The following is a 56,379-nucleotide window of genomic DNA, read 5'->3' as shown; positions in this document are numbered from 1 at the left end:
GTCGCCCGCCGTGGTCGACGAGTCGGACGATCCGTCACCGCATCCGGCCAGGGTGACCAGTCCAGCGGGTGCGGCAAGGAGAAGTGAGCGTCGGCGCACGGTGGAGCCTCGTAATCCGTCGTTCCGGTTGATGGGCGCGCGCAACTCTACGGCGTGCGAAGGGCGCCGTACGTGATACGTACGGCGCCCGTGTTGCGTTCCACGACTTTCCGCGCAACGCGTTCGCACAGTCATGTGATCGGCGGTGATCACATCACGCGGCTCACATTCCCGCGATGAGCTTCTCCACCCGGTCGTCCACCGACCGGAACGGGTCCTTGCACAACACGGTGCGCTGCGCCTGGTCGTTGAGCTTGAGATGCACCCAGTCGACGGTGAAGTCCCGGCGCTGCTCCTGCGCCCGCCGGATGAAGTCGCCGCGCAGCCTGGCCCGAGTGGTCTGCGGAGGAACCGACTTGCCCTCGAAGATCTTCAAGTCGTCGCAGATACGCGCCGCTTGCCCCTTCCTCTCCAGCAGGTAGTACAGCCCCCGACGGCGGTGGATGTCGTGGTAGGCGAGGTCTATCTGCGCGACCCTCGGGTGGGACATGGTCATGTTGTGCTTGGCCCGGTACCGCTCGATGAGCTTGTACTTCATGACCCAGTCGATCTCGGTGCCGATGCGGTCGAGGTCCTCCGCCTCGATCGAGTCGAGCGTGCGGCCCCACAGCTCCAGGACCTGCTCGACGGTGCCGGTACGGATCCCGCGGCGCTCGCAGAAGTCCACGGCCTTCTCGTAGTACTCCCGCTGCACGTCCAGCGCCGACGCCTCCCGGCCACTGGCCAGGCGGACCTTGCGGCGGCCCGTGATGTCGTGACTGACCTCGCGGATGGCCCGGATCGGGTTCTCCAGGGTCAGGTCCCGCATCACCGTGCCCGCCTCGATCATGCGCAGCACCAGGTCGGTGGCACCGACCTTGAGCAGCATGGTCGTCTCGGACATGTTGGAGTCACCGACGATGACGTGGAGCCTGCGGTAGCGCTCGGCGTCGGCGTGCGGTTCGTCGCGGGTGTTGATGATCGGCCGGGAACGCGTCGTCGCCGACGAGACGCCCTCCCAGATGTGTTCGGCACGCTGGCTGACGCAGTACACCGCACCCCGCGGCGTCTGCAGCACCTTGCCCGCGCCGCACAGCAGCTGCCGTGTGACGAGGAACGGGATGAGAATGTCCGCGAGCCGGGAGAACTCCCCGTGCCGCGCGACCAGATAGTTCTCGTGGCAGCCGTACGAGTTGCCTGCCGAGTCGGTGTTGTTCTTGAAGAGGTAGACGTCGCCCGCGATGCCCTCCTCGTGCAGGCGGCGTTCCGCGTCCACCAGGAGTCCTTCGAGAATGCGCTCGCCGGCCTTGTCGTGGGTGACCAGTTCGGTCACGTTGTCACATTCGGGTGTTGCGTATTCCGGATGTGATCCCACGTCGAGATAAAGCCGGGCGCCGTTCCGCAGAAAGACATTACTGCTGCGGCCCCATGACACGACACGGCGGAAGAGGTACCGCGCCACCTCGTCAGGCGACAGACGGCGCTGTCCCCTGAACGTGCACGTGACGCCGTACTCGTTCTCCAGCCCGAAAATGCGGCGGTCCATGACTGAACATTACGCCCGATCCCCCGAGCTGAAACGAGGTTCGACCGCACGATTTGGATCATTTTCCGATGAGGCCTTCGCCGGGACCACGACAACGGCACTTCCGGCGGGCGCCGAAAGCACCCGCCCGGTGGCCAGCAGAACCAGCAGGGACACCGCCCCGGCCGCCCCCGGCACCGCGAATCCCCAGACCGCTCCGCCCTCTTGGACCACCGGCCCCGTCACACCCGTCCCCACCGAGGCGCCCACCGTGAACGTCGTCACGAGCCACGAGAACGCCTCCGTCACCGTCCCCCGCGGCGCCTGCCGGTCCACGATGATGAACGCGCACGCGATGGCCGGCGCCAGGAACACACCCGCCAGCATCGTCAGCAGCGTCATGGCCACCGCGCCCGGCATCAGCGTCAACGGCAGGTAACACACCGCCAGCAGCCCCACCAGCACCCGCAGTCGCCGCTCCGGCACACCCGTCCAGCGGCGCGCCCCGTACACGGACCCCCCGGCGAGCGCGCCGAGACCCAGGGCCGCCATCAGCCAGCCGTAGACCGCGTCGCCGCCGTGCCCGTCCGCGTACCGCACCGCCGCCACCGTGATGGACCCCAGCGCGATGCCCACGAACAGGAACGCCCCCAGCAGCGCGAGAAGTCCGGGCGAGCGCAGCGCGCCCAGCCAGTGCGCCTCCCGCGGCGCCGAACGCCACGCCCGCGAGGGCGCCGACACGACCACCGACAGCGCGCCCAGGACACCCACCACGTTCAGCAGGACCAGCGCCGCCTGCGCCGACCACACCGCCACGCACAGCGTCACCAGGAGCGGCCCGGCGGTGAACATCACCTCCTGCGCCACCGCGTCCATCGCGTAGGCCGTGTGCACCTGCTCCTCGCCGCGCAGCACGGCCGGCCACAGGGCACGCAGGCCGCCCTCCAGCGGGGGCGTGAGAAGCCCGGAGACCGCCACGGCGGCGCAGGCCGACGGGAACGACCCGGTGCCCGTGACGGCGAACAGCGTCATCGCGAGCGCCGACCCGACGGCGGCGGGCAGTTGGACCCGGGGCTGCCCGTACAGGTCCACGAGACGGCCCAGCACCGGCTGCCCCACGGCGTTCGCGACGCCGTACACCGCGGCGAGCGCACCGGCCAGGCTGTACGTGCCGCCCTCCGCGCGCACGAACAGCACGATCGCGATGGCCGCCGTCGCGTTCGGCAGCCTGCCCACCAGCGTGCCGGTCAGCAGCCGCAGGGCGTGCCTGGCCCGCAGGATCTCCAGATACCCGGCCGCCGCCCCGGACCCCCCGGAGCCGTCCCGTTCCACCGATCCCGCTGCCATCCCGCGTCCCGCCCTCTCCCCCGGTGCCCCGGCGCAGCGGCCCGCGCTGCCGAAGTTTTACGTATAACGTCTTCCGTCATACGTACCATGTGCGCTGTCCGCAGTCCAGACGCGTCCCGGCCCGAGGAGCGCCCCACGGTGGCAACAGGCAACACCCGACCCACCAGCCGCGACGTGGCCCGCGCCGCCGGCGTCTCCCAGGCCGCCGTCTCCCTCGTCCTCGGCGACAAATGGCGCGGCCGCGTCTCCGAAGCCACCGCGGGCCGCGTCCGACAGGCCGCCCACGACCTCGGCTACCGGCCCAACCTCGCCGCCCGCAACCTCCGCCTCGGCAGCACCCGCACCATCCTGCTCGTCGTACCCGCCCTCACCACGGAATTCTTCGCCCGCCTCTACACCGGCGCCGCCCGCGTCGCCGCCGAACACGGTTTCGGCGTCGTCCTCTACCCCTCCCCCGAAGGCATCGGCCCCGCCCGCAGCCCCTTCCACTCCGCCGAAGCCGCCCTCGACGGCGTACTCGCCTCCTCCATGGCCGCCGACGCCCTCGCAGACCTCCGCGGCGACCGCCTCCCCCTGGTCATGCTCGACAGCGACCCCCGAAGCACCGTCGGCGCCGCCACCGTCAACCTCGACATCGGCGACGGCGCCCGCCAGGCCACCCGGCACCTGCTCACCCTGGGCCACCGCCGCATCCTGCACCTCGCCGCCGACGTGCCCTCCTGGACCTTCCACCGCCGCGCACAAGCGGTCACCGCCGAAGTGGCCACCGTCAGCGACGCGACCCTCGCCACCGCCCGCGCCCCCATCTCCATCGACGGCGCGCAGACCGCCGCCACCACCGCCCTCACCGCCCCCGGCGAACGCCCCACCGCCGTCGTCTGCGACGACGACCAACTCGCCGCCGGCGTCTACAAGGCAGCCCGCCGACTCGGCCTGCGCATCCCCGACGACCTCTCCGTCACCGGCACCGACGACCTCGCCCTCGCCACCGCACTCGACCCCGAACTCACCACCGTCCGCCTCGACGCCGAACTCTTCGGCGCACACGGCATGCGCGCCCTGCTCGCCGTACTCGCCGGCGACGAACCCCAACAGGGCGACATCCCCGTACACCTCGTCGTACGCCGGTCCACCGCCCCCCGCCACACCCCCTGAAACGCGCAGTGCCCCGGCACCAGGCCGGGGCACAGCGGGAAACGCGCGGACGACACGTCAGTCGTCGGTGTCCAGACCCGGCACGTCGTCGAGATCCGTCTCGTCCGCCACCGCCGGAGCCGCGGCATCCTTCGACGGCGCCTCCGAACCCGCATCGGCACCACCGGCCAGCAGCCGCGACAGCCTGCCCCCCGTGATGCGCTGGAACTTGCGCTGCTGCGGACGCGTCCGGTCCAGCACCGCGACCTCGAGACGCTCCGCCGGAATCTCCCGCTCACTGCCGTTGGTGTCGCGCGACAACGCCTGCACCGCCAGCTTCAGCGCCTCCGCCAGCGTCATGCCGTCCTGGTGACGCTGATCCAGATAACTGCTGATCTGCTCGGCGTTGCCACCGACCGCCACCGAACCGTGCTCGTCGACGATCGACCCGTCGTGCGGCAACCGGTAGATCTGGTCACCCTCCGGCGTCGCCCCGACCTCGGCGACGACCAACTCCACCTCGTACGGCTTCTCCGCCGCACTGGAGAAGATCGTGCCCAGCGTCTGCGCGTACACGTTCGCCAGGCCACGCGCGGTCACGTCGTCACGGTCATAGGTGTAACCACGCAGGTCCGCGTAACGAACCCCACCGATACGGAGGTTCTCGTACTCGTTGTACTTGCCCGCGGCCGCGAACCCGATCCGGTCGTAGATCTCGCTGAACTTGTGCAGCGCCCGCGACGGGTTCTCGCCCACGAAGACGATGCCGTCGGCGAACTGGAGCACGACCAGACTGCGACCACGGGCGATGCCCTTGCGGGCGTACTCCGCCCGGTCGGCCATGGCCTGCTGGGGTGAGACATAGAACGGCGTCGACACCGGCTATCCGTCCCTTTCTGTTGAAGTCACAGGATCACCTGGGAGAAGAAACGAAAGCCCGCGGTCAGAGCAGCGCGGCACGCGGGCCGTCGGGGGCCTGGAGCCGCCCGTCCAGCACAGCACGGGCGATCCCGGAGGTCTCGTCCTCGGTGAGACGGCGATAACCGTCCTCGGTGATCACGGTGACGATCGGATAGATCCGGCGCGCGACATCGGGACCACCGGTCGCCGAGTCGTCGTCGGCCGCGTCGTACAGAGCCTGCACCACCAACGTGGTGGCCTGCTCCTCCGTCATCTCGGCGTGGTACAGCTTCTTCATCGACCCACGGGCATACACCGAACCCGAACCGGTCGCGGCGAACCCGTGCTCCTCGGAACGACCGCCCGTGACGTCGTACGAGAAGATCCGCCCCTTGTCACGGTCCACGTCGAACCCCGCGAACAACGGCACCACGGCCAGGCCCTGCATGGCCATCCCGAGGTTCGAACGGATCATCGTCGACAGACGGTTGGCCTTGCCCTCCAGCGAGAGCTGCGCGCCCTCGACCTTCTCGAAGTGCTCCAGCTCCAACTGGAACAGCTTCACCATCTCGACCGCCAGACCGGCCGTGCCGGCGATGCCCACGGCCGAGTACTCGTCGGTCGGGAACACCTTCTCCATGTCACGGCTCGCGATGACGTTGCCCATGGTCGCCCGGCGGTCACCGGCGAGCACCACACCGCCGGCGAACGTCACGGCGATGATCGTGGTGCCGTGCGGCGCCTCGAACACGCCCTGCACGGGCGGGGTCTGACGGTTGCCCGGCAGCAGGGCCGGCTGATGGTCCGACAGGAAGTCCATGAAGGACGACGAACCGGGCGTCAGGAAGGCAGCCGGTAGACGCCCGGTGCCACGAGTGTTGGCTTCCACGCGATTCCTTCCACGTAAGCAGCAGCCCGCCTTATGGCCTCGGGCCGATCCTTGAACTGCCCCAGCGCGGCGTTGCAGCTGAAGCACAGTACGCCACGGACCCTACCCGTCTCGTGGCAGTGATCCACGTGTACGGCCGGAGCCGCCAGACATATGCAACAGACGCCGCCCTGGGAGCTGATGAGCCCGTCGCGTTCGCTCTCGGTGATGCCGTACCGCCGTTTCAGGTGACCCTGCCGGCCCTGGACGGCACGGCACGCCCTGCACCGCGTCGACAGGCCGTCGGAGGCACTGGAGTTGCGATGCCACTCGGCGTGCGGCTTGATCTGCCCGCACGATCTGCAGAGCTTGTGGCCCTCCGGGACGTCGACCTTCTCCCGTACCGGTTTCCCCTCGACCGCGCGGCGCCGCCGGTAGTGCGCGGCACTGTACTGCGCCACGCACTCCCGGCAGTACGGCTGGAAGCCGTCCCGGCGGTTCCTGTCCCTCGCGAAGGACTCGAGGGACAGGTCACGCCGGCAGCGACCGCACCGCTTCAGGGTCGGCTCGCCAACCACGTTTTCCCCGCCAGCTTCTTTTCGAAGGGAGAACCGGTTTTAGACCTTCACTCTCCGCCTTTTTGCACGAAGGAACGCACGAAATCCTCGGCATTTTCCTCGAGGACGTCATCGATCTCGTCCAGAACCGAGTCCACGTCGTCGCTCAGCTTTTCCTGGCGTTCCTTGAGGTCGTCGGTCGCCTGCGCGTCCTGCGCCTGCTCCTCGACCTCCTCGGTGGAACGCGTCGCCTTCTGCTGTCCGCCGCCGGTGTCCTTGGTCGCCATAACCCTCACCCCGCTCGGTTCGACGTTCTTGATCAGACCCTACAAGCAGGGTCCGACATCGGCCCCGCAGTTTGCTCAACGTCCGGGGACCATCTCGATGATTCCCGGACGCACTCCTTTCCACCCTGCCGGATCTTCCGCAGCCGAGTACCCACTCAGCCGCCGGCGCCCCCGGAAAGCACCCTGACCAGGTCTTCCGCGGTCCGGCAGCGGTCCAGGAGCTCCTTGACGTGATTACGCGTTCCGCGAAGGGGTTCCAGGGTTGGGACCCGCTGCAACGAGTCGCGGCCGGGCAGGTCGAAGATCACGGAGTCCCAGGAGGCCGCCGCGACGTCGTCCGCGTACTGCTCGAGGCAGCGCCCGCGGAAGTAGGCCCTGGTGTCCTCCGGGGGCTGGGTCCTGGCGCGGTCGACCTCGGCGTCGTCCAGGAGCCGCTTCATGCGCCCGCGGGCGGCGAGGCGGTTGTAGAGGCCCTTCTCGGGCCGTACGTCGGCGTACTGGAGGTCGACCAGGTGCAGCCGGGCGGCGTCCCAGTCGAGGTCGTCGCGGCGGCGGTAGCCCTCCATGAGTTCGCGCTTGGCGACCCAGTCGAGTTCGCCGGCCAGGCTCATGTGGTCGTTCTCCAGCCGGTTGAGGGTGTCCTCCCAGCGGCCGAGGACGTCCTTGGTCTGGTCGTCCGCGTCGCCGCCGTAGCGCTCCTCGACGTATTTGCGGGCCAGTTCGTAGTACTCCATCTGGAGCTGGACCGCGGTGAGGGTCCGGCCGCTGCGGAGGGTGACCAGGCGCTTGAGGGTCGGGTCGTGCGACACCTCGTGCAGGGTCCGTACGGGCTGGTCGACGGCCAGGTCGACGGCGATGAAGCCGTCCTCGATCATGGCGAGCACCAGGGAGGTGGTGCCCAGCTTGAGATAGGTGGAGATCTCCGAGAGGTTGGCGTCGCCGATGATCACGTGCAGGCGGCGGTACTTCTCGGCGTCGGAGTGCGGTTCGTCGCGCGTGTTGATGATGGGGCGTTTGAGGGTGGTCTCCAGGCCGACCTCGACCTCGAAGTAGTCGGCGCGCTGGCTGAGCTGGAAGCCGTGCTCGTGGCCGTCCTGGCCGATGCCGACGCGGCCCGCTCCGGCGAAGACCTGGCGGGAGACGAAGAACGGCGTGAGGTGGCGCACGATGTCGGAGAAGGCGGTCTCGCGCCGCATCAGGTAGTTCTCGTGGGTGCCGTAGGAGGCGCCCTTGTTGTCGGTGTTGTTCTTGTAGAGGTGGATCGGCTGGGCGCCGGGGAGCTGTCCCGCGCGCTCGGCGGCCTCGGCCATGATCCGCTCGCCGGCCTTGTCCCAGAGCACGGCGTCGAGCGGATTGGTGACCTCGGGCGAGCTGTATTCGGGGTGTGCGTGGTCGACGTAGAGGCGCGCGCCGTTCGTGAGGATGACGTTGGCCAGTCCGATGTCCTCGTCGGTGAGCTGGCTGGAGTCGGCGGTCTCGCGGGCGAGGTCGAAGCCTCGCGCGTCCCGCAGCGGGTTCTCCTCCTCGAAGTCCCAGCGGGCCCGGCGGGCCCGGTGCATCGCCGCGGCGTACGCGTTGACGATCTGGGACGAGGTGAGCATGGCATTGGCGTTGGGGTGCCCGGGGACGGAGATTCCGTACTCCGTCTCGATGCCCATTACTCGGCGTACGGTCATGCGGCCCTCCTTGCCCGGCGTCGTCCCCGGTCGGGGGCGGCGCTCAAGTACCGCTGGTGCTCGGGTGCGCGTGCGGTGCCCGTCCCCGCACTGGGCGGCCCGGCGGTACGAAAGAGCCTAGAACGCCTTTGCGCTGGTGGGGAGATCATTTGCGTCATTGCCTTGCTCCAGCCGTGTCCTGAAAAACAGTCGGCTGCGGGTACCCCCGAAGAAGGCACCCGCAGCCGGCCCGTTTTTTTACAGGTACTGACCGGTGTTTGCCACCGTGTCGATGGAGCGTCCGGTGTCCGAGCCCTGCTTTCCGGTGATGAGCGTGCGGATGTAAACGATCCGTTCGCCCTTCTTGCCGGAGATCCGTGCCCAGTCGTCGGGGTTGGTGGTGTTGGGGAGGTCCTCGTTCTCCTTGAATTCGTCGACGCACGCCTGGAGGAGGTGCGACACCCGGAGGCCCTTTTGGGTCTTGTCGAGGAAATCCTTGATCGCCATCTTCTTGGCCCGGCCGACGATGTTCTCGATCATCGCGCCGGAGTTGAAGTCCTTGAAGTAGAGGACTTCCTTGTCACCGTTGGCGTAGGTGACCTCCAGGAAGCGGTTCTCCTCGGATTCGGCGTACATGTGCTCGACGGCGGTCTGGATCATGCCCTGGACCGTGGTCGTGCGGTCGCCGTGGTGTTCGCCGAGGTCGTCGCTGTGCAGCGGGAGGCGTTCGGTGAGGTACTTGCCGAAGATGTCCTTGGCGGCCTCGGCGTCGGGGCGCTCGATCTTGATCTTCACGTCGAGCCGGCCGGGGCGCAGGATGGCCGGGTCGATCATGTCCTCGCGGTTGGAGGCGCCGATGACGACCACGTTCTGCAGGCCTTCGACGCCGTCGATCTCGGCGAGGAGCTGCGGGACGATGGTGTTCTCGACGTCGGAGCTGACGCCGGAGCCGCGGGTGCGGAAGAGGGATTCCATCTCGTCGAAGAAGACGATGACGGGGGTGCCCTCGCTGGCCTTCTCGCGGGCGCGCTGGAAGACGAGGCGGATCTGCCGCTCGGTCTCGCCGACGTACTTGTTGAGGAGTTCGGGTCCCTTGATGTTGAGGAAGAAGCTCTTGCCGGTGGCCTGGCCGGTGACTTCGGCGACCTTCTTGGCCAGCGAGTTGGCGACGGCCTTGGCGATGAGCGTCTTGCCGCATCCGGGGGGCCCGTAGAGCAGGACGCCCTTGGGGGGCCGCAGCTCGTGCTCCTTGAACAGGTCGGGGTAGAGGTACGGGAGTTCGACGGCGTCCCGGATGGCCTCGATCTGTCCGCCGAGGCCGCCGATCTGCTCGTAGCCGATGTCGGGGACCTCTTCGAGGACGAGTTCCTCGACCTCGCTCTTGGGGACGACTTCGTAGACGTATCCGGAGCGGGGTTCGAGGAGCAGTGCGTCGCCGGGCCGGATGGTGACGTCGAGGAGGGGTTCGGCGAGCCGGACCACTCGTTCTTCGTCGGTGTGGCCGATGACCAGGGCGCGTTCGCCGTCCTCCAGGATCTCCTTGAGGGTGACGATGTCGCCGACGCGCTCGTAGGTCATGGCCTCGACCACGTTGAGCGCTTCGTTGAGCATCAGTTCCTGGCCGCGCCGGAGCTCGTCGAGTTCGACGCTGGGGCTGACGTTGACCCGGAGCTTGCGGCCGCCGGTGAAGATGTCGGCCGTTCCGTCCTCGTTGGCCTGCAGGAAGACACCGAATCCGGCGGGCGGCTGCGCGAGCCGGTCCACTTCTTCCTTGAGGGCCACGATCTGGTCGCGGGCCTCGCGGAGGGTGTTGGCGAGCCGCTCGTTCTGTGCGGACACGCCGGCCAGATTGGTCTGCAGTTCGACGATCCGCTCTTCGAGAATTCTCGTGTGCCGCGGAGAGTCGGCGAGCTTGCGTCGCAGGACGGCGATCTCCTGCTCAAGGTAGGCAATCTGCCCGGCCGGGTCGTCGGACCCGCGTCCTGGGCGGATGCCGCGGTTCATGTCGTCGTCGTGGGCTGCCACGGTCCTCACCTCCTCCAAGGGGAGCTGGACGTTTCCAGACCCTACCTGGGTGGGTGTCGATTGAAACCCCTAGATCACAAAGACTGTCGGGGTGTGTCCGATCTTCACCCTTGCGCTCTCCCTCACGCCAGGGGAATACCCACCGAACATGATTGGAAAGCGGGCGGAGGTAGGGTCGAACTGTTCAACACCCGCCAGAGCTGGCCCGACTTGCAGTGTTTCGGGTCGGCCCGGCACCGAGAAGGAGCAGGAGAATCCACGTGCAGCAGGAGGCCGGAGTCGACGGCGAGACGCTGGAGGTCTGGATCGACCAGGATCTCTGTACCGGCGACGGCATCTGCGCCCAGTACGCCCCCGAGGTCTTCGAGCTGGACATCGACGGGCTCGCGTACGTGAAGGGCTCGGACGACGAACTGCTTCAGGCGCCGGGGGCGACAACACGCGTACCGCTGCCGCTTCTCACGGACGTCGTGGACTCGGTGAAGGAGTGTCCCGGGGAGTGCATCCACGTACGTCGGGTTTCGGACAGCGTCGAGGTCTACGGGCCCGGCGCGGACTGATCGCCGGGGCGGCGGGCCCGCCGGGTCCGTCCGTCCTGTCCGGTTTCTCACATGTGCCCGGTGCGTCTGCGCACCGGGCACGTGTGCGTTCAGACGCTGCGGGCGTCCGAGGAGTCGGTGCGGACGAAGGTCCCGTCCTTGTACTGCCACTGTGCGGTGCCCTTGACGTCGGGGCAGCAACTGGGCACGTCCGTCGAGGAGTAGCCGAGGATCGTGGCCCGCACCGTCTCGTCGCCGACGGCGAGTTCGGTGATGTTCTCGCGGGACTTCGGGGCGACGAGGGTGGCGACGACGCGGGGTGCGGTGTCCTTGGCGCCCTGGGTGAGGACGTAGACGCCGTCGGGCGGTGTGCCCATGCCGGCGTCGCAGTGGACGACGGCGACGGTCTCGGGGCGGCCGTCGCCGTCGAGGTCGCCGCTGGCCTTCTTCACGACGACGGCCTTGACGGGGCCGCAGTCGAGGGGGAAGTCGACGCCGGTGGTGGCGGGCGCCGTGGTGGGCACGGGGGCGGGGGCCGATTTCGGGTCGGCCGCCTGGGCGGCGGTCGCCGGGCCGGGCTGGAGCGCCGAGGACAGGGCGAAGACGGCGGCGAGCCCGGTGGCCGTGGCGAGCCAGTGGATGAGCCTGGAGTCGTTGTGCGCCAGTTCCGGGACGACGGGTTGCTGCACTGGGGAGGTCTCCCGTTGGGGCTGTGCCGGTGTGGGGATGGCCAGCATGGTGCCACACGTCACAGCGCGCGTGAACAGGGGGTCGGCACTTTTCCGGTCCGTCGCGCGGGTCCCCGTGCAACGGCCGCGCGCCGCGGCCGGGTTCCGTCACGGGGGCGGGAACTCGGGCGCGGCGCGCGGGCGTTGTGCGGGTGCGGGGCGGTGTGTCAGCGGGGGCCGCCGCCGTCGGCGTTGGGGCCGTCGTAGTCCTCGCCGTAGGCGCCCTTGGCGGGGCGGCGGCGGCGCATGGGCGGTTCGACGCCGTCCGCGAGGCGGCGGGCGGTGAGCAGGAAGCCGGTGTGGCCGATCATGCGGTGGTCGGGGCGGACGGCCAGGCCCTCGACGTGCCAGTTGCGGATCATCGTCTCCCAGGAGGTCGGCTCGTTGAAGCAGCCGATCTCGCGGATGGACTCGACGGTCCGTGCGAGCTGCGTGGTGGTCGCCACGTAGCAGCACAGGATGCCGCCGGGCACGAGTGCCTTGGAGACGACGTCGAGGCATTCCCAGGGGGCGAGCATGTCGAGGATGACCCGGTCGACCTCGGTGTCGCTGAGGTTGTCCTGGAGGTCGCCGACGGTGAGCTGCCAGGCGGGGTGCGGGCCGCCGAAGTAGCGCTCGACGTTCTGCCGGGCGATGTCGGCGAAGTCCTCGCGGCGCTCGTAGCTGTGGAGCATGCCCTGGTCGCCGATGGCGCGCAGCAGGAAGCTGCTGAGCGAGCCCGAGCCGACGCCGGCCTCCACGACGCGGGCGCCGGGGAAGATGTCGGCGAAGGACAGGATCTGGCCCGCGTCCTTCGGGTAGACGACGGCCGCCCCGCGGGGCATGGACAGGACGTAGTCGGGGAGCAGGGGGCGCAGCGCGAGATAGGCGACGTTCCCGGTGGTGCGGACCACGCTGCCCTCGGGGGAGCCGATCAACTCGTCGTGCGGGAAGGAACCCTTGTGGGTGTGGAAGTTCTTCCCTGCTTCGAGAGTGAACGTGTAGTGGCGGCCCTTGGGGTCGGTCAGCTGTACCTGGTCCCCGACCTTGAAGGGCCCGCGTCGGCGGGCGGCACCGGTCGGTTCGGACATGTGACCAGCCTACCGGCAGCGCGGGGGGCCTCCGACCACGCGGGCGGCGGGTGGTGCGGCCGTGGGGCGGGCCGGTCGTGCGGGGGTCAGCTGGGGCGGGCCATGGCCTTGACGAAGGCGCGTTCCACGTCGGCGGCGGACAGGACGCCGTAGATCTCGCCGGTCTCCTCCACGACGAGGTATTCGGAGGCGGGGGTGGCGCGCAGGACGTCGAGGAGTTCCTCCCCGGCGAGTTCGGCGGAGACGCGCATGCCGTCGGTGAGGTCCTGTGCGAGGCCGCTGACGGCGACCCAGGGGCGCCGGTGTTCGGGGACGCCGACGATGGCGGCCTCCCGGACGAGGGAGAGGGGGTGGCCGTCGGCGTCGACGACGACGAGGGCGCGGGCTCCGGCGGCGTTGGCGCGGCGCAGGGCCTCGGAGAGCGGGGTGCGGGTCTCCACGGGCACGGCCCTGCGGGTGAGGGTGCGGGCCTGGAGTTCGGGCAGGTGTTCGCGCAGCCGGGCCATGCGGAGGCTGTTGCCGGCGCCGGTCCAGATGATCGCGGCGAGGATGGCGGCGAGCAGGGCGTCGGTGACGGTGCCGACGCCGCCGAGGGGCTGGTCGCCGGAGCTGAGGGTGGCGGTCTGGGTGAGCATGCCGACCAGTACGGCGACGGCGAGGGCGCGGCCGACCCAGACGGCGGCGACGGTGCCGCTCATCGGGCGTCCGGTGATCTTCCAGACGACGGCGCGGAGCATGCGGCCGCCGTCGAGGGGGAGGCCGGGCAGCAGGTTGAACGCGGCGACGATGAGGTTGGAGATCATCAGGCCGGCGAGCAGGACGCCGGGGACGGTGCCGGGTTCGACGGGGAGCATCGCGAGGTAGAAGACGCCGCCGAGGGCCAGGGAGAGCAGGGGGCCGACGAAGGCGAGCCAGAACTCGCGGCCGGGGGTCTCCGCCTCCTTCTCGATCTCGGAGACGCCTCCGAAGAACTGGAGCTGGATCCGCCGGACCGGCAGTTTGAAGCGCAGGGCGGCGACCGTGTGGGCGAGTTCGTGGACGAGGACGGAGGCGTAGAAGGCGACCGCGAAGAACAGGGCGACGAGGTAGCGCAGGGCGCCGAGTTCGGGCAGGACGCGGTCGAGCTGTCCGCCGAAGACCCAGGTGATGAGCGCGGCGACGAGGAACCAGCTCGGTGCCACGTAGACGGGGACGCCGAACGGGCGGCCGACGAGGAGGCCGCCGCCGGACTCCTTCGGCTTGGGGGGCGGCGGGCCGCCGGTGATGCCGGCGTCGGCGTGGGTGCGGTGTTCGCCGCTGCCCGAGCGGTGCTCGCCGGCGTGGGCCGGGGTGCGGTGCTGGGGCGGGGCGGGGCGGGTGGTGTCCGCGGGGGGCGCGTGGTCCTCGGCGGCGGGGTCGGTGGGTGCCGTGGGGCCGGGGCCGGCGGCGGGGGGTGCGTGCGCGGGTTCGCCCGGCGCCGTGCGGTCCGGGGTGCCGGTGTCCGCGGGGTGGGCGGAGTCGTCGTGGGGTGCCGGTGCGCCGGCCGGGGCCGTCGGGTCCGCGTGGTGGTCGGCCGCGTCGTCCCTGTCGGACCGCGGCTGTCCGCTCCCGCCGCTCTCGTCCACGGTGTCCCCTCGTTCGCAACGTCTCCGCGCCTGCCGGGCGGAAGGGTCTGGGGTCGATGGTATGCGGCGGTCGTGGCGTGTTCCGCCCCGGCACCCCTCGTGTTCGCCGCGTCGTGCCGCCGGTGTCCCGGGGTGCGACGCGGGGCGGCGGGCACGTGTCGGCGCGATGTCGGTGGGGGCCCGTAAGGTCTGGGGGCATGGAGACAAGGCCCGACGACGTCAGTGACGTCACCGAGGTGCGCGGCGACGCCGTGGCGGAGGCCGCCGTGGTGCCCGCGCCGGCGGTGCCGGCGGAGCAGCACGCGCCCAGACCGCCGACGTCGTTGTCCCCGTCGCGCGCGGGTGACTTCATGCAGTGCCCGCTGCTGTACCGGTTCCGGGTGATCGACCGGCTGCCGGAGAGGCCGAGCGAGGCGGCGACCCGGGGCACGCTGGTGCACGCGGTGCTTGAGCGGCTGTTCGACGCGCCGGCCGCGGAGCGGACCGCGCCGCGGGCGACGGCGCTGGTGCCGGGTCAGTGGGAGCGGCTGCGCGAGAGCAGGCCGGAGGTCGGGGAGCTGTTCGCGGACGATCCGGACGGCGAGCGCCTGGCGACGTGGCTGGGCGAGGCGGAGCGGCTCGTGGAGCGCTGGTTCACGCTGGAGGACCCGACGCGGCTGGAGCCGGCCGAGCGGGAGCTGTTCGTGGAGACGGAGCTGGCGTCGGGGCTGCGGCTGCGCGGCATCATCGACCGGGTCGACGTGGCGCCCACGGGCGAGGTCCGCATCGTCGACTACAAGACGGGCAAGGCGCCCAGGCCGCAGTACTCCGAGGGCGCGCTGTTCCAGATGAAGTTCTACGCGCTGGTGGTGTGGCGGCTGAAGAAGGTCGTGCCGCGCCGGCTCCAGCTCGTGTATCTCGGCAGCGGCGACGTGCTGACGTACGACCCGGTGCCCGCCGACCTGGAGCGTGTCGAGCGCAAGCTGCACGCGTTGTGGGACGCGATCCGGTCGGCGACGGAGACCGGGGACTGGCGGCCCCGGCCGACGAAGCTGTGCGGCTGGTGCGACCACCAGGCGCACTGTCCGGAGTTCGGGGGTACTCCCCCGCCGTATCCGCTCCCGCTCGGGGTGCCCGCGTCGGAGGTGGCGGAGCAGGGCAGAATGAGCGCGGACCAGGGTGCCCGCGTCGCTGCGGAAGTCCCGTCAGAAGCGCCCTGAACGAAGGAGACTTGTCGTGGCGATCCGTGTCCTGCTGGTTGACGACCAGCCCTTGCTGCGTACCGGGTTCCGGATGATTCTGGAGGCCGAGCAGGACATCGCGGTCGTCGGGGAGGCGGGCGACGGGCTCCAGGCGCTCGACCAGGTGCGCGCGTTGCAGCCCGACGTGGTCCTGATGGACATCCGGATGCCGCGCATGGACGGTGTGGAGGCGACCCGCCAGATCACCGGCCCCGGGCGGGACGGTCCGGCGAAGGTGCTGGTGCTGACCACGTTCGACCTCGACGAGTACGTGGTGGAGGCGTTGCGGGCGGGTGCCAGCGGGTTCCTGCTGAAGGACGCGCCGGCGACGGAGCTGGTGCAGGCGATCCGGGTCGTGGCGGCCGGTGAGGCGATGCTCGCGCCGAGCATCACGCGGCGGCTGCTCGACAAGTACGCCACGCATCTCCCGTCGGGCGAGGAGCCGGTGCCGGACACCCTGCACACGCTCACGGACCGCGAGATCGAGGTGCTGAAGCTGGTGGCGCGCGGGCTGTCGAACGCCGAGATCGCCGCCGACCTGTTCGTCAGCGAGACGACGGTCAAGACCCACGTGGGGCACGTGCTGACCAAGCTGGGGCTGCGCGACCGGGTGCAGGCGGCGGTGTACGCGTACGAGAGCGGGCTGGTGCGTCCGGGCGCGCAGTAGGCGGCCGCGGCTTCGGGGCGGCCGGGTTCTTTTTCGGCGGCCCGGCGCGGTCATCCCACGAGGCCGCGCAGGAAGGCCAGGTCGACGTGTTCGAGGGAGGCGACCACCGTGCGGCGGGCGGCCGGTGCGACGGGGGCCACCGAGGGCACGACGACGACGTGGCAGCCGGCGGCCTCGGCCGCCGCGACGCCGGTCGCGGTGTCCTCGACGACGGCGCACCTGGCCGGGTCCACGCCGAGTCCGGCGGCGGCGATCAGGTACGGGTCGGGGTGCGGCTTGGTGCGGGGCACCTCGTCGCCGGCCACGGAGAGCCGGAAGTGGTGCGGGCCGAGGACGTTCAGGACGCGGTCGATGATCCGCCGGTGCGAGGCGGAGACCAGTGCGGTGGGGACCCCCTGCGCGGACAGTTCGGAGAGCAGCCGGGCGGCGCCGGGCATCAGCGGCAGGGCCTGGCCGATGCGGGCCTCGAAGCCCTCGTTGAGCAGGACCGCGAGTTCGGCGAAGCCGATGGCGGCGCCGGTGGCCTCGATGAGGAAGCCGGCGCTGCGGGTCATGGGGCCGCCGACCACGACGTGCCGCCAGGACTCGTCGAGGCGGTGGCCGAGGGCGCGGAACACCTCGACCTCGACGTCCCACCAGAAGCCCTCGGTGTCCACCAGGGTGCCGTCCATGTCGAGGAGCACTGCCTGAAGGGCGGAGCCTTCGGCTGTTCGGGTCACTGGCGCGGGGACCGTACTGGTCATCCGGGCGCACCTCCTTGAGGGACGATCAGGCCGGTTCCCGTGACGGGAACCGGCCTGCGGTGGACCGACCAGTGTACGTGGTGCCCCGGTGAAGCGCCCGGTGGAATTCCCGGACCCCGGGTGAACCCCGGGGTCGGGGCGGTGCGGCGGGCGGCGCCCGGTGTTCAGCGTGCGTTGAAGTACTTCGCCTCGGGGTGGTGGATCACGATGGCGTCGGTGGACTGCTCGGGGTGGAGCTGGAACTCCTCGGAGAGGTGCACCCCGATGCGTTCCGGCTTGAGCATGTCGGCGATCTTCGCGCGGTCCTCCAGGTCGGGGCAGGCGCCGTAGCCGAGGGAGAAGCGGGCGCCCCGGTACTTGAGGGCGAACATGTCCTCGACCGCGTCCGGGTCCTCGCCCGCGTAGCCGAGTTCCGAACGCACGCGTGCGTGCCAGTACTCGGCGAGTGCCTCGGCCAACTGGACGGACAGGCCGTGCAGTTCGAGGTAGTCGCGGTAGGAGTCGGAGGCGAACAGGCGGGCGGTCTCCTCGCCGATGCGGGAGCCGACGGTGACGACCTGGAAGCCGACGACGTCCGTCTCGCCCGATTCCTCGGGGCGGAAGAAGTCCGCCAGGCACAGGCGTCGGCCGCGGCGCTGGCGGGGGAAGGTGAAGCGGGTGCGCTCGTTGCCGCTCTCGTCGAGGACGATCAGGTCGTCGTCCTTGGAGACGCACGGGAAGTAGCCGTAGACGACGGCCGCTTCGAGGAGGTTGCCGCTCTGGAGCCGGTCGAGCAGTCCGCGCAGCCGCGGCCGGCCCTCGTTCTCCACCAGTTCCTCGTAGGAGGGTCCGCCGGCGCGGGCCTCCTTCAGTCCCCACTGGCCCTTGAAGAGGGCGCCCTCGTCGAGCCAGGAGGCGTACTCCTTGAGCTGGATGCCCTTGACGACGCGGGTGCCCCAGAATGGCGGTGTGGGGACCGGGTTGTCGACGGCGACGTCGGAGCGGACGTTGCCCTCCTCGACCCGTTCCTCCACCACGGCGGAGGCGACCGGGCGGACCCGGCGCTGCTTCAACTCGGGGAGCTTCGCGCCGGGCACTCCGCGCTTGACGCCGATCAGGGCGTCCATCAGCCGCAGGCCCTCGAACGCGTCGCGTGCGTAACGGACTTCGCCCTCGTAGATCTCGTGCAGGTCCTGTTCCACGTAGGCACGGGTCAGGGCGGCGCCGCCGAGGATGACGGGGAAGTCGGCCGCCATGCCGCGCTGGTTGAGCTCCTGGAGGTTCTCCTTCATGATCACCGTGGACTTCACCAGCAGGCCGGACATGCCGATCACGTCCGCGCGGTGTTCTCCGGCGGCGTCGAGGATCGCCGAAACAGGCTGCTTGATACCGAGGTTGACGACGTTGTAGCCGTTGTTCGACAGGATGATGTCGACGAGGTTCTTGCCGATGTCGTGGACGTCGCCGCGCACCGTGGCGAGCACGATGGTGCCCTTGCCCTCGGCGTCCGACTTCTCCATGTGCGGTTCCAGGTACGCCACCGCGATCTTCATGACCTCGGCGGACTGGAGCACGAACGGGAGTTGCATCTGGCCCGAGCCGAACAGCTCGCCGACCGTCTTCATGCCGTCCAGCAGCGTCGCGTTGACGATGTCGAGGGCGGGGCGGTCCCGCAACGCCTCGTCGAGGTCGGCCTCCAGGCCGTTGCGCTCGCCGTCGATGATGCGGCGCTTGAGGCGTTCCTCCAGCGGGAGTGCGGCCAACTCCTCGGCCCTGCCCGCCTTCAGGGACTTGGTGGTCGCCCCTTCGAAGAGGGCCATCAGCTTCTGCAGCGGGTCGTAGCCCTCGCGGCGGCGGTCGTAGACGAGGTCGAGCGCGGTGGTGACCTGTTCCTCGTCGAAGCGGGCGATCGGCAGGATCTTCGAGGCGTGCACGATCGCGGAGTCGAGGCCGGCCTTGACGCACTCGTCCAGGAACACGGAGTTGAGCAGGACGCGGGCGGCCGGGTTCAGGCCGAAGGAGATGTTCGACAGGCCGAGCGTGGTCTGCACGTCCGGGTGGCGTCGCTTCAGTTCGCGGATCGCCTCGATCGTCGCGACGCCGTCCTTGCGGGACTCCTCCTGGCCGGTGCAGATCGTGAACGTGAGGGTGTCGATGAGGATGTCCGACTCGTGCACGCCCCAGTTGCCGGTCAGGTCGGCGATCAGCCGTTCGGCGATCTCCACCTTCTTCTCCGGCGTGCGGGCCTGCCCCTCCTCGTCGATGGTGAGGGCGATCAGCGCGGCGCCGTGCTCGCGGGCGAGGGAGGTGACCTTTGCGAACCGGGACTCGGGCCCGTCGCCGTCCTCGTAGTTGACCGAGTTGAGGACGGCGCGGCCGCCGAGCTTCTCCAGGCCGGCCCGCAGCACGTCGACCTCGGTGGAGTCGAGCACGATCGGCAGGGTGGAGGCGGTCGCGAAGCGGCCGGCGAGTTCGGCCATGTCGGCCACGCCGTCGCGGCCCACGTAGTCGACGCAGAGGTCCAGCAGGTGGGCGCCCTCACGGATCTGGTCGCGGGCCATCTCCACGCAGTCGTCCCAGCGGCCCTCCAGCATGGCCTCGCGGAACTTCTTCGAGCCGTTGGCGTTGGTGCGCTCGCCGATGGCGAGGTAGGAGGTGTCCTGCCGGAACGGCACCGCCTGGTACAGCGAGGCGGCACCCGCCTCGGGCTGCGGGCTGCGCCCGACGGGCTCCTTGCCGCGGACGCGCTCGACGACCTGGCGCAGGTGCTCGGGGGTGGTGCCGCAGCAGCCGCCGACGAGGGAGAGGCCGTAGTCGCCGACGAAGGTCTCCTGCGCGTCGGCGAGGCCCTCGGGGTCGAGCGGGAAGTGCGCGCCGTCCTTGGTGAGGACGGGCAGGCCGGCGTTGGGCATGCACAGCAGCGGGATGCGGGAGTGGCGGGCCAGGAAGCGCAGGTGCTCGCTCATCTCGGCGGGGCCGGTGGAGCAGTTGAGGCCGATCATGTCGATACCGAGCGGCTCCAGTGCGGTCAGGGCCGCGCCGATCTCGGAGCCGAGCAGCATCGTGCCGGTGGTCTCGAAGGCCAGCGAGCACAGCAGCGGCACCTCGGTGCCCGTGGCCTCCATCGCGCGCCGGGCGCCGAGCACGGCGGCCTTGGTCTGGAGCAGGTCCTGCGTGGTCTCCACGATCAGGGCGTCCGCGCCGCCCGCGAGCAGCCCCTCGGCGTTGGCTTGGAAGCCGTCGCGGACGACCGGGTAGCCGATGTGGCCGAGGGTGGGGAGCTTGGTGCCGGGGCCGATGGAGCCGAGCACCCAGCGCTGCCTGCCGTCCCCGGCGGTGAACTCGTCGGCGACCTCGCGGGCGATGCGGGCGCCGGACTCGGACAGCTCGTGCACGCGGTCGGCGATGTCGTACTCGGCCATCGCGGCGTGGTTGGCGCCGAAGGTGTTGGTCTCCACGCAGTCGACACCGACGCCGAAGTACGCCTCGTGGACCGAACGGACGATGTCGGGGCGGGTGACGTTGAGGACCTCGTTGCAGCCCTCGAGGTTCTGGAAGTCCTCCAGGGAGGGTTCCTGTTCCTGCAGCATGGTGCCCATGGCTCCGTCGGCGACCACCACCCGGGTGGCCAGTGCCTTGCGGAGTTCGGACACGCGGGTCCGGCTGTCGGCGGAAGGGGTCGGCGGCAACGCGGCCATGAAGGGGCTCCCTGGAGTGCGACGGCTGTCGGCTTCACGCCCGTTCCGGGGGCCCGTGGCGGGTTCCCCGGCGGGACGCACCGGGCCAGCGTAACCGGGTCGGTGCGCGATGTGGCCGCAAGGTCCACAGGTCGGACGGGTCTCCCGGGTCCCGGCGTCCGGGAGAATCCCGTGCGGAGGCACCCGCGGCGAGCGCTGGCCGCGGGTCGCCGGTGAACGATAATGTTCGACAATGCCGAACGGCGGGCATCGTGCCCGCCCGTGCGCGGTCGACGGGACGGAGGCGGGACGGCGATGGCACGGAACATCCAGTCGCTCGAACGGGCCGCGGCGATGCTGCGGCTGCTCGCGGGCGGCGAACGACGGCTCGGCCTGTCGGACATCGCCTCCTCGCTCGGGCTCGCCAAGGGCACCGCGCACGGCATCCTGCGCACGCTCCAGGTGGAGGGCTTCGTCGAGCAGGACAGCGCCTCGGGCCGCTACCAGCTCGGCGCGGAACTGCTGCGCCTGGGCACGACGTACCTCGACGTGCACGAGCTGCGGGCCCGCGCCCTGGTGTGGACGGACGACCTGGCGCGTTCCAGCGGCGAGAGCGTCTACCTGGGGGTCCTGCACCAGCGGGGCGTGCTGATCGTGCACCACGTCTTCCGGCCCGACGACAGCCGCCAGGTCCTGGAGATCGGGGCCATGCAGCCGCTGCACTCGACGGCGCTCGGCAAGGTGCTCTCGGCGTACGACCCGGTGGCGCACAGCGAGGCGATGGAGAACGAGCGCCGCTCCTTCACCGAGCGGACGGTGTGCGAGCCGGAGGGCTTCGAGCACGTCCTGGACATGACGCGGGCCCGCGGCTACGCGGCCGACGTGGAGGAGACCTGGGAGGGCATCGCCTCCGTCGCGGCCCCGGTGCACGACGGTCGGCGCATGCCGGTGGGCGCCGTCGGCATCACCGGCGCCGTCGAACGGGTCTGCCGGGACGGGGAGTTGCGCCCCGAACTGATCGCCGCGGTGCGCGACTGCGGACGGGCGGTGTCGCGGGACCTGGGCGGCGGCCGGTTCTGACCCCGGCCCCCCGGCACGGCGCGCACCACTGACGGCCCCCGCCCCGCGCGCGGGGACGAACCCGGCACGGCACGAGCCGTTCCGGGCCCTCGGCATGCCCCGCGCGGTAGCGGTGGCGCCCGCACGACGGTCCGTGCGACACCCCCCCCCGGCCACCCCGTCCGCCGCTCCCGCGGCAGACACCGTGCGGGCCCCGGGCGTACGCTTATCGGGTCATATCAGACAAATAGTCTGAGTCGGTCAGGCCTGCCCGCCCCGCGGGGCGCCCGTGCCGTCGCGAGCGGTCAAGCGATCGCGGCGGGGCAGGAGCACAGGAGCAGTCGACAGGAGTCGCACTTTCGACAAGTGGGTTCGGGAGATCCCTTGACTCACGGGGGACGCCGGAGTGAGACTCCCGTCCATCGGTCGGCATTGTCGAACGCTTTTCGGAAACACGCGTTAAGGTGGGACAACGCCAAGGGCCGGTACCGCTCCCCTCGCGGGGAGCGATCGATCCCCGGAGCAGATCCCCGGGAATCGTCTTCCCCTGGACGAAGGACAAAGGAGTCGCGGGTGTCCAGCTCCGACATCTTTATCGGCGAGACCATAGGTACCGCCGTACTGATCTTGCTCGGCGGTGGCGTGTGCGCCGCCGTCACCCTGAAGGCCTCCAAGGCCCGCAACGCGGGCTGGGTGGCCATCGCGCTCGGCTGGGGTTTCGCCGTCATGACGGCGGTCTACATCTCCACCCCGCTCTCGGGCGCCCACCTCAACCCGGCGGTGACGCTGGCCCTCACCATCAAGGACGGCAACTGGAGCGACCTGCCCATCTACTGGGGCGGTCAGATCCTCGGCGCGATGATCGGCGCCGTGCTCGTCTGGGCGGCGTACTACAGCCAGTTCCAGGCCCACCTCACCGACCGCGAGATCGTCGGCGAACCCGGCCGCCCGGCCCCCGACAAGTCCGTCGAGGCGGAGGAGAAGGGCGCGGGCCCCGTGCTCGGCGTGTTCTCCACCGGTCCGGAGATCCGCAACATCGTGGCGAACCTCCTCACGGAGATCATCGGCACCCTCGTCCTGATCCTCGCGGTGATGACCCAGGGCCTCAACCAGGCGGGCGACGGGCTCGGCGCCCTCGGCGGCCTGATCACGGCGTTCGTCGTGGTGGCGATCGGTCTGTCCCTCGGTGGTCCGACCGGATACGCCATCAACCCGGCCCGTGACCTCGGCCCCCGCATCGTGCACGCCCTCCTGCCGCTGCCCAACAAGGGTGGCTCCGACTGGAGCTACGCCTGGATCCCGGTGATCGGCCCCCTGGCCGGCGCGGCGATCGGCGCGGGTATCTACAACCTCGCCTTCGCCTGAGCACCCGGTGCCGGCCCGCCCGGCACCCCGCCGTACGGCAGCCCCTCACCCACGGAACCCCCAGGAGCACACAGTGAGCGACGCGCACACCACCGGGCCCTTCATCGCGGCGATCGACCAGGGCACCACCTCCTCGCGCTGCATCGTCTTCGACCGCGACGGCCGCATCGTCGCCGTCGACCAGAAGGAGCACGAGCAGATCCTCCCGAAGCCGGGCTGGGTCGAGCACGACGCGAAGGAGATCTGGACCAACGTCCAGGACGTCGTCGCCGGCGCGATCCAGAAGGCCGGCATCACCAAGGACGACATCAAGGCCATCGGCATCACCAACCAGCGCGAGACGACCCTGCTGTGGGACAAGAACACCGGTGAGCCCGTCCACAACGCCATCGTCTGGCAGGACACCCGCACCGACGCCCTCTGCCGCGAACTCGGCCGCAACGTCGGCCAGGACCGCTTCCGCCGCGACACGGGCCTGCCGCTCGCCTCGTACTTCGCCGGGCCCAAGGCCCGTTGGCTGCTCGACAACGTCGAGGGGCTGAAGGAGCGCGCCGAGGCGGGCGACATCCTCTTCGGCACGATGGACAGCTGGGTCATCTGGAACCTGACCGGCGGCGCGAACGGCGGACGGCACGTCACCGACGTCACCAACGCCTCCCGCACGCTGCTGATGAACCTCCGCACCATGCAGTGGGACGACCGCATCTGCGCCTCGATCGGGGTGCCCCAGCAGATGCTCCCCGAGATCCGCTCCTCCGCCGAGGTGTACGGCGAGATCACCGGGGGCAAGCTGGGCGACCTGCTCGGCGGCATCCCGGTGGCCTCGGCGCTCGGAGACCAGCAGGCGGCCCTGTTCGGCCAGACCTGCTTCACCGAGGGCGACACCAAGTCCACCTACGGCACCGGCACCTTCATGGTGATGAACACCGGCGACAAGATCATCAACTCGTACTCCGGTCTGCTGACCACGGTCGGCTACCAGATTGGCGACGAGAAGGTGGTCTACGCCCTGGAGGGGTCGATCGCCGTCACCGGCTCGCTGGTGCAGTGGATGCGCGACCAGATGGGCCTGATCAGCACCGCGGCGGAGATCGAGACGCTCGCCCTGAGCGTCGAGGACAACGGCGGCGCGTACTTCGTACCGGCCTTCTCCGGCCTGTTCGCCCCGCACTGGCGTTCCGACGCCCGCGGTGTGATCACCGGCCTGACCCGGTACGTCACCAAGGCGCACCTCGCGCGCGCCGTGCTGGAGGCGACGGCCTGGCAGACCCGCGAGGTCGCCGACGCCATGACCAAGGACTCCGGTGTCGAACTCACCGCCCTCAAGGTCGACGGCGGCATGACCTCCAACAACCTGCTGATGCAGACGATCGCGGACGTCCTGGACGCACCCGTGGTGCGCCCGATGGTCGCCGAGACCACCTGTCTCGGCGCCGCCTACGCCGCCGGTCTCGCCGTCGGCTTCTGGTCGAACACCGACGAGCTGCGCCGCAACTGGCGGCGGGCCGCCGAGTGGACGCCCCGCATGGACGCGGAGACCCGCGACCGTGAGTACAAGAACTGGCTCAAGGCAGTCGAGCGGTCCACGGGCTGGCTCGACAATGAGGAGTAAGAACCCGTAATGACCAGTCAGCCCACCCTGCAGTCCGTGCCTGCCCTCGGTTCGCACCCGGCGTCCGGCTCCAACCCGAGCCGGGCCGAGACCAGGGAGCAGCTCTCCAAGGCGTCGTACGACCTTCTCGTGATCGGCGGCGGCATCCTGGGCATCTCGACCGCCTGGCACGCCGCGCAGTCCGGCCTGCGGGTGGCCCTGGTCGACGCCGGCGACTTCGCCGGCGCCACCTCGTCCGCCTCCTCGAAGCTGCTCCACGGCGGTCTGCGCTACCTGCAGACCGGCGCGGTGAAGCTGGTCGCGGAGAACCACTTCGAGCGGCGTGCCGTGTCCCGGCAGGTCGCGCCGCACCTGGCGAACCCGCTCACCTTCTACCTGCCCGTGTACAAGGGCGGCCCGCACGGCGCGGCGAAGCTGGGCGCGGGCGTGTTCGCGTACTCGGCGCTGTCCGCGTTCGGCGACGGCGTCGGCCACCTGCTGTCGCCCGCGCGGGCCCAGCAGGACGTGCCCGAGCTGCGTACGGAGAACCTCAAGGCCGTGGCCGTGTACGGCGACGACCAGATGAACGACGCGCGCATGGCGCTGATGACGGTGCGTGCCGCCGTCGAGGCGGGCACCGTCGTGCTCAACCACGCCGAGGTCACCGGACTGCGGTTCACGCAGGGCCGGGTGACCGGCGCCGACCTCAAGGACGCGCTGAGCGGCGAGGAGTTCGGGGTCAACGCCCGGCTCGTGCTCAACGCGACGGGTCCGTGGGTCGACCACCTGCGGCGCATGGAGGACGCGGGCGCCTCGCCGTCGATCCGGCTGTCGAAGGGCGCGCACCTCGTGCTGAGGAGGACGTCGCCGTGGAAGGCGGCGCTCGCGACGCCGATCGACAAGTACCGGATCACCTTCGCCCTCCCGTGGGAGGACATGCTGCTGCTGGGCACGACGGACGAGGAGTACGAGGGCGACCCGGCGGACGTCGCGGTCAACGAGAAGGACATCGCGCAGATCCTCGACGAGGCCGCGTTCTCGGTGCGCGACCAGCAGCTCGACCGGGACCTGATCACCTACTCGTTCGCCGGTCTGCGCGTGCTGCCGGGCGGCCCCGGCGACACGTCGAAGGCCAAGCGCGAGACGGTGGTGACCGAGGGGAAGGGCGGCATGCTGTCGGTGGCCGGCGGCAAGTGGACGACGTTCCGGCACATCGGACGCACCGTCATGAAGAAGCTGGAGACGCTGCCCGGCCACCCGCTCGGCGAGGACATCGAGCCGGTCAACGAGCTGCCGCGGCTGCCGCTGCCGGGCATCGCGAGCCCGCAGGCGGTCGCCCACCGGCTGCTGATCGACCGTCCGGAACAGGGCAGCGGCATGGCGGCCGACACCGCGAAGCACCTGGCGACCCACTACGGTTCGCTCGCGTTCGACATCGTGCGCCTCGCCAACGAGCACCCGGAGCTGAGCGAGCGCATCCACCCGCAGGCCCCGGAGATCTGGGCGCAGGTCGTCTACGCCCGCGACCAGGAGTGGGCCGAGACGCAAGACGACGTGCTGCGCCGCCGTACGACGCTGACGATCCGCGGCCTGGCCACGGACGAGATCCGGGCGCGGGTGCAGGAGTTGCTCGACAAGAAGTAGGCGCGCCGCGGTCCCCCTCGCCCGTCGGGGGCCGGGCGGCGAGGCCGGTTCCGTCCCCGCGGCGGAGCCGGCCTCGCCGTGTTCGGGGCGGGCGGCGGGCGGCGCGCGGCGATTCGGAACCGTGCGGTCCGCGGGGCGGCGAAGGGGTGTTCCGCGGGAGTTATCGGGGCAGTGATCCGTTCACTCCCCCGGGCAAGGGGGCTGCGGAGGCCCCCGCCGCACGCCGTAAGGTTGGGACGTACGCGAGGGCACGTCGGAAGGAGGCACTGGGTGATCGAGCTCGAGGGGGTGCCCGAGCTGATCGACCCGGTCATGGTGGCCGCGTTCGAGGGCTGGAACGACGCCGGCGACGCCGCCTCCACCGCGGTCGCGCACCTGGACAAGGAGTGGCAGGGCAAGGTGTTCGCGGCGCTGGACGCCGAGGACTACTACGACTTCCAGGTGAACCGGCCGACGGTGTGGCTGGACGGCGGCGTCCGGAAGATCACCTGGCCCACGACCCGGTTGTCCGTGGTCCGGGTCGGCGGTGACAAACCCCGTGACCTGGTCCTGATCCGCGGCATCGAACCCTCCATGCGCTGGCGCTCGTTCTGCAACGAACTGCTGGGCTTCGCCCACGAGTTGGGTGTGGAGATGGTGGTCGTCCTGGGCGCGCTGCTGGGCGACACCCCGCACACGCGTCCGGTCCCGATCAGCGGCACCACCTCCGACCCGGACCTCGCGCGCCGCATGGACCTGGAGGAGACCAAGTACGAGGGCCCCACGGGCATCGTCGGCATCCTCCAGGAGGCGTGCACGCACGCGGGCGTGCCGGCCGTCTCGCTGTGGGCCGCGGTGCCGCACTACGTGTCGCAGCCGCCGAACCCGAAGGCGACGCTGGCCCTCCTCAACCGTCTGGAGGACCTGATCGACGTGCGCATCCCGCTGGGCGAACTGCCCGAGGACGCGCGGGCGTGGCAGGTGGGCGTGGACCAACTGGCGGCGGAGGACAGCGAGGTCGCGGAGTACGTGCAGACGCTGGAGGAGGCGCGGGACACCGCGGACCTGCCCGAGGCGTCCGGCGACGCGATCGCCCGCGAGTTCGAGCGCTACCTGCGCCGGCGGGACGTCAACCCGCAGCCCGGCGGGCACGCGACGGACGGCAGCGACACGGGGGCGTTCCGCCCGGCCGCGGCACCGGGCCGGACCCGGCCGCCGAGGCCCGCGCGGCCGGAGACCGGCACGGACGGCAGGGCGGACGACGACAGGGCGGACACCGGGAAGCCGGACACCGACGAGCCCGAGAAGCCGGACGACACGCCGCCCGGCCTCGCGGACGGGACCGCGCCCGGCGGCGAGGACACGAAGGACGGCACCGACGGGGACGGCACGGACGACGACGGCCCGGCGGACGGGCCGGGGCCGGCGCGGGGCTGACCGTCGGCCGCACCGGCCACGGCGAACGGCGAAGGGGCACCCCGGACGGGGTGCCCCTTCGCCGTCGTCGTGCCGGACCGCGCCTTTTAGAGCGCCACGCCCAGCAGGGCGTCCACGGCGCGCGAGACCAGGCCGGGCGCGCCGATGTCGTCGCCACCGGACTCCTGCTGCCGTGCGGCCCAGCGGTCGACGGCGGCGAGCGCGGCGGGGGCGTCGAGGTCGTCGGAGAGGGCCGCGCGGATCTCGTCCACGAGCGCCTCGGCGGACGGGCCGTCGGGCCGGGAGACGGCGGCGCGCCACCGGTCGAGGCGGGTCAGGGCGTCCTGGAGGACCTCGTCGGTCCACTCCCAGTCGGCGCGGTAGTGGTGCGCGAGCAGGGCGAGCCGGATCGCGGCGGGGTCGACGCCGTCACGGCGCAGCTGCGAGACGAAGACCAGGTTGCCCTTGGACTTCGACATCTTCTCGCCGTCGTAGGCGACCATGCCGGCGTGCACGTACGCCTTGGCCATGGGGAACTCGCCGGTCAGCACCTGCGCGTGGGAGGCGCCCATCTCGTGGTGCGGGAAGGCGAGGTCGGAGCCGCCGCCCTGCACGTCGAAGCCCATGCCGAGGTGGTCCAGGGCGATGGCGACGCACTCGATGTGCCAGCCGGGCCTGCCGCGGCCGAGCGAGCCGCCGTCCCAGCTCGGCTCGCCGTCCCTGGCCGCCAGCCAGAGCATCGGGTCGAGGGGGTTCTTCTTGCCGGGGCGTTCCGGGTCGCCGCCGCGCTCCGCGGACAGCAGCCGCATGGCGGCCTCGTCCAGGCGGGAGACGGTGCCGAAGTGCGGGTCGGCCTCGACGGAGAAGTAGATGTCGCCCTCCAGTTCGTAGGCGGCCCCCGCTTCCCGCAGCCGCTCGACGAGCGGGACGATGCCGGGTATCGCCTCGACCGCGCCGATGTAGTTCTTCGGCGGCAGCATCCGCAGGGCGGTCATGTCCTCGCGGAACAGGGCGGTCTCCTGCTCGGCGAGGGCGGTCCAGTCGACACCGTCGCGCTGGGCGCGCTCCAGCAGCGGGTCGTCGACGTCGGTGACGTTCTGGACGTAGTGAACCTGCCGCTTGGTGTCGAGCCACACCCGCTGCACGAGGTCGAACGCGTTGTAGGTCGCCGCGTGCCCCATGTGGGTGGCGTCGTAGGGGGTGATGCCGCAGACGTAGATACGGGCGACAGGACCGGGGTCGAGGGTGACGAGACCGGCGGTCGCGGTGTCGTGGATCCTCAGGTCGCGGCCCTGACCAGGCAGGGCGGGGACCTCGGAAGCGGGCCAGGCATGCATGTCATGAGCCTAACCCGGAGGAAGGTCACGTATACGAGCCGGAGCCGACCGGGTGCCCGGCCGGTGGCCCCGCGCCGGGCCCGTGCATCGCGAACCGCCGGGCCGGCGCGGGATTTCTCACACCGGCGGCCAGGGGATCGCCGGCCACTCCCCGCCGGGTTCGGGGTGCCTGCCGGACTCCAGGAGCGCGTCGACCCGCGCGCGCGTGGCGTCGATCTCCGCGGCGGTGATCAGCGGGGCCAGCCGCCCGGCCAGCGGACCGCCCTCGCCGAGGGCCTCGCGCAGCCCCCGGAGCACCTCGACCGCCTCCGGGGTGAGGGGCTCCCCCGCCCAGCCCCACAGCAGCGTGCGGAGCTTGTTCTCGACGTTGAAGGTGACCCCGTGGTCGATGCCGTACAGCCGCTGTTCCGCGGTGGGCAGCAGGTGGCCGCCCTTGCGGTCGGCGTTGTTGATGACCGCGTCGAGCACGGCCAGGCGGCGCAGCCGTTCGTCGTCGGCGTGCACGAGCAGCGCCGTGCGGTCCTCCTCGACCTCGGCGAAGCCGATGGCCTTCCAGCCGGGGCCGGGCTCCTCGGCGTCGAGCAGGGCGAGGAGTTCGGCCTCGGGGGACGCCTCGATCCAGAGCTGGCACATGCCCTCGCCGTAGGGCCCGTCGCGCAGCACGGTGGGCGGCACGAGGCCCCAGCCGGTCGCCTCGGAGACCTCGTAGGCGGCCACCTCGCGCTGGGCGAGGGTGCCGTCGGGGAAGTCCCAGAGGGGCCGTTCGCCGGCGACCGGCTTGTACACGCAGGACACTTCCTGTCCGTCGCGGGTCACCGCGCAGAACAGGGCCGCGTTGGACGCGTCACGGATGCGGCCGCGGACGGTCAGTTCGCCCTCGGTGAGCAGTTCGGCCGGCGTCACGCGTCGCGCCGGTATCCGTTCTGGCGCGGACATACGTGTCCTTCCGGGTCGAGCGGGAGGCTGCACAGGGGGCACGGCGGGCGGCCGGCGTTGACGACGTCGAGGGCGCGCTTGGTGAAGGCGCGGGCCTGGGCCCCGGTGAGGCGGACCCGCAGCATGGGCGGGCCGTTCTCCTCGTCCTGGAGCAGCCGCTCCTCGGCCTCGGCGAGGTCCTCGTCGGACTCCGCGTCGAGCTCGACCAGGGCCTGCGCCTCGACGATCATGCGCTGCTCGTCGCCGTCCCAGGCCAGCGCCATCGTGCCGACCCGGAACTCCTCCTCGACGGGAGTGTCCAGGGGCCCCGTGTCGGGGCTCTCGGTGGGGGCGACGGCCGGTACGGGCGTGCTGCCGCCGCTGCGGCGCACCACCTCGTCCAGAAGCTCTTCCATGCGCTCGGCGAGCGCAGCGACCTGCGTCTTCTCCAGGGCGACGCTGGTCACCCGGGGGCCGGAGGTGGCCTGGAGGAAGAACGTCCGGCGTCCGGGCAGCCCGACCGTGCCGGCGACGAAACGGTCCGGCGGATCGTAGAGGAACACCTGACGGGACACGTCCTGTCTCCATGGGAGTCGTGAAACGGCATCGGGACCGGCGACCGGGGAGGGTAGCGCCGGCTACTGGCGGGTGCGGCGCCCGGCCCGGTCGGCGGAGGTCGGACGGGAGTCCGACGGCCGGGCCTGGTGCGACCGCTTCACCCTACTGCGGACGACGATCACGGTGCGCCCGCACCGCCACCGACCGGGGCGTCGCCCGTGGCGGGTTCCTCGTGCGGCGCGAGGGACGCGAAGTCGCCGGTGTCCCCGAGCCGGACGAGAAACGGGCGCAGACGGGTGTAACGGATCGCCGTGATGGAACACGGTTCTACGGAAATCCGCTGGAAGAGGTCGAGATGAAGTCCGAGTGCGTCCGCCACGAGCGACTTGATGATGTCGCCGTGCGAGCACATGAGGTAGACGGCGTCGGCGCCGTGGTCGCGCTCCACGCGCGCGTTCCACTCGCGCACCGCCTCCGCGGCGCGGTGCTGCATGGCCCGCATGGACTCCCCGCCGGGGAACGCCGCCGCGGAGGGGTGCGACTGCACCACCTGCATCAGCGGTTCGTCGCTCAGTTCGGCGAGCTTGCGGCCCGACCAGTCGCCGTAGTGGCACTCGCCGATCCGCTCGTCGGTGTGGGCCGACAGGCCGGGGCGGGCGTCGAGCAGCGGCTGCACGGTCTCCTGGCAGCGCTGCAGGGGGCTGAGGACGACTTCGGAGATCGGCAGGGCGGCGAGCCGGCCCGGCAGGGTCGCGGCCTGCTCGGTGCCGCGTTCGTCGAGGGCGACGCCGGGCGTCCAGCCGGCGAGGAGACCCGCTGTGTTGGCGGTGGACCGTCCGTGCCGGACGAGGATCAACGTGGGCATGCCGCCCAGGGTAGGCGCACGTCCGGGTGCACCGGCGGGCGGACGAAGGGAGAATGCGCTCCGTGATCGTGGACTGTTCCATCTACCGTGCGGGACACCGCACCGACAGCTCGCACGACCTGGACGGCGCCCTGAAGCAGGCGCGCGAGGCCGGGGACGCGTTCGTGTGGGTGGGTCTGCACGAGCCGACCGCGGCGGAGTTCGAGAGGGTCACCGCGGCGTTCGGGCTGCACCCGCTGGCCGTGGAGGACGCGCTCAAGGCCCATCAGCGGCCGAAGCTGGAGGTGTACGACGACTCGCTCTTCGTCGTCCTCAAGCCGGTCGAGTACGACGCGGAGAGCGACGACGTCACGGCGCACGAGCTGATGCTGTTCGTCGGGGACTCCTTCGTGGTGAGTGTGCGGCACGGCGACAGCGCCTCCCTGCACGGGGTGCAGAAGCGTCTGGAGAACGAGCCGGAGATGCTCGGCAAGGGCCCCACCTCGGTGCTCTACGGGATCGCCGACGCGGTGGTCGACCACTACCTGGACGTGGCGACCGAACTCCAGACGGACCTGGAGGAACTGGAGTCGGTGGTGTTCTCCCCGGACGGCGGCGACTCGCGCCCCGTCGCGTCGCGGATCTACAACTTCAAGCGCCAGATCCTGGAGTTCCGCCGGGCAACCGGGCCGCTGGTGATGCCGCTGGACCGGCTGGCGGGCAACGGGCTCTCGGGTGCGGCGGTGCCGTTCGTCGCGGACGGCGCGCGTCCCTTCTTCCGGGACGTCAGCGACCACCTGACCCGGGTGAACGAGTCGGTGGAGGGCCTGGACCGGCTGGTGTCGGACATCCTGAGCGCGCATCTGGCGCAGATGAGCGTCCGGCAGAACGACGACATGCGCAAGATCTCCGCGTGGGCGGCCATGGCGGCGGTCCCGACGATGATCGCGGGCATCTACGGCATGAACTTCGAGCACATGCCCGAGCTGCACTGGGTGTGGTCCTACCCGGCGGTGATCGCGGTGATGGGCATCCTGGAGTTCCTGCTGTACCGGACGTTCAAGCGGCGCGGCTGGCTGTAGCGGCACCGGCCCGGCGCGACGGCCGGGGGCCGGGAGCCGGGCCGGCGGCGGCCGGGGGTCAGGCGAACTCGGGGGCGGCGGTCGCCGGGCCGCCCAGGGCGTCGCGCCGCTCCGGCTGCGCCAGGGAGACCATGCGCCGCCAGCCGCCCGCGCGCTCGTACGCGTACACGGCGTGGATGCCGGCCGCGAGCAGCGCCGCCCTGGCGCGGGACCAGCCGAGCAGGCGGCCCATGTGGGCCATCACGGCGAGGCTGACGTCCCGGTAGACGCGGATCTCGGCGTGCGCGCACTCCCGCAGGGTGCGCTGGATGGTGCGGCCGTGGCCGGCGGCCGCGAAGCGCAGCAGTTCCTCGTGGCAGTAGGCGAGGTGGTTGTCCTCGTCGTTCGAGATCATCCGCACCGCGCGGCCGAGGTCCGGATGGTCGCCGAAGCACTTGCGCAGCATGTCCATCTGCTCCGACGCGCGCTGTTCGGTGACCCGGCTGTGGGCGAGGTAGGTGACGATGTCCGGCACGGTCAGCGGCTCGTCGCGGCGGAGCCTGTCGTGCGGGAGGCCGATGCCGTTGCGCTCCAGCAGCATCGTGTAGTCGGTCTCGGCGGGGACCTCGACGGGTTGCAGGCCGCGCTTGCGCAGGAGGGCGTTGAAGATCCGCCCGTGCTTGTCCTCGTCGGCGCCGTGCCGGGCGATCTTCGGCGCGAGCGCGCGTTCGCCCTCCGGGACGAGCGCGGCGATGCGCCCGTTCTCCCAGCCGCCCTGGGACTCGCCGCCGGCCGCGATCGAGCAGAACAGCCGGAACGACTCGTCGTCGTCGAGGATCTCCGTGAAAAGGCTCTTGGCAGACAGCATGTGTGACCTCCCTGCGAGGCTCCGGGGCACCCCGCGCGGGGCCCGCGGCGTGGGCCGCCGGGCCGTGGGGCCCGCAAGGAGGAGTCAAATGCCGCATCCCGGACGCTGCAACACGGGTGCCGGACGACTGCGCCAGAAGGGGGACGTTCCGGCGCGCCGGAAGGCGTAACCGCGCGGGGTGCGCGCGCGTTGTTCCCCACGACGGCCGTGGCGGGGAAGACCCCCGAGCCCCCACCACGGCCGCGGACCTCCCCGCCGGGACCCGCCGGTGCCCCGTGCCCCGGTGTCCTCGGCTCAGGCCAGGCCGGCCCGCTCCATGGCTTCGACGCCCGCCCGGAGCGAGGCCAGCCGGTCGTCCAGCGAGAAGCCCGCGGGGGCCAGCGTCAGGGTGGTGACGCCGGCCGCCGCGTAGGCCTTCATCCGGTCGGCGATGCGGTCCACGGAACCGAGCAGCGTGGTCTGGTCGATCAGGTCGTGCGGCACGGCGGCCGCGGCGCCCTGCTTGTCGCCGGACAGGTACTTGTCCTGGATCTCGGCGGCGGCAGCCTCGTAGCCCATGCGGCCCGCGAGCTGGTTGTAGAAGTTCTGCTTGCGGCTGCCCATGCCGCCCACGTAGAGCGCGGTGTACGGGCGGAAGGCGTCGGCGAGCGTGGCGACGTCCTTGTCCTCGCCGACGGCGAGCGGCAGCGTCGGGCACACGTCGAACCCGTCGAGGGTCTTGCCGGCCTTCTCCCGGCCGGCCCGCAGGTGACGGATCGCGGTGTCCTCCAGGTGGTCCGCGGACGGGAAGATCAGCAGCGCGCCGTCGGCGATCTCGCCGGTCTGCTCCAGGTTCTTCGGTCCGATGGCCGCGATGTAGAGCGGGATGTGCTCGCGCTCCGGGTGCACGGTGAGCTTGATCGGCTTGCCGGGGCCGCCGGGCAGCGGCAGCGTCCAGTGCTCGCCCTCGAAGGAGAGCCGCTCGCGGGACATCGCGCGGCGCACGATCTCGACGTACTCGCGCGTACGGGCCAGCGGCTTGTCGAACTTGACGCCGTACCAGCCCTCGGAGACCTGCGGGCCCGAGACGCCGAGGCCGAGGCGGAAGCGGCCGCCGGACAGGGAGTCGAGGGTGGCCGCGGTCATCGCCGTCATCGCGGGCTGGCGGGCCGGGATCTGGAAGATGGCCGAGCCGACGTCGATGCGCTCGGTCTGGGCGGCGACCCAGGTGAGGACGGTGGCCGCGTCCGAGCCGTAGGCCTCGGCCGCCCAGCACACGGCGTATCCGAGCCGGTCGGCCTCCTGGGCGACGGCCAGGTTGTCCCCGTCCATTCCGGCACCCCAGTAGCCGAGGTTGATCCCGAGCTGCATGGCCGATTCCCCTTACTGATCAGTAACGTCCCTTGTGCGCCGACCATAGCGCGCGGGCGGCACGGCCGGGAGGGCGGTGGGCCGCGCGGTACGGAAGCGCACGGCGGGCGGCGCGGGAAACCCGTTGTCCACAGGCACCCCACGCGACAACCCCTGGCCAGTAATCTCGGCGTCCATGGAGCAGAGGCATCTCGGCCGGACCGGCCTGCGTGTGTCCCGGATCGGGCTCGGCACCCTGACCTGGGGCCGGGACACGGACGAGCACGACGCGGCGGCCATGCTGAAGGCGTTCTGGGAGGCGGGCGGGACGCTCGTCGACACGGCGGACGTGTACGGCGACGGCGAGTCCGAATACCTGCTCGGACAACTGATGGAACAGCTCGTGCCGCGCCGGGACCTGATCGTCTCGACCAAGGCGGGCAGCGTCCCGGACCCCGACCGCCGCTTCGACGGCTCGCGCGGCCACCTGCTGGCCGCCCTGGACGACTCGCTGGCCCGCCTCGGCACCGACTACGTCGACCTGTGGCACGTGCACGCGTACGACACCGCGACACCGCTGGAGGAGACCCTCCAGGCGCTCGACCTCGCCGTCAGCAGCGGCCGGGCGCGGTACGCGGGCGTGTCCAACTTCTGCGGCTGGCAGCTCGCCAAGGCGGCGACCTGGCAGCTCGCAGCGCCCGGTGTGCGCACCCGCCTGGCCAGTACGCAGATGGAGTACTCCCTGCTCCAGCGCGGCATCGAGCGAGAGGTGCTGCCGGCCGCGCTGGACCTGGGCGTGGGGCTGCTGCCCTCCTCGCCGCTCGGCCGCGGCGTCCTCACCGGCAAGTACCGCAAGGGCCTGCCGCCGGACTCGCGGGGCGCCTCGGACCACATGGCGCCGTTCGTCGCGCCGTACCTGGACGACACCGCCGGACGCATCGTGGACGCCGTCACGACGGCCGCCGACGGGCTCGCCGTGACCCCGCTCCAGGTCGCCCTCGCCTGGGTGCGCGACCGGCCGGGCGTGACGGCGCCGATCGTGGGCGCGCGCAACGCGCAGCAGCTCACGGCGGCACTGTCGGTGGAGACCCTTAGTCTTCCCGATGAGATCTGCCGGGCACTCGACGACGTGTCGGTGCCCGTGCACCGCTATCCCGATCACCACTGGAGCACGCTGTGAGCACGGAGCCGGAAACCACGGAGGAAGCCGAGCCGGGGACGGACTCCGGGACGGACGGGACGCCGTCCGGCGCGCCGGACGCCACCAGCGGCACGGAAGCCTCGGAAGCCGCCGAGGGCGCGAGCGGCGTGGGCGCGCCGGACACGGAACCCGAGGACGCGGAAGGTGCGGGCGCGGAAGGCGCCGACGCGGGTTCGTCCGACGCCGCGGGCGGCACGGACACCGACGCCCCGGGCACCGCGGACGCCGATACCGACACCGACGAGGCACGGCGCAAGTCGGAGGCGGAGGCCGAGCTGGCGGCGCAGCGCGTCGAGCGTGAACGCATCGAGCGCCGCAAGGCCGCCAAGCAGGCGCCCATCGACGCCGGCACCAAGCTGAGCGGCCGGGCCGCCGACCTGCTGGCCGCCGTGCGCGCCGTGGAGAGCGGGGACAAGCCGCCCCGCGCGGTCTTCGTGCCCGAACCGGCGCAGGCCCGCCCCGCCGAGGCCCCCGCCGACCGGCCGCGGCAGCCGGCGCCCGCCGCCGCCCCCGCGGCGCCCGCACCGGCCGAGCACGCCGTGGAGTCCGTACGGCAGACCCTGGCACGCGCGGGCGCGCCCGAGACGCTCGCGGCGCAGGCCGCGTCGGTGCTCGGCGAGGGCGCGGACGAGGTGCTGCGGGCGGACCCGTGGCAGTTGCTGCGGATCACGGGGGTCAGGCCGGAGCAGGCCGACGGCTTCGCGCGCGCCCTGCTGGGCGCCGAGTGCGGGCCGGACGACGAACGGCGCGGCCGGTCCCTCACCGTGTGGCTGCTCGAACAGGCCGCCCTCGCCGGGCACACCGCGCTGGAGGCGTCCACGCTCGCGGAGGCGCTGGGCAGGCGTGGCGTTCCCGACCCGGAGGCGGCCCTCCAGGACGCGGTGGCCGAGGGCGAGGCGCTGCTCTTCGAGGACCCGCTGGAGGACGACTCCCCCGCCGGCGGCCCCGCTGCCGCCCCCCGGGCGGACGCCGCCGACGACGGCTCCGGCGTCTCCGGCGACGACGAGGAGGGCGCGGAGGAGGCGCAGCGGCCGGTCCGGGTCCTGCTCGGCCTGGAGCGGTACGCGCTCGCCGAGGAGAGCCTCGCCGACGGCCTGGCCCGGCTGGTGACCTCGGTGCCGAAGGACGGTCCCGGCTCGGCGGACGACTGGGAACGGGCCGCGGCGGCGACCAGGGGTTCCGCCGCCGAGCTGATCCGCGCGGTCGCCGGCCACGGACTCGTCCTGCACACGGGCGGGCACGCCTCCCTCGCCGACACCGCCGCCCTGCTGGCCGCCGCCCGCGAACTGGGCCTGCGGGCCTGGAGCGCGGTCCACAGCCCGCTCGGCCGGCCCGCTCCGGCGGACGGGTCCGTGTCCGGGCAGCCGGGGCCCACGACCGTGGCCGGGCTGCTGTCCGGCGCGGAGGGCCCCGGGCGGGACGCGGACGGCGCGCTCGACCTCGACCTCCTCGTGGTCGCCGACGCGCCCCAGCTCGACGTCGAGACGGCGGCCCTGCTCGCCGAGTCGCTGCCGGACGGCGCCCGGCTGGTGCTGGCCGGGGACCCCGCGGTCCTGTGGTCGGTGGGTCCCGGGCGGGTGTTCGCCGACCTGCTCGCCGCCCGGGTGTGCCCGCGGGTGGCGTCCCGGGTGCCGGACGAGGGCCCGATCGGCGAGCTGGTCTCCGGCATCGGGATCGGCGAGCTCAACCAGGTGGCGGCCCCCGGCAAGGAGGTCGTGATCGTCCCGGTGCGGGACGCGGGCGAGGCGGTGCACCGCACCGTGCAGCTCGTCGCGGACTCGGTGCCCCGGGCGATCGGCGTGCCCGCCGAGCAGACGGTCGTGATCACCCCCGGGCACGGCGGCGCCGTCGGCACCCGCGTGCTCAACACCGCGCTCAAGGAGCGGCTCAACCCCGGGCCGGGCCGGTTCGGCGGCTTCGACCCCGGCGACCGGGTCGCGTACTCCCCCGTCCCGGGCCGCACCCTGCCGGGGGAGGTCGTCGGGGCGGACGACGAGGGGCTGCACCTGACGTGCGCCGGTGAACCGGTCGTCGTCCCCCGGCAGCGCGTCGAACAGACCGTGCGGCACGGATGGGCACTGACCGCGCACCAGGCGATGGGCGGCCGGTGGCCCGCGGCCGTCGTGGTGCTCCCCGGGGACGCCGCGCAGTCGCTGAGCCGCCCGTGGGTCTACACGGCGTTCGGCCGCGCGGCCCGCCACCTGTCCGTGGTGCACGGCGTCGAGCAGGCGCTGCCGCGCGCGGTCGCGGAGGTCCCGGCGCAGCCCCGCACGACCCGGCTGCCGGTGCTGCTGCGCCCGCAGGTCCCGGCGGCGGCCCCCGCCGGCTGAGCCCGCGAACCGCCCCGACGACAGCGGCGGCGGTCCCGGAGACCTTCTCTCCGGGACCGCCGCCGTGGGTGCGTCGCGAGGCGGGCGGGGCGCTCAGCCCCGCGTTCCGCGGGGACCGGGCCCGGCGTCCGCCTCGTCGTCCTCGTCCTCGACGTCGTCGAGGTCGACGAGGTCCTCGGCGTCGTCGTCCGGGTGCAGCTCCGGGACCAGGTCGGGGTCGACGTCCGGGTCGAGCACGTCCGCGAGGTCGTCGTCGGGGTCGCTGTCGTCGTCGAAGTCGATCTCGTCGTCGAACACCGCGCTGACGTCGAACCGGCACACCACCCGCTCCGGGTCGGCCTGCTCGAAGGGCGCCTCCAGCCACTCACCGGGGTCGGCCGGCTCGTCCGCGGCCGTCACCCAGAGAGTCGAGTCACCCTCCTCCAGGCCGAACTCCTTGTGCCGGGAGGCGATCTCGTCGGCCTCGAACTCCCCGAACAGGGTGCCCAGCGCCGCGTGCACGGTCCCGGAGCCCTCGCCGCCGGTGTCGTCGCCGTCGGCCTCCTCGACCCGGCGTGCCTGTGCCAGCAGCCGCTGCGGCTCGACCACGACGTAGTCGCGCCGGATGAGGACGCTGAGCGCGCTCGGTTCCTCCGGCCCGGCATAGGGCGGCAGCGCGTCCTCGGTGCCGTAGATCTCGAACGGCGTGACCTCGTCGTAGCGGTCGTAGAGCAGCTCGTCGTACGCCTCGGCCGCCGCCGCGAGACGGCTGAACGCCTGGTGGACGGCCGGGTCGTCCTCCCCCGACCGGCTTTCGACCGCGGCCAGGTGGCGATCCAGCGCGGTCTTGACCGCCTCGGCGGCCACGCGTACCTCGGCAGCGGTGGGCTGCACAGCATCAGACATAGTGCAGACGCTATCCGTACCGAGCCCCAGCCCGCACAATAGATGCGATGCCGGAATACGAATTTGTCGACGTGTACGTGCCACGCGGGGTTTCCCGCAAGGACGCCACACGACTGCTGACCGACCATGCCGAGTACGGACACTGGGAGTTGGACCGCCTGAGCCTGATGCGCGACGGCAGCCGCAGGGTGCGGTTGCGCCGGCGGATCATCCGCCAGGTACGCGCGACCTGGTGAACCGGCCGGTACGGGAAGCGGGCCCGCCATGGCCGGGCCCGCTCCGTTCCGTGCGCCGCGCGGGAGCCCGCGGTGCTCGCGCCCGCGGCCCCGCTCCCCGCGCGTCGCCCGCCCTACGCCGCGGCGCGCGCCTTGCGGTAGAGCACCGCGCCCGCGAGCAGGGCGCCCGCGCCGACCGGCAGCACGGCACCCATCGGCAGGTCGCTGCCGGTCTCCGCGAGCTGCGCCGCCGGGGCGTTCGTGCCCGCGGACCGGGCGACCGGCTGGGCGACGGGGGTCACGTCACCGGACCCGCCGGGCGTGGACGACCGGCTGGGCGGCGCCGCCTGGCTGCGCTCGCCGGGGTTGCCGTGGCCGGTCCTCGGCGGGGTCCCGTGGTCGCGGGGCGGCGTGACCGTGTGGTGGTGTCCGCCGGTGTTGTCGCAGTCCTCGCCGGTGACGAGGTTGCCGATGCCGATGACGTCGATGCTGTTGCCGCAGACGTTCACCGGGACGTCGATCGGGATCTCGACGTGGTTGCCGGAGCCGACGCCGGGCGATCCGCCGGTGTGCCCCCCGGTGTGCGCGCCACCGCCGTGCCCGCCCGAGCCGCCGTGCCCGCCGGACCCGGAGTGCCCGCCGCTGCCGCCGCTGCCGCCGTGCGAACCGGAACCGCCGTGGGAGCCGGAACCGTCGTGTCCGCCCGGACCGGAGTGCCCGCCGGAGCCACCGGACCCCGAGTGCCCGCCCGAACCGCCGTGCGAACCACTGCCGCCCGACCCGCCGTGCGAGCCCGAGCCGCCCGAGTCCCCGTAGCCACCGGACCCGCCGTGGCCGCCGGACCCGCCCTGTCCGCCCGAGCCGCCGTGGCCGGAAGACCCTCCGTGGCCGGAAGACCCGCCGTGGCCCGAGGACCCGCCGTGGCCGCCGGACGTGCCGCCCTTGCCGCCGCCATCGCCTCCGTGGGCGGCGCCGTCGTTGACGCAGGTGTTGCCGGTCGCCGGGTTGAGGAGCCCGACGACGTTCACGGTGTTGCCGCAGACGTTGACCGGCACGTGCGCCGGGACCTGCACGGTGTTGCCGGACAGCACGCCGGGCGATCCGGCGGCGGCGCCGGCCGCTCCCGAGTCGGCGTGGGCGATGCCGCCCGTCGCGGCGATCACGCCGGTGGCGGCCGCCACGGTCATCAGGCCCTTGCGGGTGACCTGTCGCATTGCTGAATCCCTGCCTTCGACCATCTTTTCGAACGTTCCGGAGGGCACATCCGCGCCGCTGACGGGTAAGGATGCGCGCAAAGACCGGTCGGCCCCGGAGCGCATGGCTCGCGCTCCGGGGCCGACGGGTTCGGATCCCCGCGACGACCGCGGGGTCCACGGACCCCGCGCACCGCGCGGAGTCAGACCCTCAACGGGCCGGGCCCGACGTCAGTGGTTGACGCAGGTGTTACCGAAGGCGGGGTTCAGCAGGCCGATCACGGAGACCGTGTTGCCGCAGACGTTCACCGGCACGTGCACGGGAACCTGGATGACATTGCCGGACACGACACCCGGGGAGTGCACGGCGGCACCCTGCGCACCGGAGTCGGCGACGGCGAGACCCGCGCCGGCCATGACCAGACCACCCGTGACGGCGGCGGCAGCGACGACCTTCTTGATCATTATTTTTCCTCCTGGTAGGTAACGCGACCCCCAAGCAGCGGATCGCATCACCTGTAACGAGGAGGGAGTAATGGAGCTACGAGCTTATCGTCGCATTCACTCTTCTCAGTCAACTCCGCACGCGCTGACGAATGTTGACGTCCGAGGACCCGAAGTGCCCATACCCGCAGGGCAATCGGGCCTTACGAACCTCAACGGGCGCCCCGGGGGCGGGACTCAGGACGCGTCGATGAACCGGTCGAGCACGCGTACGCCGAACTTGAGACCGTCCACCGGCACCCGCTCGTCCACACCGTGGAACATGCCCGCGAAGTCCAGCTCGGGCGGCAGCTGAAGCGGCGCGAAGCCGAAGCAGCGGATGCCGAGGTCGTCGAAGGACTTGGCGTCGGTGCCGCCGGAGAGCATGTACGGCACCGCGCGCGCGATCGGGTCCTCGGCGCGCAGGGCGCTCTGCATGGCGTCCACGAGGCCGCCGTCGAAGTCGGTCTCCAGCGCCTTGTCGCCGTGCACGTCCTCGCGCCTGACGCGCGGGCCGAGGATGCGGTCCAGGTCGGCGTGGAACTCGTCCTCGAAGCCGGGCAGGAAGCGGCCGTCGACGTGCGCGGTGGCCTGGCCGGGGATGACGTTCACCTTGTAGCCGGCGCCGAGCATGGTGGGCGCCGCCGAGTTGCGCAGGGTGGCGCCGATCATCTTGGCGATGCCGCCGAGCTTGGCGAGCGTCTCGTCCATGTTCTCCGGGTCCAGCTCGGTGCCGAGCGCGTCGGAGAGTTCGTCGAGGAAGGACCGTACGGTCTTGGTGACGCGGACGGGCCACTTGTGCCGGCCGAGCCGTCCGACGGCCTCGCACAGTTCGGTGATGGCGTTGTCGGTGTTGGTCATCGAGCCGTGGCCGGCCGTGCCGTCGACGGTGAGCCGCATCCAGTGCATGCCCTTCTCCGCCGTCTCCACCAGATAGAGCCGCAGGTTCTCGTTGACGGTGAAGGAGAACCCGCCGACCTCGCCGATCGCCTCGGTGACGCCCTCGAAGAGGTCGGGGTGCTTCTGCGTCAGGTACTTCGCGCCGTACGTGCCGCCGGCCTCCTCGTCGGCGAGGAAGGCGAGCACGATGTCGCGCGGGGGCTTGCGGCCGCTGCGCAGCCGGTCGCGGACGACGGCCAGCGTCATCGCGTCCATGTCCTTCATGTCGACGGCGCCGCGCCCCCACACGCACCCGTCCGCGATCTCGCCGGAGAACGGGTCGTGGGTCCAGTCGGCGGCGTTGGCCGGCACGACGTCGGTGTGACCGTGGATGAGGAGCGCGGGCCGGGACGGGTCCTCGCCCTCGATGCGGGCCACGGTCGAGGCGCGGCCCTGGTGGGACTCGATGATCCGGGGTTCGAGGCCCACCTCGGCGAGCTTCTCGGCGACGTACTCGGCGGCCTTGCGCTCGCCGGGGCCGGAGTGGTCGCCGTAGTTGCTGGTGTCGATCCTGATCAGGTCGCGGCAGAGGTCCACGACCTCGTCCTGGCCGGTGACGCCCGTGGTCGTGTCCGTCTCGCTCACGCTGGTTCCTCCCGGTGGCACTGCTGCTGGTGGTCCTCGCTGGTCCTCCCATCCTCCCCCTCCACCCGCCCGGGACCCAAGGCGGACCTGGCCCGTCACACACCGTTCACGCGGGGACGGGGTGTGATCGGCGGCCCCCGAAAGCCTGGTAATGTTTCCTCCGTCGCCGCGGGCCGAACGCCCGCACGACAGACACCTTGTCCGGGTGGCGGAATGGCAGACGCGCTAGCTTGAGGTGCTAGTGCCCTTTATCGGGCGTGGGGGTTCAAGTCCCCCCTCGGACACCAGGAAGTACGGCGAGGGCCGCGACCGCGAGGTCGCGGCCCTCGTTCGTGTGCGGTGGTGAACCGGCGGCCCCCGGCGGCCGGGCACAATGGCAGGCATGACCACGCGTTCCTGCCCCTGCGGACTGCCCGAGCCGTACGAGAAGTGCTGCGGCCGCTACCTCTCCGGGGCCGCGACCGCGCCGACCGCCGAGGCGCTGATGCGCTCGCGGTACACGGCCTTCGTCCGCGAGGACGCCCGTCATCTGCTGCGCACCTGGCACCCGCGGACCCGGCCCGAGCGGCTCGACCTCGACGGGACCATGCGCTGGACGGGACTGGAGGTGTTCGGCACGACCGGCGGCAGCGCCTTCCACAACACCGGCACGGTGACCTTCCGGGCCTCCTACCGGGGCGGTTCACTGACCGAGCGGAGCCTGTTCGAGCGGGTCGACGGCGCGTGGGTGTACGTCGACGGGGAGTTCCCGCAGGACTAGCGGCCGGGCGGCGGGGCGGCAGCGCGGCCCCAACTGCCTTACGGGGCGAGGACGTCGAGTTCCTGGAGGGCGCCCACCGTGATCTCCCGGGTCAGGCGTTCGGCCGCCGCCGCGTCGCCCTCGCGCACGGCGTCGGCGACCCGTACGTGCAGGGTGACGGCGGCCGGGTCGGGGTCCTCGAACATGACCTCGTGCTGGGTGCGCCCGGTCAGGACCTCCGCGACGACGTCGCCGAGGCGCGCGAACATCTCGTTGCCCGACGCGTCGAGGATCACGCGGTGGAAGGCGACGTCGTGCAGCAGGTACTGGTCGAGGCGGTGGCCGCGCGAGTTGGCCACCATGCCCAGGGCGCACTCGGTGAGCCGGGCGCACTGGGCGGCCGTGGCGTGCCGCGCGGCGAGGCCGGCCGCCACGGGTTCGACGGCCGAGCGGAGCACGGTCAGTGAGCGCAGCTGCCGGGTGCGGTCCGCGCCGGCCAGGCGCCAGCGGATGACCTGCGGGTCGTAGACGTTCCACTCCGACTCGGGCAGCACGGTCACGCCCACCCGGCGGCGGGACGCCACGAGGTGCATGGATTCGAGGACACGTACCGCCTCGCGCATCACGGAGCGCGAGACGTCGAGACTCTGGGCCAGTTCGTCGGTGCGCAGAACGCTTCCCGGCGGGTACCCGCCCGCGGTGATGGCGGGGCCGAGGGAGTCGAGAACTCGGCCGTGCAGCCCCCGGCCCGGTGTGCTCATGCACTCAGCGTACGTGGCACATCACACAACTCAAAAGTCAGACTTATTGATGAAGCCCTCTTGAATTTGTCCTACCAAATAGGTTTCAGTGGCCACGGCATCACACGTGTCGACGAAGACAGCGAGAGCTCGATGGACCAAGTGCGCACCCCCCACGTCGTCGTGGTCATGGGTGTCGCGGGCACGGGGAAGACCACGATCGGTCCCCTGCTCGCGACCCGGCTGGGCGTCCCGTACGCCGAGGCCGACGACTTCCACCCGCCGGCCAACATCGCCAAGATGACCGCCGGCACCCCTCTCACGGACGAGGACCGCGCGCCCTGGCTGGACGCCATCGGCTCGTGGGCCCACGGCCGCGAGGGGCTCGGCGGAGTGGTGAGCTGCTCCGCGCTGAAGCGGTCCTACCGCGACCGGCTGCGCGCCGCCGCCCCCGGCCTCGTCTTCGTGCACCTCACCGGCGACCGGAGCCTCATCGAGGACCGGATGACCCACCGGCAGGGGCACTTCATGCCGGCCGCCCTGCTCGACTCGCAGTTCGCCACGCTCCAGCCGCTCGCGGCGGACGAGGCGGGGGTCGACGTGGACGTCGCGGGCAGCCCCGACGAGATCACCGGGCGTGCCGCGGACGCCCTCGCCGGACTCGACGCACCGGCCGCACCGCCCGCAGCGCCCGCCTGACCCGAACCGTCCGGCACCCGGCCGCGGCACGGCCGGGCCGCCGGGCGTGTCCGTGCTCCGGACGGCCGCGCAGGCGGCCCGGGGCGCGGCCCAGCCCCCAGTCCCCCACGACGACAAGGGAAGAACCCCGTGACCAGACTCAACGCCGAGATGCTGGCAGCGGACACCGTCGATCCGATCACGTCGGCCGGCCACGCCCAGTTGGGCATCGCCGTTCTCGTGGGCATCGCCGTCATCGTCCTGCTCATCACGAAGTTCAAACTGCACGCCTTCCTCGCCCTGACCCTCGGTTCGCTGGCTCTCGGAGCCGTCGCCGGGGCGCCGCTGGACAAGGTGATCACCAGTTTCACCGCCGGGCTCGGCGACACCGTCGCGGGCGTCGGCGTCCTGATCGCGCTGGGCGCGATCCTCGGCAAGCTGCTCGCCGACTCCGGCGGCGCCGACCAGATCGTCGACACGATCCTCGCGAAGGCGAGCGGCCGGACCATGCCCTGGGCGATGGTGCTGATCGCCTCCGTGATCGGCCTCCCGCTCTTCTTCGAGGTCGGCATCGTGCTGCTGATCCCGGTGGTGCTGATGGTCGCCAAGCGCGGCAACTTCTCGCTGATGCGCATCGGCATCCCCGCGCTGGCGGGCCTGTCGGTGATGCACGGGCTGATCCCGCCGCACCCCGGCCCCCTCGTCGCGATCGACGCGCTCCACGCCGACCTCGGCGTGACGCTGGCGCTCGGTGTGCTGGTGGCGATCCCCACCGTGATCGTCGCCGGGCCGCTGTTCTCCAAGGTCGCCGCCCGCTGGGTCGACGTGCCGGCGCCGGACCGCATGCTGCCGCAGCGCGTCTCCGACGACCTGGAGCGGCGCCCCGGCTTCGGCGCCACCCTGTTCACGATGCTGCTGCCGGTCGCCCTGATGCTGGTCAAGGCGCTGGTCGACATCGTCGTGGACGACGCCGGGAACACCGTGCAGCGGGTCTTCGACGTGGTCGGCTCACCGCTGATCGCGCTGCTCGCGGCCGTGCTCGTCGCCATGTTCACGATGGGGCGGCCCGCCGGATTCACCCGGGACCGGATCACGCAGACCGTCGAGAAGGGGCTCATGCCCATCGCGGGCATCCTGCTGATCGTCGGCGCAGGCGGCGGCTTCAAGCAGACGCTCATCGACTGCGGTGTCGGCGAGATGGTCCTGGACATCTCCAAGGACTGGTCCATACCCGCCGTCCTGCTCGCCTGGCTGATCGCGGTGGCCATCCGTCTCGCGACCGGTTCGGCCACCGTGGCGACCGTGTCCGCGGCCGGCCTGGTGGCACCGCTCGCGGCCGACATGTCGACCGCCCACACCGCGCTGCTGGTGCTGGCGATCGGCGCGGGCTCGCTGTTCTTCAGCCACGTGAACGACGCCGGTTTCTGGCTGGTCAAGGAGTACTTCGGGCTCAGCGTCGGGCAGACGCTGAAGACGTGGTCGGTGATGGAGACGATCATCTCCGTGATGGCCGGCGGTCTGGTGCTCGTGCTGTCGCTGCTGTTGTAGCGCTCTCCCCGGTCCTCGTCGCCGGCCGGTACGCGCGTGGGCCCGCCCCCGGCCCGGGGGCGGGCCCACGCGCGTACCGGCCGGCGGCCGTTCAGGGCCGCCAGAGCGGGTGTTCGCGGTCCGCCCACTCCCGGTCCACCGAGCCGGTGCGCAGTCCGCGCCGGGCCTCCGGGTCGTTCACCGCCATGTAGATGTGCCCGGCGAGCACGACCCCCACGGTCAGCGCGAGCCAGTCGTGGACGAAGGTCGCGCTGGTGCGCCACATCAGCGGGGTGAGGTGGGTGAACCACATCAGCAGCCCGGTGCCGAGCATCACCAGGGTGGCTCCGGCGATCCACGCGGCGTAGAGCTTCTGTCCCGCGTTGAACTTCCCCGCCGGGCGGGCGGCGCGCCTCTTGTCGCGGCGCAGCGCGGCGCGCAGCCAGACGCGGTCGTGCGGGCCGAACCGGTTGAGGAACCCCAGGTCGGCGCGGAACGCGCGGGAGACGAGGCTCACCAGGACCGGCACCGGCAGCAGCAGCCCGGCCCATTCGTGGACGCGGACCACCAGCTCGCGGCGGCCGACGAGCTCGGCGAGCTGCGGGAGGTACAGGCAGGCGGCCGTGACCACGCACACGCCCATCAGGAACGCGACCGAGCGGTGCGCCCAGCGCGAGGCGGTGGTGAAGCGGCGTACGCGCGTACCGGGCACGACGGGTACGGCGGTGTCAGGTGGTGGGGGCATCGTCACGTCCGTTCGACCGGCCGACCCAGGCGTCGACGTCGTAGCCGCGTTCCTCCCAGTAACCGGGACGGACGTCCTCGGTCACCGTGATGCCCGAGAGCCACTTGGCGGACTTGTAGAAGTACATGGGCGCGACGTACAGGCGGGCCGGGCCGCCGTGCGCGTGGCCGATGTCCTTGTCCTGCATGCGCAGGGCGACCATGACGTCCGGGCGGCGGGCCTGGGCGAGGGTGAGGCTCTCGCTGTATGCGCCGTCGAAGCAGGTGAAGCGCACGGCACCGGCCTTCGCGCGGACCCCCGCCGCGTCCAGCAGCCGGGACAGCCGCACCCCCTCGAAGGGGGTGCCCGGGACGCGCCAGCCGGTGACGCACTGGACGTCGCGCACCATCCGCGTCTGCGGCATGCCGCGCAGGTCGGCGAGGGTGTACTTCCCGGGCCGGTCCACGAGGCCGTCGACGGTGAGGCGGTAGTCGCCGGCGTCCTTGTGCGGCACGGACGAGGTGACCGAGTAGTAGCGGAAGCCGCCGCCGTTCGGGAGCAGGCCGGTCAGGCCGGTGGGGTCCTTGTCGGCGGCGCCGGCCAGGAAGGACTCCATGCCGCGCTGGAGCGCGGGGGCGGCGACGACGCCGAGGGCGCCCAGGCCCAGGGTGCCGAGGAACACGCGGCGGCCGACCGGCGTCCCGCGCTCCTCGGAACCGGGCGGCTCGGGGCCGGGCCGTTCGGAGGCGGGCCGCTCGGAGGCGGGGCCGGGCCCTCCGGGGCCGGACTGTTCGGGTTTCACCCACCCATTCGAGCACTACCGGCCCCCCTGCGGCCATGCCTCCGAGGTTCCGGTCCCGATTCACGGCGGCTTCTCACCCGGCCGACGCCCGCCGCCCGAGTGGGCGAGTGACCTTGCGCACGTCGCGCGGCGGGCCGCCGGTGCGCGGGGGCGGGAACCATGGGCCTGCTCCGTACGTCAATCAGGCAGACGCACGGGGCAGTTGTGCCCCATTTGTCCGGTATGGCGCGGCGTGCTCCCGTATGCCGGTGCGCGCCCCGGCCGCCGGGGCTGTGGCGCAGGCCATGGCGCCGGAGGCGCGGGCACCGGACAGTGGGACGTCCGGCGTGCAGCCGCCCCACCGACCGGTCGGGCCTGTGAACGCGTCATTCAAACGCTCCCGGGTACTTGCAAGGGCAGGTCTGTCACTGGAGCGCTACAGTCAGCCACTACGCACCCCGTGGCCCGGCAGAGACGATCGAGGTACGCAGCGTGTCCGTTCTGGTTCTGGTTCTGGCGGTGAGCGCGGCCTGCTGCCTGGGCTTCGGGTTCGTGCTCCAGCAGAACGTGGCCCAGCAGGCACCGCTGAGCGACTTCCTGTCGCCGCGGCTGCTGCTCGACCTGATGCGGGAGCGCCGCTGGCTCGGCGGTACCGCGCTGATGGTGGCCGGCATGGCGCTCGGCGCGGTCGCGCTGGCCCAGGGCGAGATCTCCCTGGTCGAACCGCTGCTCGCCACGAACCTGCTGTTCGCGCTCGCCCTCTCCCGGCACCAGACCCGGCAGCCACTGGGCCGCCAGGGCTGGGCGGGACTCGTCCTGCTGGCCGGCGGGGTGTCGATGTTCATCCTGGCGGGCCAGCCGCGCGGCGGCACCGCCGTCACCGACCCGGTGCGCCACTGGGTGATCATCGGCGTGATGGTGGGCCTCGCCCTGCTGCTGACGACGTTCGCGAAACGGTCCCGGCTGAGCTGGGGTCCCGTCCTGCTGGCCCTCGCGGCCGGGCTGCTCTACGGGGTGCAGGACGCCCTGACCCGGGTGAGCAGCGAGCGCTTCTCCGAGGGCGGCTGGACCGAACTGGTCACCGGCTGGCAGCCGTACGGCGTGCTCGCCCTCGGCGTCACCGGCCTGGTCCTGGTGCAGAGCGCCTTCGAGACGGCCCCGCTGCGCATGTCGCTGCCGGCCCTCACCGCCGCCCAGCCGCTGGCCGGCATCCTGTGCGGGGTCGGGTTCCTCGGCGACCGGCTGCACACGGACACCGGCGCGCTGGCCTGGCAGGCGAGCGGACTCGCGGCGATCGTGGCCGGCATCGTGCTGCTCGGGATGCATCCCGCCATGCCGAGCGGCTCGTCCGACCCTGAGCCCGCCCGGAACCTCCAGCCCCGCTGAGGCCCCGGGCGGCCCCGCCCCACCGCGCGCCGTCCCCGCACGCCCCGCACGCCGTCCCCGCACGCCCGCGCGCCGTCCCGGGACGGCTTTTGCTTGGATGGGCCCATGAGCCCCGAAGACGAGATCCTCGACATCGTCGACGAGCAGGACAACGTCGTCGGCCGACGCGCCCGCGGCGAGGTGTACGCGCAGGGCCTGCGCCACCGCTGCGTGTTCATCCGGGCGCGGGACGCCGCGGGCCGCCTGTTCGTGCACCGCCGCACCTCGACCAAGCTGGTCTTCCCCTCCCTGTACGACATGTTCGTCGGCGGTGTGGTCGGCGCGGGCGAGTCGTACGACGACGCGGCGCTGCGGGAGGCCGAGGAGGAACTCGGCGTGAGCGGGCTGCCCCGCCCGGAGTTCCTGTTCAAGTTCCTGTACGACGACGGCGACGGCCGGAGCTGGTGGTCCGCGGTGTACGAGGTGCGCTGCGAACTGCCCGTCGACCCGCAGGCCGAGGAGGTCGCCTGGCACGACTTCCTGCCCGAGGCCGAGGTGGAGGCGCGCCTCGACGACTGGGAGTGGGTGCCGGACGGCCTGGACGCGTACGAGCGGCTCAAGGCGTTCCGGGCGACGGGGTGACCACGCGTCCCGGCGGCGCGTCCGCCGCGCTCCCGTCCCCGTCCTGCCGCAGCTCAGCGGCCCTATAGGGTCCTGCACGTGATCGAGATCGCACGCAACGTCCGCCTCTGGTTCGCCCCCGCGCGGGTCCGCGAGGAGGGCGGCACGCCCGACTACCGGTTCTCGCTGGCCAACGAGCGCACCTTCCTCGCCTGGCTGCGCACCGCGCTCGCGCTGATCGGCGGCGGCTTCGCCGTGGACCAGTTCCTGCCGGACCTGCCGTGGGGGTGGCGGGTCGGGCTCGCGCTCGCGCTGATCGCCGCCGGGGTGCTGTGCTCGCTGCGCGCCGTCAACCACTGGGTGCGCTGCGAGCGGGCCATGCGCCGGGGCGAGGACCTGCCGACGTCCCGCTTCCCGGCGCTGCTGAGCATGGTCGTCGCCGTCGTCGCGCTGGCGATGCTGGTGGTCGTGCTGACCGGACGGGACGGATGAGCACGGCGGCGGCGCCGGAGCGCGACCCGGGGCTCCAGCCCGAACGCACCCGGCTCGCGTGGCGGCGCACGACGCTGTCGGCGACCGTCGCGGCCGTGCTCGCCGGCAAGACCGCCCTGCACTCCGGCTCGGCCTCGGGGATCGTCTCGTGCGCACTGTGCTGCACCCTGTGGCTGGCTTTCCTGGTCGTCGCCCACCTGCGGATGCGGGCCCTGGAGGCGCCGGAGCCGGGCCCGGACCCGCGGTTCGTCGTCGCGTCGGCGCTGGGCACCGTCGCGCTGGCCGTGTGCGCGGCGGTGCTGGTGTTCTGAGGGGCGGTACGGGGGCGGGGCGGGGGCCGTGCCGCGGGAGGGACGACACAGCCCGGTATGCCCCGATTCGCGGCGTCCGCGTGGGAGTGTGTGCGACGCCGGTCCCGGCACCGCCGGGCGACAGACACCGGCACCCCCGCGCACGGAAGCGAGTGAGCCGCCATGACCGCCCAACACCAGGAACACGCCGCGCACCCCCACGCCCACGGCCCGGACTGCGGCCACGACGCCGTCCCGCACGGCGACCACACCGACTACGCCCACGACGGCCACCTGCACCGCGAGCACGGCGGCCACTGGGACGAGTGCGAGCCCGGCGGCCACACGGCCCACGGGGAGCACGCCCACCGGCACGGCGAGGGCTGCGGGCACCGCGCGGTACGGCACGGCGACCACACCGACTACCTGCACGACGGCCACCGGCACGCCGCGCACGAGGGGCACTGGGACGACCACTGACCCGCGGGCGCGCGGGCGGACGGGCACTCGCGGGCGGGGCGGGGCGGCGTGGCCCCGATCACTTCGGGCCCCGCCTCTGGACGACATACCGACTGGTCGGCATCATGTGTCGGGTCCTGTGCATCCGTCCGTAGGAGCAATAGATGAGCCCCGACCATCCGCCCGGACTCGATCTCGACCGGCTGCGCGGCCTGCTGGACCGCGAGCGCCCGGGTCTGGCGCGCGGCCCGCTGTCGGGCCGGCTGATCGAGGGCGGACGGTCCAACCTCACCTACGCGGTCACGGACGGCACGTCCCGCTGGGTGGTCAGGCGTCCGCCGCTCGGGCACGTGCTGGCCACCGCGCACGACATGCGCCGCGAGCACCGGGTGATCAGCGCCCTGCACCCGACGACCGTGCCGGTGCCCGCGCCCGTGCTGCTGTGCGAGGACGAGGACGTGCTCGGAGCACCCTTCTACGTCATGGAGTTCGTGGACGGGACGCCGTACCGCACCTCCGGCCAGCTCGTCCCGCTCGGCCCCGGGCGCACCCGCGCGGTCGCCCTGTCCCTGGTGGACACCCTGGTCGAACTGCACGGGGTGGACCCGGCCGCGGTGGGCCTGGCGGACTTCGGTCACCCCGACGGCTTCCTCGACCGCCAACTGCGGCGCTGGGGGAAGCAGTTGGACGCCTCCCGCAATCGCGAGCTGGCGGGGATCGACGAGCTGCACGCCACACTCGGCCGCAAGCTCCCCCGCTCCCCCGCCCCGTCGGTCGTGCACGGCGACTACCGCCTGGACAACGTCCTGATCGGCGAGGACGACTCCATCACGGCCATCCTCGACTGGGAGATGTCGACCCTGGGCGACCCGCTCACCGACCTGGGCCTGCTGGTGATGTACGGCACCCCGCTGGAGGTGCCCGACGCCCCCATCTCCACGACGGCCTCGGCGCCCGGCCACCCCACGCCCGCCGAACTGGTCGAGCGGTACGCCGCCGGGTCGGGGCGCGAGGTGTCCGGGGTGTCCTGGTACACGGCGTTCGCCTGGTTCAAGCTCGCCGTGATCCTGGAGGGCATCCACTACCGCTACACGCTGGGCCAGACGGTCGGGCAGGGCTTCGACCGCATCGGCGAACTGGTCCCCGTCTTCATCGAGCACGGCCTGACCACCCTTCAGGAAGGCTGATCCGTCATGGACTTCGCGTTCGACGCACGCACCGAGGAACTGCGGGCCCAACTGCTCGCGTTCATGGACGAGTTCGTGTACCCGGCCGAGCCGGTCGCGCACGAGCAGCGCTACGCGCTCGCCTCACCGTGGGACACCCCCGCAGTGGTCCACGAGTTGAAGGCCGAGGCGCGCCGGCAGGGCCTGTGGAACCTCTTCCTGCCGGACGCCGAGCACGGCGCCGGCCTCACCAACCTCCAGTACGCGCCGCTCGCCGAAATCACCGGCCGGTCACCGCACTTGGCGCCCACGGCCACCAACTGCGCGGCGCCGGACACCGGGAACATGGAGGTGCTCGCGCAGTTCGGCGACGAGGCGCAGAAGAAGCAGTGGCTCCAGCCGCTGCTGGCGGGCGAGATCCGCTCGGCGTTCGCGATGACCGAGCCCGAGGTGGCCTCCTCGGACGCCACGAACATCACCACGCACATCGAGCGCGACGGCGACGAGTACGTCATCACCGGCCGCAAGTGGTACATCTCCGGGGCGATGAACCCGGACTGCCAGATCTTCATCGTGATGGGCAAGACGGACCCGGACGGCGCCGACATCCGCCGCCAGCAGTCCATGGTGCTGGTCCCCCGCGACACCCCCGGCGTCACGGTCAGCCGCGCGATGCAGGTCTTCGGGTACGAGGACCACTCCCACGGCGGTCACGCCGAGGTCGTCTTCGACCACGCGCGGGTCCCGGTGGCGAACCTGGTCGGCGAGGAGGGCGGCGGCTTCGCCATCGCGCAGGCACGCCTGGGCCCCGGGCGCATCCACCACTGCATGCGGCTGATCGGCATGGCCGAGCGCGCCATCGAGCTGATGTGCGAGCGCGCGGTGGGCCGCACCGCGTTCGGCAAGCCGCTCGCCCAGCAGGGCGTCGTGCAGAACTGGATCGCGGACGCCCGGGTCGCCGTCGAGCAACTGCGGCTGCTCGTACTGAAGACGGCCTGGATGATGGACACGGTCGGCAACCGGGGCGCGCACACGGAGATCCAGGCCATCAAGATCGCCACGCCCCGCACGGTCATCGAGATCCTCGACCGGGCGATCCAGCTGCACGGCGCGGGCGGGGTGAGCCAGGACTTCCCGCTGGCCGAGCTGTACGCCTCCGCGCGCACCCTGCGGCTGGCCGACGGGCCCGACGAGGTGCACCAGAGGTCGCTGGCGCGGCGGGAGTTGAAGAAGTACCTCTGAGCCGCACCGCCGACCGGTCGGCGCGGTTGCCGGCCCGCCCCGTCCGCCGGGGCGGCCCGGCAGCCGCGCGGACCGGGGTCAGGCTCCGGGGGCCGGTTCCAGGACCGCGAACAGGCCGCGCACCCGGGTGCCGTCCGCGGCCTGCCACACCGACGAGACGTGGCCCGCGGCGTCCGGCCCGGGGACCGCGTCGGCGCCGTCGGCGAACGGACGCAGCACGCGGTGCAGGCGCAGCACCGAGCCGTCGGCGAGGCCCACCAGGGTCGCGTCCTCCTGGTCGGCGACGGTGGTGGCCGTACGGTCGGCGGGCAGTCCCGCGCCCGTGTACCCGCGCTCCACGTCGTGGTCGAGGGTGTCGCTGACGCTCTGCGCCTGCGCCTTCACCTCGCCGCCGACCAGGGCGGTCAACTGCGCGGTGAGCACCGGGTCGTGGGCGCCGTCGTACACCCAGCGGCGGCCGAGCACGCCGTGCTCCGTGGTGCCGACGAGGGCGTCCTCGGCCCCGTCGAGCGGGGCGGCCCGGTAGGTGAGCGGCACCTGGTAGGCGACGGCCGCGCCGCCGCCGGTGTCGGTGACGACGAGGAACTCCACGCCCACCTCGCCCTCGGGGTCGTCCAGGCGGAAGCCCCCGGCCTTGGCGAGCTCGGGCGCGCCCGCTCCGGCGACGTACCAGGGGCGGGACGGGAGCCAGCCGGTGACCAGTTCGACCTTGGTCGGCGTCAGGGTGGTGCGGTGGACGACGGACATGCCGGGGCTCTCCTCCGTGCGGGCGGACGCTGCTCGTGATCAGTCTTCCACCGCGGAGTCCGCGGGACCGCCCGGCCGCCCCGGCTCAGGGACGCAGTGCCCGCAGCAGCAGGTCGGCGAGGTGGTCGGCGACCTGCTGCGGGGTCATGGGGCCGCCGGGCCGGTACCAGGTCGACAGGTGGTGCACCGAGCCGAAGTGGTAGTCGACGACGAGGTCGGCGGGGGTCTCCTTGGAGAAGACGCCCGCGTCCTGGCCCTCCTGCACGAGGGCCCGGAACCGCTCGTGGTAGCGGCGGCGCTCGGCGCGCACCTGCCTGTTCTTCTCCGGGCCGAGGTGGTGCATGGAGCGGAAGAAGATCGACGCGTCGTCGAGGTTGTCGATGGTCGTGACGACGACGTCCGCGGCGGCCGCCCGCAGCCGTTTCTCGACCGGTTCGTCGGCGTCGGCGAAGGCGTCGAGCCGCTCCTGCTGGACGCGCAGCACGCGCGCGTACACCTCGTGCAGGAGGTCGTCCTTGGAGCCGAAGTAGTGGTACAGGGCGCCCTTGGTGACGCCGGCGGCCTCCACGATCTCCTGCACGGAGGTGCGGTCGTAGCCCTGTTCGGCGAAGAGCCGGGTGGCGGCGGCCAGCAGCCGCTGGGGGACGGGGGTTCCGTCCGGGTCGGTCCTGCGGGGCACTGCCGCCACCCGCCTTCCTCGTCTGTCGCCGGTCACCTGTTGTCGCCGGTCACTTGCCGTCGTACGCGCGGGAACGCAGTTCCCGACGGAGGATCTTGCCAGTCGCCGTCTTCGGCAGCTCGGTCAGGATCTCCACCTGGCGCGGGTACTTGTAGGCGGCCAGTCTCTCCTTGCAGTACGCGGCGAGTTCGTCCGGGTCCGGTTCGGCGCCGGGACGCAGGCTGATGTACGCCTTGACGGTCTCGCCGCGGTAGCCGTCGGGCACGCCGACGACGGCCGCCTCGCGCACCGCCGGATGGGTGTAGAGGACGTCCTCCACCTCGCGGGGCCAGACCTTGAAGCCGGACGCGTTGATCATGTCCTTCTTGCGGTCGACGACGTACAGCCAGCCCTCGGGGTCCATGAACCCGATGTCGCCGGTGCGCAGTTCGCCGCCGGGGAAGGTCTCGGCGGTGGCGTCGGGGCGGCGCCAGTAGCCGGGGACCACCTGCGGTCCGGACACGACGATCTCGCCCTGTTCGCCGAACGGCACCTCGGCGCCCGAGTCGTCGAGGACGCGCACGACGGAGTCGGGTCCGGGGACGCCGACGGCCAGGGTGCCGGAGGCCGGGTCGACGGGGGCTTCGAGGGCGGGCGGCACGGAGGCGCAGGGCGCCGTGCACTCGGTCAGGCCGTAGCCGTTGCGGATGTAGGGGCCGAAGGCGGCGCGGAACTTCTCCACCAGGGCGGGCGGCAGCGGGGCGCCGCCGGAGGAGATGTTGTGGAAGGAGGCGAAGTGCTCCCGGCCGACCGCGGGGTGGGCGGCAAGCGCCATGAACGCGGTCGAGGGGCCCACCGTGTAGTGCGGCCGGTGCTCGGTGAACGCGTCGAGGACGACCCCCGCGTCGAAGCGGTAGGCGAGCACGAGGGTGCCCGCGCTGTTCAGGCAGGCACCGAGCTGGCACACCATGCCGGTGATGTGGAACAGCGGCGCGAGCGCGAAGTAGACGGCCGGGTCCGGGAGTTCGAGCCCGGTGCGCTGCCGCTCGGCGTTGTGCATGATGTTGCCGTGCGTGTTGGTGGCGCCCTTGGGGGTGCCGCTGGTGCCGGAGGTGTAGCTGATCAGCGCGATGTCGCCGGGCACGGGCGCGGGCACGTCCGGCGCCGGGTCGCCGCGGCGGGCCACGGCGGTGAGGTCGTCGGCGTCGGGGGCCTGCGGCAGCCGTTCGAAGGCGAGGACGCGTGTGTCGTCGCGGCTCTGGAAGTCCAGCTCGCAGGCGGTCAGCACGATCCGTACGGGTGAGTCCGCGGCGGTCTCCCGCAGGAACCCCTCCCAGGCGCGGTCGGTGCAGACGAGTGCGGTCACCTCGGCGTCCCGCAGGACGTGGGTCACCTCGGCCGACTTGTACATGGGGTTGACCGGCACGACGGTGGCGCCGGCCTTCCACGCGCCGAGGACGGCGAGCACGAAGTGCGGGGAGTTCTGGAGCACCACGGCCACCCGGTCGCCCGGCACCAGACCGCGGGCGGCGAGGTGGGCGGCGACGGAGTCGCTCAGGGCGTCGGTCTCCCGGTACCCGAGGCGGCCGTCGAAGTAGGCGAGGAAGGTGCGCTCCGGGTGCTCGGCGGCGGACCGGCGCAGGGCGTGCACCAGGGAGTCCAGGGGCTCGACCGGGGCGCGCTGCACCTCGGAGAGCAGGCCGAGCCAGGGCTTGTCGGCGTAGCGCGGGGTGGTCATCGGGTCGCCTCC

54 protein-coding genes and 1 tRNA gene (2 of these 55 only partly in view) are annotated in these 56,379 nt (G+C 72.0%); 24 read left to right on the top strand and 31 right to left on the bottom strand.

Going from position 1 to position 56,379, the window contains the following annotated elements; translation table 11 throughout:
- The 3 genes from ACFZA0_RS19220 to ACFZA0_RS19210 form a co-directional block, all read right to left on the bottom strand.
- A protein-coding gene (locus ACFZA0_RS19220) for an FKBP-type peptidyl-prolyl cis-trans isomerase (RefSeq protein WP_391018031.1) crosses the window boundary here: on the bottom strand, positions 1-99 show its beginning. 906 nt of this gene lie to the left of the window's left edge; 99 of the gene's 1,005 nt are visible here — the first part of the coding sequence; its start codon is at positions 97-99; the stop codon falls past the left edge of the window.
- A 163-nt stretch (positions 100-262) separates the two neighbouring features.
- Positions 263-1,624, bottom strand: coding sequence for a Pup--protein ligase (pafA, locus tag ACFZA0_RS19215; protein WP_391018028.1), 1,362 nt, complete (start codon positions 1,622-1,624; stop codon positions 263-265).
- 9 nt (positions 1,625-1,633) lie between these two features.
- Positions 1,634-2,950, bottom strand: coding sequence for an MFS transporter (locus tag ACFZA0_RS19210; RefSeq protein WP_391018025.1), 1,317 nt, complete (start codon positions 2,948-2,950; stop codon positions 1,634-1,636).
- A 138-nt stretch (positions 2,951-3,088) separates the two neighbouring features.
- Between ACFZA0_RS19210 and ACFZA0_RS19205 the strand changes: the two genes are divergently transcribed.
- The gene (locus ACFZA0_RS19205; protein WP_391018022.1) at positions 3,089-4,105 is read left to right on the top strand and encodes a substrate-binding domain-containing protein; all 1,017 of its coding nucleotides are present in this window, start codon (positions 3,089-3,091) and stop codon (positions 4,103-4,105) included.
- A 57-nt stretch (positions 4,106-4,162) separates the two neighbouring features.
- On the opposite strand, the gene prcA is transcribed toward ACFZA0_RS19205, so the two are convergent.
- The 6 genes from prcA to arc all read right to left on the bottom strand — a co-directional run bounded on the left by prcA (position 4,163) and on the right by arc (position 10,376).
- The gene (gene prcA / locus ACFZA0_RS19200; RefSeq protein ID WP_391018019.1) at positions 4,163-4,963 is read right to left on the bottom strand and encodes a proteasome subunit alpha; all 801 of its coding nucleotides are present in this window, start codon (positions 4,961-4,963) and stop codon (positions 4,163-4,165) included.
- 64 nt (positions 4,964-5,027) lie between these two features.
- On the bottom strand, positions 5,028-5,873 hold the full coding sequence (prcB, locus tag ACFZA0_RS19195; protein WP_391018016.1) for a proteasome subunit beta: 846 nt from the start codon (positions 5,871-5,873) through the stop codon (positions 5,028-5,030).
- On the bottom strand, positions 5,825-6,430 hold the full coding sequence (locus ACFZA0_RS19190) for an endonuclease domain-containing protein (RefSeq protein ID WP_391018013.1): 606 nt from the start codon (positions 6,428-6,430) through the stop codon (positions 5,825-5,827). Before ACFZA0_RS19190 ends, prcB begins: the two co-directional genes overlap by 49 nt.
- Before the next feature lie 47 nt (positions 6,431-6,477).
- Positions 6,478-6,696: a ubiquitin-like protein Pup gene (locus ACFZA0_RS19185; protein ID WP_127181041.1), complete on the bottom strand. Its 219-nt coding sequence runs from the start codon at positions 6,694-6,696 to the stop codon at positions 6,478-6,480.
- Positions 6,697-6,851: 155 nt separating this feature from the next.
- Entirely contained in the window at positions 6,852-8,372 is a 1,521-nt protein-coding gene (dop, locus tag ACFZA0_RS19180; protein ID WP_391018009.1) for a depupylase/deamidase Dop, read from the bottom strand.
- A 237-nt stretch (positions 8,373-8,609) separates the two neighbouring features.
- Entirely contained in the window at positions 8,610-10,376 is a 1,767-nt protein-coding gene (arc, locus tag ACFZA0_RS19175) for a proteasome ATPase (RefSeq protein ID WP_391018006.1), read from the bottom strand.
- Positions 10,377-10,630: 254 nt separating this feature from the next.
- Here arc and ACFZA0_RS19170 point away from each other — a divergent pair, with 254 nt between their 5' ends.
- A complete protein-coding gene (locus ACFZA0_RS19170; protein ID WP_391018680.1) occupies positions 10,631-10,936 on the top strand; it encodes a ferredoxin in 306 nt (101 codons plus the stop codon).
- A gap of 89 nt (positions 10,937-11,025) precedes the next feature.
- Here the strand turns inward: ACFZA0_RS19170 and ACFZA0_RS19165 are convergent, their stop codons facing one another.
- The 3 genes from ACFZA0_RS19165 to ACFZA0_RS19155 all read right to left on the bottom strand — a co-directional run bounded on the left by ACFZA0_RS19165 (position 11,026) and on the right by ACFZA0_RS19155 (position 14,317).
- The gene (locus ACFZA0_RS19165) at positions 11,026-11,604 is read right to left on the bottom strand and encodes a hypothetical protein (protein ID WP_391018003.1); all 579 of its coding nucleotides are present in this window, start codon (positions 11,602-11,604) and stop codon (positions 11,026-11,028) included.
- Between the two features lie 206 nt (positions 11,605-11,810).
- Entirely contained in the window at positions 11,811-12,713 is a 903-nt protein-coding gene (locus ACFZA0_RS19160; protein WP_391018001.1) for a tRNA (adenine-N1)-methyltransferase, read from the bottom strand.
- Between the two features lie 86 nt (positions 12,714-12,799).
- A complete protein-coding gene (locus ACFZA0_RS19155) occupies positions 12,800-14,317 on the bottom strand; it encodes a site-2 protease family protein (protein ID WP_391017998.1) in 1,518 nt (505 codons plus the stop codon).
- Between the two features lie 197 nt (positions 14,318-14,514).
- Here ACFZA0_RS19155 and ACFZA0_RS19150 point away from each other — a divergent pair, with 197 nt between their 5' ends.
- Together ACFZA0_RS19150 and ACFZA0_RS19145 are read left to right on the top strand one after the other, a co-directional pair.
- Positions 14,515-15,516 (top strand): PD-(D/E)XK nuclease family protein, encoded by a 1,002-nt coding sequence (locus ACFZA0_RS19150; protein ID WP_391017996.1) that lies wholly within the window; start codon positions 14,515-14,517, stop codon positions 15,514-15,516.
- Between the two features lie 16 nt (positions 15,517-15,532).
- Positions 15,533-16,204, top strand: a complete 672-nt coding sequence (locus ACFZA0_RS19145; protein ID WP_391017993.1) for a response regulator — start codon at positions 15,533-15,535, stop codon at positions 16,202-16,204.
- Positions 16,205-16,254: 50 nt separating this feature from the next.
- On the opposite strand, the gene ACFZA0_RS19140 is transcribed toward ACFZA0_RS19145, so the two are convergent.
- Complete coding sequence (locus tag ACFZA0_RS19140) at positions 16,255-16,947, bottom strand: HAD-IA family hydrolase (RefSeq protein ID WP_391017991.1); 693 nt, start codon at positions 16,945-16,947, stop codon at positions 16,255-16,257.
- Positions 16,948-17,111: 164 nt separating this feature from the next.
- Positions 17,112-20,624, bottom strand: coding sequence for a methionine synthase (gene metH, locus ACFZA0_RS19135; RefSeq protein WP_391017988.1), 3,513 nt, complete (start codon positions 20,622-20,624; stop codon positions 17,112-17,114).
- A gap of 294 nt (positions 20,625-20,918) precedes the next feature.
- Here metH and ACFZA0_RS19130 point away from each other — a divergent pair, with 294 nt between their 5' ends.
- From ACFZA0_RS19130 to ACFZA0_RS19110, 5 genes are all read left to right on the top strand, one after another.
- Complete coding sequence (locus ACFZA0_RS19130; RefSeq protein WP_391017985.1) at positions 20,919-21,683, top strand: IclR family transcriptional regulator C-terminal domain-containing protein; 765 nt, start codon at positions 20,919-20,921, stop codon at positions 21,681-21,683.
- A 552-nt stretch (positions 21,684-22,235) separates the two neighbouring features.
- Positions 22,236-23,027: an aquaporin gene (locus tag ACFZA0_RS19125; protein ID WP_391017982.1), complete on the top strand. Its 792-nt coding sequence runs from the start codon at positions 22,236-22,238 to the stop codon at positions 23,025-23,027.
- A 73-nt stretch (positions 23,028-23,100) separates the two neighbouring features.
- Positions 23,101-24,639, top strand: coding sequence for a glycerol kinase GlpK (glpK, locus tag ACFZA0_RS19120; protein ID WP_391017979.1), 1,539 nt, complete (start codon positions 23,101-23,103; stop codon positions 24,637-24,639).
- 9 nt (positions 24,640-24,648) lie between these two features.
- A complete protein-coding gene (locus ACFZA0_RS19115; RefSeq protein ID WP_391017976.1) occupies positions 24,649-26,262 on the top strand; it encodes an FAD-dependent oxidoreductase in 1,614 nt (537 codons plus the stop codon).
- 270 nt (positions 26,263-26,532) lie between these two features.
- Complete coding sequence (locus tag ACFZA0_RS19110; RefSeq protein WP_391017973.1) at positions 26,533-27,678, top strand: PAC2 family protein; 1,146 nt, start codon at positions 26,533-26,535, stop codon at positions 27,676-27,678.
- Between the two features lie 86 nt (positions 27,679-27,764).
- On the opposite strand, the gene mshC is transcribed toward ACFZA0_RS19110, so the two are convergent.
- The 4 genes from mshC to ACFZA0_RS19090 all read right to left on the bottom strand — a co-directional run bounded on the left by mshC (position 27,765) and on the right by ACFZA0_RS19090 (position 31,332).
- Positions 27,765-28,994, bottom strand: coding sequence for a cysteine--1-D-myo-inosityl 2-amino-2-deoxy-alpha-D-glucopyranoside ligase (gene mshC / locus ACFZA0_RS19105; RefSeq protein ID WP_391017970.1), 1,230 nt, complete (start codon positions 28,992-28,994; stop codon positions 27,765-27,767).
- Positions 28,995-29,111: 117 nt separating this feature from the next.
- Positions 29,112-29,930: an SCO1664 family protein gene (locus tag ACFZA0_RS19100; RefSeq protein WP_391017967.1), complete on the bottom strand. Its 819-nt coding sequence runs from the start codon at positions 29,928-29,930 to the stop codon at positions 29,112-29,114.
- Positions 29,894-30,484: a DUF3090 family protein gene (locus ACFZA0_RS19095; protein ID WP_391017964.1), complete on the bottom strand. Its 591-nt coding sequence runs from the start codon at positions 30,482-30,484 to the stop codon at positions 29,894-29,896. The genes ACFZA0_RS19100 and ACFZA0_RS19095 overlap by 37 nt, the downstream gene beginning before the upstream one ends.
- 161 nt (positions 30,485-30,645) lie before the next feature.
- Positions 30,646-31,332 (bottom strand): MSMEG_4193 family putative phosphomutase, encoded by a 687-nt coding sequence (locus ACFZA0_RS19090; protein WP_391017961.1) that lies wholly within the window; start codon positions 31,330-31,332, stop codon positions 30,646-30,648.
- Between the two features lie 62 nt (positions 31,333-31,394).
- On the opposite strand from ACFZA0_RS19090, the gene corA reads away from it, so the two are divergent.
- The gene (gene corA, locus ACFZA0_RS19085) at positions 31,395-32,393 is read left to right on the top strand and encodes a magnesium/cobalt transporter CorA (RefSeq protein WP_391017958.1); all 999 of its coding nucleotides are present in this window, start codon (positions 31,395-31,397) and stop codon (positions 32,391-32,393) included.
- A 58-nt stretch (positions 32,394-32,451) separates the two neighbouring features.
- Here corA and ACFZA0_RS19080 read toward each other — a convergent pair whose 3' ends face one another.
- Together ACFZA0_RS19080 and ACFZA0_RS19075 are read right to left on the bottom strand one after the other, a co-directional pair.
- The gene (locus ACFZA0_RS19080) at positions 32,452-33,240 is read right to left on the bottom strand and encodes a ferritin-like domain-containing protein (RefSeq protein ID WP_391017955.1); all 789 of its coding nucleotides are present in this window, start codon (positions 33,238-33,240) and stop codon (positions 32,452-32,454) included.
- Between the two features lie 294 nt (positions 33,241-33,534).
- Complete coding sequence (locus tag ACFZA0_RS19075; RefSeq protein ID WP_391017952.1) at positions 33,535-34,590, bottom strand: LLM class F420-dependent oxidoreductase; 1,056 nt, start codon at positions 34,588-34,590, stop codon at positions 33,535-33,537.
- A 175-nt stretch (positions 34,591-34,765) separates the two neighbouring features.
- On the opposite strand from ACFZA0_RS19075, the gene ACFZA0_RS19070 reads away from it, so the two are divergent.
- Complete coding sequence (locus ACFZA0_RS19070) at positions 34,766-35,749, top strand: aldo/keto reductase (protein WP_391017949.1); 984 nt, start codon at positions 34,766-34,768, stop codon at positions 35,747-35,749.
- Positions 35,746-38,100 carry a helix-hairpin-helix domain-containing protein gene (locus tag ACFZA0_RS19065; RefSeq protein ID WP_391017946.1) on the top strand — a complete coding sequence of 785 codons (2,355 nt, stop codon included), beginning with the start codon at positions 35,746-35,748 and terminating at the stop codon, positions 38,098-38,100. Before ACFZA0_RS19070 ends, ACFZA0_RS19065 begins: the two co-directional genes overlap by 4 nt.
- 93 nt (positions 38,101-38,193) lie before the next feature.
- On the opposite strand, the gene ACFZA0_RS19060 is transcribed toward ACFZA0_RS19065, so the two are convergent.
- Positions 38,194-38,985, bottom strand: a complete 792-nt coding sequence (locus tag ACFZA0_RS19060) for a hypothetical protein (protein WP_391017943.1) — start codon at positions 38,983-38,985, stop codon at positions 38,194-38,196.
- A 47-nt stretch (positions 38,986-39,032) separates the two neighbouring features.
- On the opposite strand from ACFZA0_RS19060, the gene ACFZA0_RS19055 reads away from it, so the two are divergent.
- Complete coding sequence (locus tag ACFZA0_RS19055; protein ID WP_007380901.1) at positions 39,033-39,221, top strand: DUF5703 family protein; 189 nt, start codon at positions 39,033-39,035, stop codon at positions 39,219-39,221.
- A 113-nt stretch (positions 39,222-39,334) separates the two neighbouring features.
- Here ACFZA0_RS19055 and ACFZA0_RS19050 read toward each other — a convergent pair whose 3' ends face one another.
- The 3 genes from ACFZA0_RS19050 to ACFZA0_RS19040 all read right to left on the bottom strand — a co-directional run bounded on the left by ACFZA0_RS19050 (position 39,335) and on the right by ACFZA0_RS19040 (position 42,400).
- Positions 39,335-40,414, bottom strand: a complete 1,080-nt coding sequence (locus tag ACFZA0_RS19050; RefSeq protein ID WP_391017940.1) for a chaplin family protein — start codon at positions 40,412-40,414, stop codon at positions 39,335-39,337.
- Between the two features lie 210 nt (positions 40,415-40,624).
- Positions 40,625-40,858, bottom strand: a complete 234-nt coding sequence (gene chpH, locus ACFZA0_RS19045) for a chaplin ChpH (RefSeq protein ID WP_391017937.1) — start codon at positions 40,856-40,858, stop codon at positions 40,625-40,627.
- Positions 40,859-41,074: 216 nt separating this feature from the next.
- On the bottom strand, positions 41,075-42,400 hold the full coding sequence (locus ACFZA0_RS19040) for a M20/M25/M40 family metallo-hydrolase (RefSeq protein ID WP_391017934.1): 1,326 nt from the start codon (positions 42,398-42,400) through the stop codon (positions 41,075-41,077).
- A gap of 199 nt (positions 42,401-42,599) precedes the next feature.
- On the opposite strand from ACFZA0_RS19040, the gene ACFZA0_RS19035 reads away from it, so the two are divergent.
- Both ACFZA0_RS19035 and ACFZA0_RS19030 read left to right on the top strand, forming a co-directional pair.
- Positions 42,600-42,687, top strand: a tRNA-Leu gene (locus ACFZA0_RS19035).
- Positions 42,688-42,782: 95 nt separating this feature from the next.
- The gene (locus ACFZA0_RS19030) at positions 42,783-43,160 is read left to right on the top strand and encodes a YchJ family metal-binding protein (protein WP_391017932.1); all 378 of its coding nucleotides are present in this window, start codon (positions 42,783-42,785) and stop codon (positions 43,158-43,160) included.
- 38 nt (positions 43,161-43,198) lie between these two features.
- On the opposite strand, the gene ACFZA0_RS19025 is transcribed toward ACFZA0_RS19030, so the two are convergent.
- Positions 43,199-43,900, bottom strand: coding sequence for an FCD domain-containing protein (locus ACFZA0_RS19025; RefSeq protein ID WP_391017930.1), 702 nt, complete (start codon positions 43,898-43,900; stop codon positions 43,199-43,201).
- A gap of 132 nt (positions 43,901-44,032) precedes the next feature.
- Here ACFZA0_RS19025 and ACFZA0_RS19020 point away from each other — a divergent pair, with 132 nt between their 5' ends.
- The gene (locus tag ACFZA0_RS19020) at positions 44,033-44,578 is read left to right on the top strand and encodes a gluconokinase, GntK/IdnK-type (RefSeq protein WP_391017928.1); all 546 of its coding nucleotides are present in this window, start codon (positions 44,033-44,035) and stop codon (positions 44,576-44,578) included.
- 129 nt (positions 44,579-44,707) lie between these two features.
- Positions 44,708-46,105 (top strand): gluconate:H+ symporter, encoded by a 1,398-nt coding sequence (locus ACFZA0_RS19015; protein ID WP_391017926.1) that lies wholly within the window; start codon positions 44,708-44,710, stop codon positions 46,103-46,105.
- A gap of 91 nt (positions 46,106-46,196) precedes the next feature.
- Here ACFZA0_RS19015 and ACFZA0_RS19010 read toward each other — a convergent pair whose 3' ends face one another.
- Positions 46,197-46,829, bottom strand: coding sequence for a cytochrome b/b6 domain-containing protein (locus ACFZA0_RS19010; protein WP_391017923.1), 633 nt, complete (start codon positions 46,827-46,829; stop codon positions 46,197-46,199).
- Positions 46,813-47,490, bottom strand: a complete 678-nt coding sequence (locus ACFZA0_RS19005; RefSeq protein WP_391018677.1) for a molybdopterin-dependent oxidoreductase — start codon at positions 47,488-47,490, stop codon at positions 46,813-46,815. The genes ACFZA0_RS19010 and ACFZA0_RS19005 overlap by 17 nt, the downstream gene beginning before the upstream one ends.
- Before the next feature lie 591 nt (positions 47,491-48,081).
- Between ACFZA0_RS19005 and ACFZA0_RS19000 the strand changes: the two genes are divergently transcribed.
- The 7 genes from ACFZA0_RS19000 to ACFZA0_RS18970 all read left to right on the top strand — a co-directional run bounded on the left by ACFZA0_RS19000 (position 48,082) and on the right by ACFZA0_RS18970 (position 53,224).
- On the top strand, positions 48,082-48,975 hold the full coding sequence (locus ACFZA0_RS19000; protein ID WP_391017920.1) for a DMT family transporter: 894 nt from the start codon (positions 48,082-48,084) through the stop codon (positions 48,973-48,975).
- A 105-nt stretch (positions 48,976-49,080) separates the two neighbouring features.
- Positions 49,081-49,596, top strand: coding sequence for an NUDIX domain-containing protein (locus ACFZA0_RS18995; RefSeq protein WP_391017918.1), 516 nt, complete (start codon positions 49,081-49,083; stop codon positions 49,594-49,596).
- A gap of 78 nt (positions 49,597-49,674) precedes the next feature.
- Positions 49,675-50,067 carry a DUF202 domain-containing protein gene (locus ACFZA0_RS18990; protein WP_391017915.1) on the top strand — a complete coding sequence of 131 codons (393 nt, stop codon included), beginning with the start codon at positions 49,675-49,677 and terminating at the stop codon, positions 50,065-50,067.
- The gene (locus ACFZA0_RS18985) at positions 50,064-50,378 is read left to right on the top strand and encodes a DUF202 domain-containing protein (protein WP_391017912.1); all 315 of its coding nucleotides are present in this window, start codon (positions 50,064-50,066) and stop codon (positions 50,376-50,378) included. The genes ACFZA0_RS18990 and ACFZA0_RS18985 overlap by 4 nt, the downstream gene beginning before the upstream one ends.
- 162 nt (positions 50,379-50,540) lie before the next feature.
- The gene (locus tag ACFZA0_RS18980) at positions 50,541-50,837 is read left to right on the top strand and encodes a hypothetical protein (protein ID WP_391017910.1); all 297 of its coding nucleotides are present in this window, start codon (positions 50,541-50,543) and stop codon (positions 50,835-50,837) included.
- A gap of 143 nt (positions 50,838-50,980) precedes the next feature.
- Complete coding sequence (locus ACFZA0_RS18975; protein WP_391017907.1) at positions 50,981-52,003, top strand: phosphotransferase; 1,023 nt, start codon at positions 50,981-50,983, stop codon at positions 52,001-52,003.
- A 6-nt stretch (positions 52,004-52,009) separates the two neighbouring features.
- A complete protein-coding gene (locus ACFZA0_RS18970; protein WP_391017904.1) occupies positions 52,010-53,224 on the top strand; it encodes an acyl-CoA dehydrogenase family protein in 1,215 nt (404 codons plus the stop codon).
- 78 nt (positions 53,225-53,302) lie between these two features.
- Here ACFZA0_RS18970 and ACFZA0_RS18965 read toward each other — a convergent pair whose 3' ends face one another.
- The 4 genes from ACFZA0_RS18965 to ACFZA0_RS18950 all read right to left on the bottom strand — a co-directional run.
- Positions 53,303-53,971: a 1,4-alpha-glucan branching protein gene (locus ACFZA0_RS18965; protein ID WP_391017902.1), complete on the bottom strand. Its 669-nt coding sequence runs from the start codon at positions 53,969-53,971 to the stop codon at positions 53,303-53,305.
- Positions 53,972-54,056: 85 nt separating this feature from the next.
- Positions 54,057-54,650, bottom strand: coding sequence for a TetR family transcriptional regulator (locus ACFZA0_RS18960; RefSeq protein WP_391018675.1), 594 nt, complete (start codon positions 54,648-54,650; stop codon positions 54,057-54,059).
- 49 nt (positions 54,651-54,699) lie between these two features.
- Positions 54,700-56,367 (bottom strand): AMP-binding protein, encoded by a 1,668-nt coding sequence (locus tag ACFZA0_RS18955; RefSeq protein ID WP_391017899.1) that lies wholly within the window; start codon positions 56,365-56,367, stop codon positions 54,700-54,702.
- On the bottom strand, positions 56,364-56,379 hold the end of the coding sequence (locus ACFZA0_RS18950) for an SDR family NAD(P)-dependent oxidoreductase (RefSeq protein ID WP_391017897.1). It continues 749 nt past the right edge of the window; 16 of the gene's 765 nt are visible here — the last part of the coding sequence; the start codon falls outside the window, past its right edge — the gene reads right to left on this strand; the stop codon is at positions 56,364-56,366. The genes ACFZA0_RS18955 and ACFZA0_RS18950 overlap by 4 nt, the downstream gene beginning before the upstream one ends.

The sequence above is a fragment of the Streptomyces sp. NPDC008150 genome (assembly GCF_042956945.1).
Taxonomy (GTDB): Bacteria; Actinomycetota; Actinomycetes; order Streptomycetales; family Streptomycetaceae; genus Streptomyces.
This window is presented reverse-complemented; position numbering and strand designations above follow the sequence as displayed.

Coding starts and splice junctions, on each gene's coding strand:
- pafA (WP_391018028.1), bottom strand. CDS start 1,624: ATGGACCGCCGCATTTTCGGGCTGGAGAACGAGTACGGCGTCACGTGC.
- ACFZA0_RS19210 (WP_391018025.1), bottom strand. CDS start 2,950: ATGGCAGCGGGATCGGTGGAACGGGACGGCTCCGGGGGGTCCGGGGCG.
- ACFZA0_RS19185 (WP_127181041.1), bottom strand. CDS start 6,696: ATGGCGACCAAGGACACCGGCGGCGGACAGCAGAAGGCGACGCGTTCC.
- dop (WP_391018009.1), bottom strand. CDS start 8,372: ATGACCGTACGCCGAGTAATGGGCATCGAGACGGAGTACGGAATCTCC.
- ACFZA0_RS19160 (WP_391018001.1), bottom strand. CDS start 12,713: ATGTCCGAACCGACCGGTGCCGCCCGCCGACGCGGGCCCTTCAAGGTC.
- ACFZA0_RS19150 (WP_391017996.1), top strand. CDS start 14,515: ATGGAGACAAGGCCCGACGACGTCAGTGACGTCACCGAGGTGCGCGGC.
- ACFZA0_RS19140 (WP_391017991.1), bottom strand. CDS start 16,947: ATGACCAGTACGGTCCCCGCGCCAGTGACCCGAACAGCCGAAGGCTCC.
- metH (WP_391017988.1), bottom strand. CDS start 20,624: ATGGCCGCGTTGCCGCCGACCCCTTCCGCCGACAGCCGGACCCGCGTG.
- ACFZA0_RS19130 (WP_391017985.1), top strand. CDS start 20,919: ATGGCACGGAACATCCAGTCGCTCGAACGGGCCGCGGCGATGCTGCGG.
- ACFZA0_RS19115 (WP_391017976.1), top strand. CDS start 24,649: ATGACCAGTCAGCCCACCCTGCAGTCCGTGCCTGCCCTCGGTTCGCAC.
- mshC (WP_391017970.1), bottom strand. CDS start 28,994: ATGCATGCCTGGCCCGCTTCCGAGGTCCCCGCCCTGCCTGGTCAGGGC.
- ACFZA0_RS19100 (WP_391017967.1), bottom strand. CDS start 29,930: ATGTCCGCGCCAGAACGGATACCGGCGCGACGCGTGACGCCGGCCGAA.
- ACFZA0_RS19090 (WP_391017961.1), bottom strand. CDS start 31,332: ATGCCCACGTTGATCCTCGTCCGGCACGGACGGTCCACCGCCAACACA.
- ACFZA0_RS19080 (WP_391017955.1), bottom strand. CDS start 33,240: ATGCTGTCTGCCAAGAGCCTTTTCACGGAGATCCTCGACGACGACGAG.
- ACFZA0_RS19075 (WP_391017952.1), bottom strand. CDS start 34,590: ATGCAGCTCGGGATCAACCTCGGCTACTGGGGTGCCGGAATGGACGGG.
- ACFZA0_RS19070 (WP_391017949.1), top strand. CDS start 34,766: ATGGAGCAGAGGCATCTCGGCCGGACCGGCCTGCGTGTGTCCCGGATC.
- ACFZA0_RS19060 (WP_391017943.1), bottom strand. CDS start 38,985: ATGTCTGATGCTGTGCAGCCCACCGCTGCCGAGGTACGCGTGGCCGCC.
- ACFZA0_RS19055 (WP_007380901.1), top strand. CDS start 39,033: ATGCCGGAATACGAATTTGTCGACGTGTACGTGCCACGCGGGGTTTCC.
- ACFZA0_RS19050 (WP_391017940.1), bottom strand. CDS start 40,414: ATGCGACAGGTCACCCGCAAGGGCCTGATGACCGTGGCGGCCGCCACC.
- chpH (WP_391017937.1), bottom strand. CDS start 40,858: ATGATCAAGAAGGTCGTCGCTGCCGCCGCCGTCACGGGTGGTCTGGTC.
- ACFZA0_RS19030 (WP_391017932.1), top strand. CDS start 42,783: ATGACCACGCGTTCCTGCCCCTGCGGACTGCCCGAGCCGTACGAGAAG.
- ACFZA0_RS19025 (WP_391017930.1), bottom strand. CDS start 43,900: ATGAGCACACCGGGCCGGGGGCTGCACGGCCGAGTTCTCGACTCCCTC.
- ACFZA0_RS19020 (WP_391017928.1), top strand. CDS start 44,033: ATGGACCAAGTGCGCACCCCCCACGTCGTCGTGGTCATGGGTGTCGCG.
- ACFZA0_RS19010 (WP_391017923.1), bottom strand. CDS start 46,829: ATGCCCCCACCACCTGACACCGCCGTACCCGTCGTGCCCGGTACGCGC.
- ACFZA0_RS18995 (WP_391017918.1), top strand. CDS start 49,081: ATGAGCCCCGAAGACGAGATCCTCGACATCGTCGACGAGCAGGACAAC.
- ACFZA0_RS18985 (WP_391017912.1), top strand. CDS start 50,064: ATGAGCACGGCGGCGGCGCCGGAGCGCGACCCGGGGCTCCAGCCCGAA.
- ACFZA0_RS18980 (WP_391017910.1), top strand. CDS start 50,541: ATGACCGCCCAACACCAGGAACACGCCGCGCACCCCCACGCCCACGGC.
- ACFZA0_RS18975 (WP_391017907.1), top strand. CDS start 50,981: ATGAGCCCCGACCATCCGCCCGGACTCGATCTCGACCGGCTGCGCGGC.
- ACFZA0_RS18970 (WP_391017904.1), top strand. CDS start 52,010: ATGGACTTCGCGTTCGACGCACGCACCGAGGAACTGCGGGCCCAACTG.
- ACFZA0_RS18965 (WP_391017902.1), bottom strand. CDS start 53,971: ATGTCCGTCGTCCACCGCACCACCCTGACGCCGACCAAGGTCGAACTG.
- ACFZA0_RS18955 (WP_391017899.1), bottom strand. CDS start 56,367: ATGACCACCCCGCGCTACGCCGACAAGCCCTGGCTCGGCCTGCTCTCC.